At 45.5% G+C, this 44,503-nt stretch carries 29 protein-coding genes; 13 read left to right on the top strand and 16 right to left on the bottom strand.

What is annotated here, in order from left to right:
• Nucleotides 1-414: 414 nt before the first annotated feature.
• Entirely contained in the window at nucleotides 415-1,179 is a 765-nt protein-coding gene (locus tag K5Q92_RS18110) for a class I SAM-dependent methyltransferase (RefSeq protein ID WP_374758455.1), read from the bottom strand.
• A gap of 282 nt (nucleotides 1,180-1,461) precedes the next feature.
• Between K5Q92_RS18110 and K5Q92_RS18105 the strand changes: the two genes are divergently transcribed.
• From K5Q92_RS18105 to K5Q92_RS18095, 3 genes are all read left to right on the top strand, one after another.
• Nucleotides 1,462-3,756 carry a cytochrome C gene (locus K5Q92_RS18105; RefSeq protein ID WP_220770290.1) on the top strand — a complete coding sequence of 765 codons (2,295 nt, stop codon included), beginning with the start codon at nucleotides 1,462-1,464 and terminating at the stop codon, nucleotides 3,754-3,756.
• A 605-nt stretch (nucleotides 3,757-4,361) separates the two neighbouring features.
• The gene (locus tag K5Q92_RS18100) at nucleotides 4,362-5,597 is read left to right on the top strand and encodes a helix-turn-helix domain-containing protein (protein WP_220770289.1); all 1,236 of its coding nucleotides are present in this window, start codon (nucleotides 4,362-4,364) and stop codon (nucleotides 5,595-5,597) included.
• Between the two features lie 56 nt (nucleotides 5,598-5,653).
• The gene (locus K5Q92_RS18095; protein ID WP_220770288.1) at nucleotides 5,654-6,496 is read left to right on the top strand and encodes a 23S rRNA (adenine(2030)-N(6))-methyltransferase RlmJ; all 843 of its coding nucleotides are present in this window, start codon (nucleotides 5,654-5,656) and stop codon (nucleotides 6,494-6,496) included.
• Nucleotides 6,497-6,835: 339 nt separating this feature from the next.
• Here the strand turns inward: K5Q92_RS18095 and K5Q92_RS18090 are convergent, their stop codons facing one another.
• The gene (locus K5Q92_RS18090; protein ID WP_220770287.1) at nucleotides 6,836-7,714 is read right to left on the bottom strand and encodes a LysR family transcriptional regulator; all 879 of its coding nucleotides are present in this window, start codon (nucleotides 7,712-7,714) and stop codon (nucleotides 6,836-6,838) included.
• A gap of 107 nt (nucleotides 7,715-7,821) precedes the next feature.
• Between K5Q92_RS18090 and K5Q92_RS18085 the strand changes: the two genes are divergently transcribed.
• Nucleotides 7,822-9,228, top strand: a complete 1,407-nt coding sequence (locus K5Q92_RS18085; protein WP_220770286.1) for an MATE family efflux transporter — start codon at nucleotides 7,822-7,824, stop codon at nucleotides 9,226-9,228.
• Here the strand turns inward: K5Q92_RS18085 and K5Q92_RS18080 are convergent.
• From K5Q92_RS18080 to K5Q92_RS18070, 3 genes are all read right to left on the bottom strand, one after another.
• Entirely contained in the window at nucleotides 9,225-9,938 is a 714-nt protein-coding gene (locus tag K5Q92_RS18080) for a lytic transglycosylase domain-containing protein (RefSeq protein WP_220770285.1), read from the bottom strand. The two genes, K5Q92_RS18085 and K5Q92_RS18080, sit on opposite strands and share 4 nt — an antisense overlap.
• Nucleotides 9,935-10,957: a DUF3137 domain-containing protein gene (locus K5Q92_RS18075; protein WP_220770284.1), complete on the bottom strand. Its 1,023-nt coding sequence runs from the start codon at nucleotides 10,955-10,957 to the stop codon at nucleotides 9,935-9,937. Before K5Q92_RS18075 ends, K5Q92_RS18080 begins: the two co-directional genes overlap by 4 nt.
• A gap of 87 nt (nucleotides 10,958-11,044) precedes the next feature.
• A complete protein-coding gene (locus tag K5Q92_RS18070) occupies nucleotides 11,045-11,614 on the bottom strand; it encodes a LemA family protein (RefSeq protein ID WP_220770283.1) in 570 nt (189 codons plus the stop codon).
• A gap of 1,079 nt (nucleotides 11,615-12,693) precedes the next feature.
• On the opposite strand from K5Q92_RS18070, the gene K5Q92_RS18065 reads away from it, so the two are divergent.
• The 3 genes from K5Q92_RS18065 to yfcE all read left to right on the top strand — a co-directional run bounded on the left by K5Q92_RS18065 (nucleotide 12,694) and on the right by yfcE (nucleotide 18,542).
• The gene (locus tag K5Q92_RS18065) at nucleotides 12,694-14,313 is read left to right on the top strand and encodes an AbgT family transporter (RefSeq protein WP_220770282.1); all 1,620 of its coding nucleotides are present in this window, start codon (nucleotides 12,694-12,696) and stop codon (nucleotides 14,311-14,313) included.
• Between the two features lie 888 nt (nucleotides 14,314-15,201).
• A complete protein-coding gene (locus K5Q92_RS18060; RefSeq protein ID WP_308443603.1) occupies nucleotides 15,202-16,821 on the top strand; it encodes an AbgT family transporter in 1,620 nt (539 codons plus the stop codon).
• 1,163 nt (nucleotides 16,822-17,984) lie between these two features.
• Nucleotides 17,985-18,542: a phosphodiesterase gene (gene yfcE, locus K5Q92_RS18055; protein WP_220770281.1), complete on the top strand. Its 558-nt coding sequence runs from the start codon at nucleotides 17,985-17,987 to the stop codon at nucleotides 18,540-18,542.
• Between the two features lie 502 nt (nucleotides 18,543-19,044).
• On the opposite strand, the gene K5Q92_RS18050 is transcribed toward yfcE, so the two are convergent.
• From K5Q92_RS18050 to K5Q92_RS18040, 3 genes are all read right to left on the bottom strand, one after another.
• Nucleotides 19,045-22,194, bottom strand: coding sequence for an efflux RND transporter permease subunit (locus tag K5Q92_RS18050; protein ID WP_220770280.1), 3,150 nt, complete (start codon nucleotides 22,192-22,194; stop codon nucleotides 19,045-19,047).
• A 12-nt stretch (nucleotides 22,195-22,206) separates the two neighbouring features.
• Complete coding sequence (locus K5Q92_RS18045) at nucleotides 22,207-23,358, bottom strand: efflux RND transporter periplasmic adaptor subunit (RefSeq protein WP_220770279.1); 1,152 nt, start codon at nucleotides 23,356-23,358, stop codon at nucleotides 22,207-22,209.
• A gap of 360 nt (nucleotides 23,359-23,718) precedes the next feature.
• Nucleotides 23,719-24,408, bottom strand: a complete 690-nt coding sequence (locus tag K5Q92_RS18040; protein WP_220770278.1) for a DNA-3-methyladenine glycosylase I — start codon at nucleotides 24,406-24,408, stop codon at nucleotides 23,719-23,721.
• Between the two features lie 194 nt (nucleotides 24,409-24,602).
• On the opposite strand from K5Q92_RS18040, the gene K5Q92_RS18035 reads away from it, so the two are divergent.
• Nucleotides 24,603-25,250: a glutathione S-transferase family protein gene (locus K5Q92_RS18035; RefSeq protein ID WP_220770277.1), complete on the top strand. Its 648-nt coding sequence runs from the start codon at nucleotides 24,603-24,605 to the stop codon at nucleotides 25,248-25,250.
• Here K5Q92_RS18035 and K5Q92_RS18030 read toward each other — a convergent pair.
• Together K5Q92_RS18030 and prlC are read right to left on the bottom strand one after the other, a co-directional pair.
• A complete protein-coding gene (locus tag K5Q92_RS18030; protein ID WP_220770276.1) occupies nucleotides 25,247-25,819 on the bottom strand; it encodes a thioesterase family protein in 573 nt (190 codons plus the stop codon). The genes K5Q92_RS18035 and K5Q92_RS18030 overlap by 4 nt on opposite strands.
• 111 nt (nucleotides 25,820-25,930) lie before the next feature.
• Nucleotides 25,931-27,970, bottom strand: a complete 2,040-nt coding sequence (gene prlC / locus K5Q92_RS18025; protein ID WP_220770275.1) for an oligopeptidase A — start codon at nucleotides 27,968-27,970, stop codon at nucleotides 25,931-25,933.
• Between the two features lie 275 nt (nucleotides 27,971-28,245).
• Here prlC and K5Q92_RS18020 point away from each other — a divergent pair, with 275 nt between their 5' ends.
• From K5Q92_RS18020 to gorA, 3 genes are all read left to right on the top strand, one after another.
• The gene (locus K5Q92_RS18020) at nucleotides 28,246-29,028 is read left to right on the top strand and encodes a hypothetical protein (protein ID WP_220770274.1); all 783 of its coding nucleotides are present in this window, start codon (nucleotides 28,246-28,248) and stop codon (nucleotides 29,026-29,028) included.
• A 169-nt stretch (nucleotides 29,029-29,197) separates the two neighbouring features.
• Nucleotides 29,198-29,680: a hypothetical protein gene (locus K5Q92_RS18015; protein ID WP_220770273.1), complete on the top strand. Its 483-nt coding sequence runs from the start codon at nucleotides 29,198-29,200 to the stop codon at nucleotides 29,678-29,680.
• Between the two features lie 268 nt (nucleotides 29,681-29,948).
• On the top strand, nucleotides 29,949-31,304 hold the full coding sequence (gorA, locus tag K5Q92_RS18010) for a glutathione-disulfide reductase (RefSeq protein WP_220770272.1): 1,356 nt from the start codon (nucleotides 29,949-29,951) through the stop codon (nucleotides 31,302-31,304).
• Nucleotides 31,305-31,404: 100 nt separating this feature from the next.
• Here gorA and K5Q92_RS18005 read toward each other — a convergent pair whose 3' ends face one another.
• Nucleotides 31,405-33,357, bottom strand: coding sequence for a BCCT family transporter (locus K5Q92_RS18005; RefSeq protein ID WP_220770271.1), 1,953 nt, complete (start codon nucleotides 33,355-33,357; stop codon nucleotides 31,405-31,407).
• Nucleotides 33,358-33,859: 502 nt separating this feature from the next.
• Nucleotides 33,860-34,960, bottom strand: coding sequence for an NADH:flavin oxidoreductase (locus K5Q92_RS18000; protein WP_220770270.1), 1,101 nt, complete (start codon nucleotides 34,958-34,960; stop codon nucleotides 33,860-33,862).
• 878 nt (nucleotides 34,961-35,838) lie between these two features.
• Between K5Q92_RS18000 and K5Q92_RS17995 the strand changes: the two genes are divergently transcribed.
• Both K5Q92_RS17995 and K5Q92_RS17990 read left to right on the top strand, forming a co-directional pair.
• Nucleotides 35,839-40,683, top strand: a complete 4,845-nt coding sequence (locus tag K5Q92_RS17995; RefSeq protein WP_259649621.1) for a S8 family serine peptidase — start codon at nucleotides 35,839-35,841, stop codon at nucleotides 40,681-40,683.
• 339 nt (nucleotides 40,684-41,022) lie between these two features.
• Complete coding sequence (locus tag K5Q92_RS17990; protein WP_220770268.1) at nucleotides 41,023-42,108, top strand: hypothetical protein; 1,086 nt, start codon at nucleotides 41,023-41,025, stop codon at nucleotides 42,106-42,108.
• Between the two features lie 260 nt (nucleotides 42,109-42,368).
• On the opposite strand, the gene K5Q92_RS17985 is transcribed toward K5Q92_RS17990, so the two are convergent.
• The 4 genes from K5Q92_RS17985 to K5Q92_RS17975 all read right to left on the bottom strand — a co-directional run bounded on the left by K5Q92_RS17985 (nucleotide 42,369) and on the right by K5Q92_RS17975 (nucleotide 44,021).
• Nucleotides 42,369-42,524 carry a hypothetical protein gene (locus tag K5Q92_RS17985; RefSeq protein ID WP_220770267.1) on the bottom strand — a complete coding sequence of 52 codons (156 nt, stop codon included), beginning with the start codon at nucleotides 42,522-42,524 and terminating at the stop codon, nucleotides 42,369-42,371.
• 66 nt (nucleotides 42,525-42,590) lie between these two features.
• A complete protein-coding gene (locus tag K5Q92_RS24285) occupies nucleotides 42,591-42,719 on the bottom strand; it encodes a hypothetical protein (protein ID WP_259649620.1) in 129 nt (42 codons plus the stop codon).
• 350 nt (nucleotides 42,720-43,069) lie between these two features.
• A complete protein-coding gene (lepB, locus tag K5Q92_RS17980) occupies nucleotides 43,070-43,810 on the bottom strand; it encodes a signal peptidase I (RefSeq protein ID WP_220770266.1) in 741 nt (246 codons plus the stop codon).
• A gap of 25 nt (nucleotides 43,811-43,835) precedes the next feature.
• Nucleotides 43,836-44,021, bottom strand: coding sequence for a hypothetical protein (locus tag K5Q92_RS17975; RefSeq protein ID WP_220770265.1), 186 nt, complete (start codon nucleotides 44,019-44,021; stop codon nucleotides 43,836-43,838).
• Nucleotides 44,022-44,503 lie beyond the last annotated feature (482 nt).

The following is a 44,503-nucleotide window of genomic DNA, read 5'->3' as shown; positions in this document are numbered from 1 at the left end:
ATTTAGGATGCACAAAGCCACTCTTCCTAAAGAAGAGTTTTAAATTTCTATTGAGTTAAATTTCTATTAATTAGCAGCAAATGCTAATTATCAAGTAGCAGAGACTTGTACGAAGCTAATGGATTAAAACCAACCGATATGTAACCCCACTGAATCACCTGTTAAAACAATTCGAGTAATTAGTTGTACGCTAGTTCCATTTCGTGACAAGAAATGAGACCTATCGCACCCCTTTATAGGTAGATGGCAAATGGAGCGACACCATGAGTAACTAAAATAATAAGACTAAGGACGGGGAATAGCAGATTATAAGAGCGAGATATGAGGGTAAATAAAAAGCAAACATTAGACCCTTAAAAACTGTATTAAAAGCAAGATACTATAATCAGTTTATGAGGGCCTTATCTTACTGTATTAAGCCGTCATTGCCGCTTTTACATATACATCGAAGCGGTTTTTCTTGGTGGCAATCACCATGCTGGGTTTTACCCCATCAAGATCATCAGCGTAATCAGGACGCTTCACCACAACGCGCTTGGTGGCGAGTGCCATCGCAGGAGCTAGCAAGCCATCGGCATCGAGATCGGCGCCAACTAGTGATTGGAACACGCGCATCTCTTTCTTTACTAATGCCGATTTCTCACGGTGCGGATACATGGGATCTAAATAAACCACATCGACTTCAGTATTTGACGCTTGGGCAGCGGCGGCTAATGAGTCTATGCTCGAGCCATGAAATAGACTCATACGTTCACGCATCCAATCACCAATTTCGGCATCTTCATAGGCGCGGCGCAGACCATCTTCTAACAGTGCTGCCACAACAGGATGACGCTCAACCATGATTACCTTACAACCTAAACTTGCTAATACAAACGCATCACGCCCTAGACCTGCAGTGCCATCAACCACTGTTGGGGTTACACCTTGTTTAAGGCCTACCGCTTTAGCAATCGACTGACCTCGGCCGCCGCCAAATTTACGACGATGGGCCACAGCACCGGAAACGAAATCGACAGAAATCCCTTTTAGCTTGGGTTCATCGCGCTTGATCAGGGTCAGGATGCCATTCTCAAACACCAACTCAAACTCTGCGTTTGCATCGAACTCCAGCCCCCAGCGCTCGCAAGCGGATTCAAGGGTTGGATAATGGCGATTAAAGAAAATGCTGGTCACGATTAGGCTCTATGTTTGAGTGTTAACCTGCAGATAATACCACTCCTCGCAACGAAACCATATCAGCCACAGGCGTCTGTTTTGATGAAATCAGGCTTATTTTGCTGGATTTATCTCCTCAAAACTCCTCAAAACAGCTCAAAGCGGCTGAAATCGACCTAAAAAACTTCAATATAACTATAAATAGGTATCTGTTCACGTCACGCCATTGACTCTTAAGGCACACTTTTTTGGCGTCGTTGATAAATCAAACGACTTTAAGAAAATATAAAAGAGAGATACGTGATGATGAACGCAAACAGATTCAAAACAAGGCTGTGCTATGCCACGCTTGTCGCGGCCTGCTCAATGAGCATGGTGGCGTGTTCCGGCGATGACGGTAAAGACGGTGAAGATGGCCAACCCGGTGGCAACGTTACCACAACCGCTGAAGTGTTAACGGTAACTATCGATAAGACCACGATTACAGATAACATCCTGAGCATCGATTTTAGTGCCGAGAACGAACTGGCGATTCCCGTTGTTAAGATTGCTGCAATCAAGATCAATGCCGCGCAACTATTGCCACAGATTGAAGGTGAGCGTTCACAATGGCAGAAACTTGCCAGCGAAACCTGTTCGCCAGAAAAGGGCTGTGACGGTAACTTAATCGACAACATGGATGGTAGCTATAGCTACACCATGGATGCTGCGTTAGTTGCTGGCGACATTAGTCACAACGGTGATTTTACTCAACGCGTACTGTTTAAGGTCTTAGAAACAGACAAGCTACCAGCCACAGAAGTGATTGCTGACTTCAACCTTGATGGCAGCGAGATCACCGACAATCGCAGCATTATTGATGGTAGTTCGTGTCTAAGTTGTCACGATGACATAGCTTCAATCAAACATGGCGGCGACAACATTGAAAACTGCGCCAGCTGCCATACCAGTAACTACATGTCTGACGCTAGCAAGGTATGGCCTGTACTAGCTCATACCGCGCACATAGGTATCACCCCACAAGCGTTGGGTAACTGTACGACTTGTCACGCTAAAGAAGTCAGTGAAACAGAGCTGCAGGCGACCAACTGGAACCTAGTCCCAACACGTGAGACCTGCTCTAGCTGTCACGATATGACCACTAACCCAGTATACGACCACAGTACTCAACCAGATAACGGCAGCTGCTTGACCTGTCACTCGCCAGAGAACACCTATGATGTTCATATGAGCAAGTCAGAAAAAGCGGTTGAGGAAGATCAGCGCAATATCGTCAACATCAGCCTAGAAGATGCTAAGCTGGTTGAGCAAGACGGTGAGCATTTCGCTGAGATCAGCTTTGCGCTACTCGATAGACAAGGCCAACGCATCGCCGTTGCCAATAACAACCCAGCCGATGCCGATTGGATTAAAAACCTACAGCTTTATGTTAACTGGGGCACCTCAGTAGACTTCACCACCAGCCGCGGTTACAGCATCTTCGTTAAGAGTAACAAGAAAGACATTACTCAAGATGGTAGCGATGGCATCACTCCAGCTGGTGAGCGTGCGCGCACCCCGCTACACAAGTCTGAAGACAATGTGTTTACCTACCTAATGGGTCCAGTTGTTACCCAAGATCAGTTCTCTGGCGATCTACTCGGTGACGCTGGCTTCATCACTAACCGTTTAATTTACTGTTTTGACGGTGCGCAAAATCTTGTGAGCTGTGATCTGGCTGGTCACACTAAAAATGCCGAAGCGAACAAGCGTTGGTTCTTCGACAAAGATGGCCTCACAGAAGCACCAGAAGCCAAGCGTCCTTTGATTGTCAGCAACAAAACCTGTGGTTCATGCCATGGTTACGATGAGTTTAACGACAACTCAGAGTTAGCCTGTCGTAACTGCCATAGCCGCAAAACGGAGATCAACAAAGAGCTGGCTGACACCACCTGCTTCTCAGGTCATGACCACGATGAACTCGGTGAACATATTCGTCCATTTGAAGAGCGTGCGATGGTTGCCAAAGGTAAGCCAGGCTTCTTAAGCTCAACTGCCGATATCGTTGACCCATGTTTAGCTTGTCATAACCCGAATACACCACCGACTCAGGCCATTCGCGAGATGCACACTAAACCAAGCGACTGGGATTATGTAGAGCAGTTAACCGTAAGCCACCCAGACCATAAGGTATGGATGCACTCACTTCACACTAATCAACGTGCGACTCAAGACCGTGAAAATGGTGTGCGTAATATTGAGTTCCCAGCCGACAAAGCGAACTGTTACCGTTGCCACGAAGGTGACACCTTCGGCGTTGAGCGCTTAACTGCAGTTGGTCGCCCATTGGCCCTAGATCTGGACTACAACCCAGACTCAAGAGCTCACCCAGCGACTGATATCACGGTTGATGCTTATACCTCACCAGTCTCAGCGACTTGTTATGCATGTCATGCTAAGCAAGAAGACGCCAACGGTAAGATGGTAATTAACAAGGCCGTACGTGCACATATGGAGCAAAATGGCGGCCGCTTCGGTGTGGCAGCTAACGAGCTACAAGTGGAGTCTTGTGCAGTTTGTCACTCAGTAGACAACCTTAAGCAGGTGCATAACCTTTAAGGTGAACCCTACAAACAATTGCTCTCTAGACTGATGTCCCTGCAAAAGAATCAGACAAAGAGATCAAGCAGCTCAACGCTCTGCGTTGAGCTGCAACTTTATTTAGCGTTCGATAAAAAAACTGGAAATATTCGTGTGCTAGCCGTGCTACGGGACACAAGCTATAGGCAAAGCTCGAAAAGTTCGAAAATTGACTCAAAGTTTACGGGCTAAAATTTCCATCGTTTTAAGCCTATGTGAGTGCATAACACTGAATTAGTAATGTCTGAAGATAAAGTTACGATAAAGATGCAGAAAATATACTTGATTTTGCCGTGCTACGGGACACAAGCTTTAGGCAAAGCTCAAAAAGCTAGAAAATTGACTCAAAGTTTACGGGCTAAAATTTCCATCGTTTTAAGCCTATGTGAGTGCATAACACTGAATTAGTAATGTCTGAAGATAAAGTTACGATAAAGATGCTGAAAATATACTTGATTTTGCCGTGCTACGGGACACAAGCTTTAGGCAAAGCTCGAAGTGGCTCAAAGTTTACGGGCTAAAATTTCCATCGTTTTTCACCTAAGAATATACTCAATTAGATATCCATTTTGTTAGAGAATCCTGTGCAGCTCACTCCTAAGTTAAGCTTGAATGTGGCTCAGCAACATCTATTTGATGCTGAAGACTCGTCACGTATTGAACTCAGCTATGCCGAGACTGCAGTGCTGCAACTGATGCTTAAACATCAGGGAACCCTTATCACTCGCGAAGCCTTGCTAGAAGCGGGCTGGCACGACAGAGTCGTCTCGCCATCATCACTGCAGCAATGCATCAGCGTTCTGAGAAAGAAGCTGGCAAACTACCCAGACATTGAGTTAAAGACCATTCCTCGTCATGGCTATATGCTGCATTTATCGCCTGCAGAAAAGCCCAAGAAAATCACAGCCAAAAACAGGGCGGTTTGGCTATTTATCATTGCGGTCTTCGCCAGTTTATTGCTCATGGCTTATGGTTACGTCAGCCATAATCAACCGCCTTACAGTGAAACACAATTCGATAGCCAATTGAGCCAAGTAAAAGGCGAAATGACGCTGTTTTCTCCTAGACATGCTGAGACAGTTTCAGCCTCTATAGCCAAACAACGACTCAGCAATCAGATAGGTAACGAGCTTGATTGGCAAGCGCCCTTCAAAACCTTTAATAGTTTTGCTCTACTCAACGATAAGATGGACAACTTTGCCATCTGCCCCGACTACCAAGATCAGACCTGTAGTGGTAAGCAATTGATCAATATCAGTAGCGAAAAAGGTCATGGTAGCAAATTGGCTCTTTCTGACTTTCTGACCACGAAGATCAGAATGGAGCAAAAAACCTATAATAAGTTAGATCTGCCTGAGCTTAGAAAACATCAGGGCGACTTAAAGGAGCAGATCTATCACGGCGATCTGTACTTCGCCATTGATGATCACCGCCTCGTCCGTAGCGATATCCGTATTTCAATGGTAGATCTCGCACCAGACAGTGGCATCTTCTATTTCGCTGCCTGCATTACCGACGAGGACTGCTATACCACACCTATTCGCTACGAGATCCGTGGTCAGTTCAAACGCACCACAGAGAAATGGCACCAACGTAAGGTAGAACGCTTCGATATTGAGGTCAGCAAGACCACGCTCTCCTCCCCTAATGCGTTATCCGATACCGCGCAAATTATCTATCTCGCTCTAAGAAAGCAGCACCTAACCCAAACCGGTCTGAGTTTTTATCGAGTCTATCAAGACGATGGCACCGCGGTTTGGCAGCTTCCATTGGTGAACAACAACATCATGTGGATGCAGCGACAGACACTGAAATTATGATCCCTTGCCTGAGTTGATATATAATCTAGCCTCTGTTCCTTTAGGCTAAAAACTCAATGTTAAGTTATCGTCACGGCTATCACGCTGGCAATTATGCCGATGTTCTCAAGCACGCTATTTTGCTGCAAGTACTCAAACTCATGCACAAAAAAGATAAGCCTATGGCTTATATCGACACCCACGCAGGTGCAGGCGGTTACGCATTAACAGACGAGTTTTCAAAGAAAACCGGCGAATACCTAGATGGTGTTGCCAGACTTTGGGACAGAAGCGATCTACCCGAATCATTAGTGCAATACATCGAGGATGTGAAGCACTTCAACCAAGGTAAAGAGGAACTGGAATTTTACCCAGGCTCTCCCGCTTTTGTTGATATGAACATGCGTGAAAAAGACCGCATGGTACTGCATGAGCTGCATGGCACCGACTTCTTAACCTTGGATGAGCAATATACTGGCGACCGGAGCGTACGCGTAATCAAGGGCGATGGCCTTAAAGGTCTTATTGCAGCCGTGCCACCACTTGAGCGTCGCGGCGTGATTTTGATTGACCCAAGTTACGAAATTAAGACCGACTATCAAGATGTAGCGAAAGCCATTATTAAGGCTCACAAGCGCTTTGCGACTGGCGTGTATATGTTGTGGTATCCGGTTGTAGACCGTGAGCAGACTGAAGGCATGCTGAAACTGCTAGCCGAAAGTGGCATTAAGAATCAGCTGCGCATCGAGCAAGCCATCAAGCCTGATAGCAATGAGTTTGGCATGACTGCCGCGGGTCTGTGGATCATCAATCCACCTTGGCAGCTCGATACTGCTGCCAAAGAGATGTTGGATTATCTTGAGCGCCGCCTTGGCCACAACGGTGGCAAGACCATAGTTAAGCAGGAAGTACCTGAATAGGAAGAGCTAAGACGGGAACAGCCGGAAAAGCTAAGACGAGGTCGGGCTTCGCCCTGCGAGGGCGTGACTGCGTCACTTCGAGAAAGAATTAAAAGATAGGTTCTAGGTACGAGGTTCTAGGCCCTAGGAAAGCTAAGATTTAAAAGAGACAAGCAACAGATTCAGGCTCCATGAACCGGCTTTGTCTTTGCTTTTAAGCTATTAGCTTTTCCTAGTAGCCAACTTGTTGGCGTCCTCGTAGGTGCGCAGCACCGTTCTAGAAGTGAGCCAGCGAACGTCCTAGAAACGAGCTTGCGAGTGCCCTATCTTAAAGAAGCGAGCCTGCGAGCGTTCTAAAGCTCACTGCAACACCGAATGCAGCTCCTCAAAAAGCCAGTGCATCACTGGGCCTATTTGCTGGTCACGACGATTCACCACACCCATTTCTATCAATAAAGGGTTAGTAATATATTCGCTAGAAAGCTCACATAAATCATCAATATACCATTCAGATTTAGCCACATGTTCAGGCACTAACGCCCAACCGACGCCCTGTAAAACCAATGCAACGATATAATAGTAACTATCGATATACCAATAGTTGGCCGATAATGCCGGTGTTTGTGATTGCCCAGTAATATCACAAATAACCAGCTGCCGATATTGCATCAACTGTTCTAAAGTCGGCGCAGGATTTGTGGCCAGAGGATGAGAGGGCGCCACCACTAAGCTTTGCTTAAATTGGCCTATCGACATAAATTCTAATGAATCTGGTAGCATGGTTGATGTGTGAAACATGATGCCAATATCAGCACGGCCCGCATCAACCCAGGCAGCAATGTCCACTTGCGAGCCATTAATAATGGTGAGTTTTAGCAATGGGAATTGAGTCGATATGCGCTGAAATAACACTTCAAATGCGGTAACGGGCACCGCTTCATCCATGGCAACAGTAAGTGCTATCTCCTCACCCGAGGTCACACTCAGGGCTCTTGCATTCAGTCGCTGACATTGAGCGATAACCGATTGCGCCTCAATAAACATCTCTTCGCCAAGTTTGGTCAGCACAGGCAGTTTCGCGCTACGATCAAACAGCTCAAAGCCTAAGTCGGTTTCTAAATTGCTGACCGCTGTACTGATCCGTGACTGCGCTTTGCCCATCTTACGTGCTGCAGCGGAAAAAGAGCCCAGCTTAACCGAATATACAAAGGCATTTAACTCATCTAGTGTCCAGTTCATCTCTCAGCAACCCAAGTATCTATATCTAAAACAGATAGTAGCTAACTTTAATCAATCATAAATACAGAGTAACTTGCCGAGCTTTATTGTTCAATATTGATATACCTATGCTAGCTGCAAACATCGAAAACACTCAGGTTCAGTCTATTAGTCGCACTTTTTGGCGTTATACACTGCCTGCCATCGCCGCCATGTTGGTTAACGGTTTATACCAAATCGTCGACGGCATTTTTATCGGCCATTACATCGGCTTTGAAGGGCTTGCGGCGATCAATATGGCTTGGCCAGTGATCTACTTTATGGTGGGATTTGGCATCATGGTTGGCATGGGTAGTGGCAGTTTGCTATCGATTCAACGGGGTAAAGGCGACACCCGCGCGGCGGCAAGCATTTTAACTAGCTGCTTTGTACTCATGCTAGGATTAGCCGCAGTATCGACTACGATTTTAAGTGTATTCAGCGACTTCTTTCTTGAGGCGCAAGGTGGTGCCGATCTGACCTTAACTATGGCGCAAGAGTATATCGGCGTGTTTACCTTAGGCACTGCTATTACGATTATAGCTTCAGCCTTGCCATTGCTTATTCGTAACGATGAAAGCCCCAATATCGCCACAGGCTTAATGGTGTTGGGTGCTGTGATTAATATTGCACTCGACTACTTATTAATTGGTGTGTTTGAATTTGGCCTGCTGGGTGCAGCTATCGCCACCATTAGTGCTCAGGCAGTTGTGTGTGTGCTAGGTGTTGGCTATTTTTGCTCACGACTAAGCAGCATCAACTGGTCGGCGAAATTCAGCTGGTTTAACGCCTCATTTGCTCAGCAAATCGTGTTATTGGGTTCCTCTAGTCTATTTATGTACCTGTATACCAGCTTTGTGTTTGCACTGCATAACCGACTCTTTACCGAATATGGCACACCACTAACCGTAGGCGCTTTCGCCATTGTTGGTTACCTGATGGTACTTTATTACTTAGTTGCCGAAGGTGTAGCCGAAGGTATGCAGCCCCCTGTCAGTTATTACTACGGCGCCGAGCAACATGAAAACATCAATAAGATGCTTAAGCTATCGGTAAAGGTAACTTTGATTGCCGGTACCTGCTGGGTCTTACTACTCAACCTATTACCAGAAACCATGGTCGGCCTGTTTAACAACGATGATCCCTTGTTAATTGCCACTGCTATTGATGGCATAAAGATGCATCTGTTTGCCATGCCCCTAGACGGCTTTATCGCCCTTTCATCTGTGTACTTTATGGCGACCAACCAAGGTGTTAAAGCACTCATGATTGCCTGTGGCAATATGCTGATCCAGCTGCCATTTCTAATGATATTACCGAAGTTTTTGGGCGTTAATGGCGTGTGGATGGCGATGCCGCTTTCCAACATCGCACTGTGCCTTATCGTGGTGCCAATGGTTTGGTTTGATGTTAAATCGAGAAAACAGCAGTCGAAATCGCAGCAAGATAACCGGTTAACTATCGGTTCCGTTGATACTACTGCTATCGTAAGCTAAGCCTTGCGGTAACGCTTGAGCAGGATCTGCACTCGTTCGACATAGGCCTGTGTCTCGGGAAAAGGTGGCACACCATTATATTGCTCGACCCGTGAAGCCCCTGCGTTATAGGCCGCGCAGGCCAAGGCTATATCGCCATTAAAACGTTTCAGTAACTGCGACAGATAACGGCTCCCAGCTAAGATATTTTGCTCAGGGTGAAAGGCATCACTCACTCCCAGCTCATTAGCCGTAGCAGGCATCAGCTGCATTAAGCCCTGGGCCCCCGTTTTAGATACCGCTGCCGACTTAAAAGCTGACTCGGCATGGATCACCGCCCTGATCAGTGCAGGCTCAAGTTGGTATGCACTCGCAGCATCGGCAATCTGCTGCCGATATTGAGAGGTGAATAACGGAATAGCGTTCCAGTTGATACTGGACTGGGGCTTACAAGCGTAGCAATCGAACAGAAGCACCTGATAATGCCCGTGCTGTGGCGCTGAATCGGAAAAAGCCAGCCCACCGCTGGCGGTAATGTAGTGATAAACCTTTTCGCCTTGCTTTAGGTTCACTCCAGCCGCATGAGCCGTATTGTGCACAACATTATTGGAGACGGTTTTACCCAGCACGCCCTTATTCGATGGTTTGGCGACAAAATGGGGCTTACTCGTCTCAGCGATTGCTTCCGCCGAGATACACAGCAAAGCTATCAGCACTCCTTGCTTTATCATAATCCGGTCTTTCGCTCTAATTGCAGTACATCAACTATAGCAAATAGCTGCTTCATCTCTTTATTGATCTGACTGAACTCGTACTCGAATGTCGCTGCCTTGAAGATGGACGCCATCTCGAAACGGTTATCCTTACTGCCTAGCATAATCAGTAACTTGTTGCGGTAGAACGCACACTGAATTTTATTACCAAAACTCGCCGATAGCTCTTGCAGTCGCTCCATAAAAGTCACAGTTAACAGATAACGCGCCTCAATTTGATCGGTAGAGAATACATCAAACTGCTTCTCGAAGATCGGGTCTTCAAGCTTTACTCTTTCCAACCCCTTAAATGAATCTGACAAGAAATTCACTAAACCACCGCGGTTCTTTACCACCACGGTATGGCCGCGAAAATCCTTATGGCTACTCAACTCGATCATCACCCCTTTAAAGACGGTTACAGTATCGGTATTTTTATCACGCTTAACCTGCTTAGTTAGATGCAGCTCGTTAATGGCGATCTCTACGTTTTTATAGGTTCCCTGCACATAATCATCAAAATTAGCAGCATCGTAATGGGGAAGTAACTTCGATGCCTTTAGTGCAATCAGACTCATCTTATGTTCACGACAAAAAATGAAGTCATGACCAAAGTACTTAAAAATCAACGGATAGATTTTCTGTTTCACATCGGCTTTATAGTGCTTAACGGGATTGAAGACCCACCAAGCAAAGGGCAACGCCAACAGCACTAAGCCGATAAGATAGAAAAAAATAGGATCTGAAGCATCGAGGTAAGGCATAAACATAAATGCCAAGGCTGCAATACCGAGATAGATGGCGCTGCAAAGATATAAGCGCTGGCGACAGGACTTGAGACTAGCCACTCGCGCATTCTCAAACTTACTGGTTAATGGCTCAAGATGATCTTGATAATACTGCTTAAAATTTGCAATCTCACTTGGTGAAGCAGTTAACTTATTACGATTACGGATAGGCTTTATCGGCGCACCAAATAGGAAGCTAAAGATATTCATTTTGTTGCCAGTCAACTCCAAGCAATTTAATCACCCATTGCTGCCGCAATACAAACATACTGCGGCAATCAGATAGCAAAATTTGAGTTACTTTAAATAATCGGCTGCATCGACCGGAGCTTTAGATGCCTCATCGGCTTCATAGAAAGGCATCACTTTGACGCTTGCCATAGAGGCTATGATGGAACCGGGGAAGATCTCAACGGCAGTATTAAGCTCTGACACTGCCGAGTTATAAAAACGACGAGCAGCAGACAGTTGAGCCTCGACTTCGTTATAGGTCTGCATCGCTTGTAGCATGGTATTGTCAGACTTCAACTCTGGGTAGTTCTCGACACTCACCATCAACTGAGACATTTTTTGATTTAGCTTTTCTGAGATTTCGAGGTGAGCCTTAACTGAGTCAGGATCAACATGATTATAGCCTTTAGCCGCTAAGCTTCTTAACTCGGTGATCTCAGTTAGCAGAGACTTCTCATGATCCATATACTTTTGTGCGATCTGGAGAATATTAGGTACTAGATTAGAGCGCTTCTTTAGCTGAACGTCTATGCCAGATAGTGCCTCACGCCCAGTATTTCGTTTCTTAATTAAGCTCACATACCAAAGGTAGGCAATAATCACGATTAAGCCCGACCCTAACAATATCCCTTCCATCTGTGCTTCCTATTTTTCTTTTTATTTAAACAACTTACACTTATCTCACATCAGTAGATTAAAGCTGAAAAATGACTACGCTACTCTCTGATAACTTATACTGTTACTTATTTGAGCAACGAAATCTAGCCTCAACACCAGATAAACCAACCTATTCGCAGTGTTACTTTTTAACCTCGCTAACAAATAACTTGAAAAAAACTGCAGAGAAAACCCAAAAAAGCACTAACTTATCTAGCCTTATCGAATTAACTTTTCTGAGTAGCACTAAAAAACATTACCCGTACACTATCTGTGCAGCAAAAATTATTATTTCCTTAGAGAACAGGTGTTAGCAGTAAAATCTAGAGTGTGATTTTTTGAACTACCCTAAAATCATCTAAGGTTTTCAGCCAATAAAAACACTCAACTAATTAAAATTATTAGTACTTATGATTAACTTTAAGCTTACCCTGCCGTTTGTAGCATTTTATTTCCAACCTGACGTAATCGGCCATTGACTGCAGCCTCCTCTTTGCACAAGAACGGTTCATGGCTCATTCAGCTTAGATACAGTATCCCCTAGCTATAGTAATCACATCCCTTAGGAAATCGTTCAATACAATCATCCCCTTCGGACTCATTCATAATGAGTCCTTTTTTTTGCCTTTAATTCACAAACAACCTTTTATATCAAATGATTGCCATATCATTCACTTTAGAAAAACAAAGGTTAACAAGAGTTAATCTAAGTCATTTCCATCGTTCAGCTTAGATACAGCTATCCCTAGTTATAGTAATCTCAATCCCAACGGATACTGCAAATCAATCCCTTTTGGACTCATCCTATATGAGTCCTTTTTTTTGCCTGCAATTAGGCTAACTTCCATTCTTTTCATCAAACTCAAAACTTAGCAAAGCCGCATAGGCGCTCACTATTATGCTTAATAGCCTTATCGACAAACGTGGGTGATTTAAGGTTTAATTAATTTTCATTATCCATCATGACACACTGGATTAACAATAAACGCTCATTAGTAGCCCCCCTTTGCCGCACATAAGTAAAATAAAAACAACAAAATAATAATAAGGAATATCCGATGAGCAGCAATAACGGCGACAGCTTGCCTTTATCTAGCCAAGCCCCTTTAGATCCCAGTAACAAACCCAATGGCTTATTTGTCCGCTTCCTAAACGTGGTTGAACGCCTAGGAAATTTGTTGCCTCACCCTATCACCCTATTTGCCCTATTCTGCGCCGCAGTTATTGTGATCAGCGGCATCGCGGGCTATTTCGAATTGACAGTGATCGATCCCAGACCCGAAGGCGCATCTGGCCGCAGTAGCGATGGGCTCATTCATGTTGTCAGCCTGATGAACGCTGAAGGCCTGAGGATGATCGTCTCCAACTTGGTGACTAATTTCACAGGCTTTACGCCGCTAGGCACAGTACTAGTAGCATTACTCGGTGTAGGTATTGCCGATCGCTCAGGTCTATTATCAGCAGCGATGCGTACCTTGGTCATGGGGGCATCAAAGCGCTTAGTGACACTCACCTTAGTATTTGCTGGTATCGTTTCTAATACAGCTTCAGAGCTCGGGTATGTAGTGCTAATTCCTATGGCGGCGATGATCTTCCACTCTTTAGGTCGCCACCCTCTTGCAGGCCTCGCAGCGGCATTTGCTGGCGTATCTGGCGGCTACAGCGCTAACTTACTGCTAGGCACTGTTGATCCATTACTATCAGGGATCACCGAAGCGGCTGCGCAGATGATCGACCCTGACTATATCGTTGGTCCCGAGGTAAATTGGTACTTCATGTTTGTCTCCACCTTCTTGATCACCTTTCTTGGCGCACTCGTTACCGAAAAAATCGTCGAACCTAAGCTAGGTAAGTATGATGCCAGCGAAGCGGCAATCGATCTTAGCGAGCAGAAGATGGATACAGTTAGTGCCCTTGAGAAAAAGGGATTAAAAGTCGCAGGTCTTGCTGTACTGGTGATGTCAGCGCTGCTGGCATTAACTATTATTCCTGAAGGCGCACCGCTTCGAAACCAAGAAACCGGTTTAGTGGCAGGCTCGCCATTCCTGAAAGGGATCGTCGCGTTTATCTTCATCTGCTTTGCCATTCCAGGACTGGTTTACGGCCGCGTTGTCGGCACAATGAAGCGCGATATCGATGTGATCAACGCCATGTCACACAGCATGAGCAGCATGGGCATGTATATCGTGTTGGTATTCTTCGCCTCACAGTTTGTCGCCTTCTTTAAGTGGACTAATTTAGGCGCGGTGCTGGCGGTATCTGGCGCCGATGCATTAAACGCTGTCGGGCTAACCGGGCCGTTAGTGTTTGTGCTGTTTATTATGATGTGTGGCTTTATCAACTTGATGTTGGGTAGTGCTTCTGCCCAATGGGCGGTCACCGCACCTATCTTCGTACCTATGTTGATGTTGGTGGGCTATGCCCCTGAAACCATTCAGGCTGCTTATCGAATCGGTGACTCGGTAACTAACCTTATCACCCCGATGATGAGTTACTTTGGGCTGATCTTGGCGGTAGCTTCGCAATATAAGAAGAACCTCGGCATTGGTACCTTAGTTGCCACCATGCTGCCATATTCGATCGTGTTCTTTATCGGTTGGACCTGCTTCTTCTTTATCTGGGTATTTGTGATTGGTTTACCAGTTGGCCCTGGTGCAGCAACCTATTATACGCCTTAAAAGAAGGTTCTAGGTGTTAGGAAAAGCTAAGACGAGGACGGGCTTCGCCCTGCGAGGGCGTGACTGCGTCACTTCGAGAGCGCGACTTTGTCGCTTCTAGGAAAAGCTAAGATTTAAAAGAGACAAGCAACAGATTCAGGCTCCATGAATCGACTTTGTCTTTGCTTTTAAGCTATTAGCTTTTCCTAGCAGCCAACTTGTTGGCGTCCTAGAAGTGAGCCTGCGAACGCCCTAAAAACGAGCTTGCGAGTGTTCTATCTTTTAGCTTTTCCTAGCAGCCAACTTGTTGGCGTCCTAGAAGTGAGCCTGCGAACGTCCTAGAAACGAGCTTGCGAGTGCTCTATCTTTTAGCTTTTCCTAGCAGCCAACTTGTTGGCGTCCTAGAAGTGAGCCTGCGAACGCCCTAAAAACGAGCTTGCGAGTGTTCTATCTTAAATGTTGGCGTCCTAGTAGTAAGCCTGCGAACGTCCTAGAAACGAGCTTGCGAGTGTTCTATTTTTTAGCTTTTCCTAGCAGCCAACTTGTTGGCGTCCTAGTAGTGAGCCTGCGAACGTCCTAGAAACGAGCTTGCGAGTGCTCTATCTTTTAGCTTTTCCTAGCAGCCAACTTGTTGGCGTCCTAGTAGTGAGCCTGCGAACGTCCTAAGTCCTATCCCCTAAAGACCTTTTCTCTATAAAGCTGTGCTACTGGTCACTATTGCGTCTCTTGCTTTATTAATAAGCGATCTTTTTAATGTTCAATTAATTTTTCTTATCCATGATGCCAGCACCTTTAATTAAATATAAATTAGTAACATAGCGCTAATTAGTTGCTATTCCTGCCGCAAATAAACCCAAAAAAGAAAGACCCAAATAAAAAATAATAACAACATCTTGTAAGGAAAAACCCATGAGCAGCAATAACGATGATCGCCTACCTATGTCGGGCGATGGTTCTTTAGATCCTAATCATCAAGTCAGTGGTTGGTTTGTTCGTTTTCTCAATATAGTAGAAAGGCTAGGAAATCTATTACCTCATCCTATTACTCTATTTGCTATTTTCTGTGCCGCAGTCGTTGTCATCAGCGGCATTGCAGGTTACTTCGAGTTAAGCGTTGCCGATCCCAGACCCGAAGGTGCATCAGGGCGTAGCAGTGACGGCATGATCCATGTTGTCAGCCTGATGAACGCTGAAGGCCTGCGGATGATCGTCTCTAACTTAGTGACTAACTTTACCAGCTTCACTCCATTAGGCACTGTGCTTGTAGCCCTACTCGGTGTGGGTATCGCCGATCGTTCCGGCCTGTTATCAGCCGCAATGCGTTCACTGGTGATGGGCACATCAAAGCGTTTGGTGACCCTCACTATTGTATTTGCTGGTATCGTTTCTAATACTGCTGCAGAGCTTGGCTATGTAGTGCTGATCCCTATGGCTGCGATGATTTTCCATTCATTAGGGCGCCACCCACTCGCAGGTTTAGCTGCTGCATTTGCCGGTGTATCGGGTGGCTACAGCGCAAACTTACTACTTGGAACCGTCGATCCCTTGTTATCAGGCATCACCGAAGCCGCCGCACAGATGATCGATCCGGATTATACCGTTGGCCCTGAAGCAAACTGGTACTTTATGTTTGCCTCCACCTTCATCATTACCTTTTTAGGTGCATTCGTTACCGAGAAAATTGTTGAGCCTAAACTTGGAAAGTATGATGCAAGCCAGGCGGCCAATGATCTTGGCGAACCGAAAATGGAAGGGATCAGCGTAGTAGAAAAACGCGGGCTTAAAGCCGCTGGTATCGCAATTTTAGTCATGGCGGCACTGTTAGCTCTCACTGTGGTACCTGAGGGTGCGCCACTTAGAGATCCTAAAACAGGACTTGTTTCAGGTTCGCCATTTCTAAAGGGAATAGTCGCGTTTATCTTTATCTGTTTTGCCATTCCAGGATTAGTTTATGGCCGTATCGTTGGCACAATGAAGCGCGATATAGATGTGATTAATGCAATGTCTCACAGCATGAGTAGCATGGGCATGTATATCGTATTGGTATTCTTCGCCTCACAATTTGTAGCCTTCTTTACTTGGACAAATTTAGGCTCAGTATTAGCTGTTGCAGGTGCTGACGCATTACAAGCCATTGGCCTCACGGGTCCATTAGTGTTCGTTATCTTTATTGCCATGTGCGGCTTCATTAACTTAATGCTAGGTAGCGCATCGGCTCAGTGGGCAGTAACAGCACCTGTATTTGTGCCTATGTTAATGCTCGTTGGCTATGCCCCTGAAACCATTCAGGCCGCGTACCGAATCGGCGATTCGGTGACGAACCTCATCACTCCAATGATGAGCTATTTTGGCCTTATTTTAGCGGTTGCATCGCAATACAATAAAAACCTCGGCATTGGTACCTTAATCGCGACTATGCTGCCGTACACTATTGTGTTCTTTATCGGTTGGACTGCCTTCTTCTTTATCTGGGTGTTTGGATTCGGATTACCTGTCGGACCGGGCGCAGCAACCTATTATACGCCTTAAATTTTAGGAAAAGCTGAGACGGTAACAGCCGGAAAAACTGAGACGAGGACGGGCTTCGCCCTGCGAGAGCGCGACTTTGTCGCTTCTAGGAAAAGATTAAAAGATAGGTCCTAGGTTCTAGGCAAAGCTAAGATGAGGGCGGGCTTCGCCCTGCGAGACGTGACTGCGTCACTTCGAGAGCGCGACCTTGTCGCTTCTAGGAAAAGCTAAGATTTAAAAGAGACAAGCAACAGATTCAGGCTCCATGAATCGGCTTTGTCTTGCTTTTAAGCTATTAGCTTTTCCTAGTAGCCAACTTGTTGGCGTCCTAGAAGTGAGCCTGCGAACGTCCTAGAAACGAGCTTGCGAGTGCCCTATTTTTTAGCTTTTCCTAGCAGCCAACTTGTTGGCGTCCTAGTAGTGAGCCTGCGAACGTCCTAGAAACGAGCTTGCGAGTGCTCTATCTTTTAGCTTTTCCTAGCAGCCAACTTGTTGGCGTCCTAGTAGTGAGCCTGCGAACGTCCTAGAAACGAGCTTGCGAGTGTTCTATCTTTTAGCTTTTCCTAGCAGCCAACTTGTTGGCGTCCTAGTAGTGAGCCTGCGAACGTCCTAGAAACGAGCTTGCGAGTGTCCTATTTTTTAGCTTTTCCTAGTAGCCAACTTGTTGGCGTCCTAGAAGTGAGCCTGCGAACGTCCTAGAAACGAGCTTGCGAGTGCTCTATCTTTTAGCTTTTCCTAGTAGCCAACTTGTTGGCGTCCTAGAAGTGAGCCTGCGAACGTCCTAGAAACGAGCTTGCGAGTGCTCTATCTTTTAGCTTTTCCTAGTAGCCAACTTGTTGGCGTCCTAGAAGTGAGCCTGCGAACGTCCTAGAAACGAGCTTGCGAGTGCTCTATCTTTTAGCTTTTCCTAGCAGCCAACTTGTTGGCATCCTAGTAGTGAGCCTGCGAACGTCCTAGAAACGAGCTTGCGAGTGCCCTATTTTTTAGCTTTTCCTAGCAGCCAACTTGTTGGCGTCCTCGTAGGTGCGCAGCACCGCCCTAGAACCTATCAGGACGAAGTCCGTCCTAGAAGTGAGCTTGCGAACGCCCTAGAAACGAGCTTGCGAGTGTTCTATCTTTTACTAGCTTTATCGAGAAACAAAGCTATATTGACGATCTGTTTTATCATTCTAGGCATATAGCCCATGAAACTTTTTATCGCCTCCGATCTACACGGTTCTCTATCAGCCACTCAAGCCATGCTGAATCGCTTTGAGCAATCAGGTGCCCACTATCTAATCTTGCTCGGCGATCTGCTTAATCACGGCCCGCGTAACGCCATTCCAGAAGGATACGACCCCGCCGCATTAGCCGAAACCCTAAACCCTTATGCCGATAAGATTATTGCAGTACGCGGCAACTGCGACAGTGAAGTCGACCAGATGCTGCTGCAATTTCCTATTACAGCAACCTACGCTCAGGTATTGATGCCACAAATGCGCCTTTTCCTAACCCATGGCCATGTTTATGCTCCTGATAAGCTACCTCCGCTGCAAGCGGGTGATGCTTTACTCTATGGACATACCCATATTCCCGTAGCTGAATATCGCGACGATATATTATTGTTCAATCCAGGCTCAACCACTATCCCCCGTAATAATGGCCGCGCCTCATATGGCTTAATTACCGCAACAGAGTGTCAGGTACGTGCTATCGATAACGATGAGCTACTGCTAAGCTGTCCAGTTCATCATAGGTTATAGAAAAGCTAAGACAGGAACAGCCGGAAAAGCTGAGACGAGGACGGGCTTCACCCTACGAGACGTGACTGCGTCACTTCGAGAAAGAATTAAAAGATAGGTTCTAGGTGTTAGGAAAAGCTGAGACGAGGACGGGCTACGCCCTGCGAGGGCGTGACTGCGTCACTTCGAGATCGCGACCTTGTCGCTTCTAGGAAAAGCTAAAATTTAAAAGAGACAAGCAACAGATTCAGGCTCCATGAATCGGCTTTGTTTTTGCTTTTAAGCTATTAGCTTTTCCTAGCAGCCAACTTGTTGGCATCCTAGAAGTGAGCCTGCGAACGCCCTAGAAACGAGCTTGCGAGTGTTCTATCTTTTAGCTTTTAGCTTTTCCTAGCAGCCAACTTGTTGGCGTCCTAGAAGTGAGCCTGCGAACGCCCTAGCTCCTAGAACCTATCTTTTAAAAACAAAAAGCCCAGCTTCTGCTGGGCTTTTTAGTGTTTAGCGAGCTCAATAACGCTTAGGGTTATTTGTTCGCTTTAGCTTCTGCCTTGGCCGCTTTAGCCTCATCTCGCTCGCGCTTACTGAATATACGCTCAACGATGACGAAGAAGAGTGGCACAAAGAAGATACCTAGGAAGGTAGAACTTAACATACCGCCCACAACACCTGTACCAATTGCATTCTGCGCTCCCGAGCCTACACCCGTACTGATGGCTAGTGGCACAACACCTAAGCCAAAAGCCAGTGACGTCATCAGAATTGGACGTAAACGTACCCGCACCGCATGCAAGGTTGCCTCGGTCAACGAAGCGCCTTTCTCGTAGTATTCCTTAGCGAATTCTACAATCAAGATAGCGTTCTTAGTCGCTAGACCCACAGTGGTCAACAGACCCACCTGGAAGAACACATCGTTATTCAGACCGCGGCCATAGGTCGCCAACAGCGCACCAATAATCCCCAAAGGAACAACCAGAATGACCGAAAACGGCACTGACCAGCTCTCATACAATGCAGCCAATACTAGGAATACCACTAGGATAGACAAGGCATACAGCATAGGTGCCTGGTTACCCGATAAGCGTTCTTCATATGACAGACCGTTCCACGCAATACCAAAGCCTGCCGGTAACTTACCCGCCATCGCCTCAAGACTATTCATGGCTTCACCAGTACTATATCCAGGTATTGTCGCACCTTGAATGTTTACCGCTGGTACACCACCAAAACGCTCTAGACGCGGCGCGCCAAACTCCCACGAACCTGTCGCGAAAGCCGAGAAAGGCACCATCTCACCTTCGTTATTGCGCACAAACCACTTGTCTAGATCTTCTGGTTGCATACGCGACTCAGCTTCACCTTGGACAAATACCTTTTTCACACGACCACGGTCGATATAGTCATTCACATAACTACCACCCCAAGCCGTCGCCAATACGCTATTAACATCATTGATGCTAAGGCCTAACGCGCGCAGCTTGCCATGATCGACATGCAACTTGTATTGTGGCGCATCTTCCTGACCGTTAGGACGTACACCTACTAAGTTAGGATCTTGCCCTGCCATACCCAATAGCTGGTTACGGGCAGCGATAAGCGCATCATGACCTTGACCGTTCTTATCTTGTAGGAACAGATCGAAACCACCGGCTGTACCTAGCTCCAATACCGCAGGCGGCACGAAGGCAAATACGAAGGCTTCTTTAATCGTCATAAAGTAACCCATGGCGCGGTTCGCAATCGATTGCACATCCTGACCAGGGTTAGTACGCTCGTCCCATGGTTTCAGACCAATGAAGGCGATACCCATGTTCTGACCCATACCTGCGAAGCTGAATCCAGAAACCGCAAATACTGATTGTACGTTTTCCTTTTCAGATTCCATTAGGTAGTTAGTCACTTTATCCATGACTTTCATGGTGCTTTCTTGGGTCGAGTTTGCCGGTAGCATTACCTGAGAGAAAATCACGCCTTGATCTTCATCTGGTAAGAATGCCGTCGGTAAACGTAGGAATACCCAAGCGGTTGCAACCACGAGTGCCAAGTAGATAACAAACACACGACCCGTACGCTTGATAATGGTGGCAACGCTTGACTCATAGCGTGCGGTCAAGCGGTCAAACATACGGTTAAACCAACCAAAGAAACCTTTGTTGGTATGCGCATGGCCCTTTTGCACAGGTTTGAGCATAGTCGCACACAATGCAGGAGTCAGGATCACAGCCACCAATACCGACAGCGCCATGGCTGACACGATAGTGATAGAGAACTGGCGGTAAATAACACCTGTTGAGCCCGACATAAATGCCATCGGTACGAATACCGCAGACAGGGTCAAACCAATACCCACCAAGGCGCCGGTGATCTGGTCCATCGACTTACGGGTCGCTTCCAACGGGCTACAGCCCTCTTCAGACATTACCCGCTCGACGTTCTCTACAACAACGATGGCATCGTCCACTAGTAGACCGATGGCCAATACCATGGCAAACATGGTTAAGGTGTTAATCGAGAAGCCCGTGGCCGCCAAGATCCCGAACGTACCGAGCAATACTACAGGTACCGCAATCATCGGAATTAGCGTTGCGCGGAAGTTCTGTAAGAACAGGTACATGATAAAGAATACCAGTACTACCGCTTCTAGCAGCGTCATCACCACACCTTCGATAGACTTACTCACGAATGGTGTCGTATCGAATGGCAGAACCACATCCAAGCCTTGTGGGAAGAATGGCTTCATCTCATCAATCTTGGCCATAACAGCCGCAGCCGTATCAAGTGCGTTAGCACCGGCAGCCAACTGAATCGCCATACCCGAAGCTGGCTTACCATTATAGAAAGAGTTCACCATGTAGTTTTCAGCGCCGACTTCCACTTCCGCGACATCACCAAGGAATACCTTGGCACCGTTCACGTCAGATTTCAGTACGATCTGCTCAAACTCTTCGGCAGTTTGCAAGCGACTCTGAGCTGAAATAGTGGCGTTAAGCTCTTGCCCTTTAACAGAAGGTGAACCACCTAACTGACCAGCAGAAACTTGCGCGTTTTGCTCGCGAATAGCCACCACCACATCGGCGCTAGTCAGAGAGTATTGCTTCAGCTTCATTGGGTCTAACCAGATACGCATCGCATATTGGGCACCAAATAGCTGAATATCACCCACACCAGCAACACGGCTCATTGGATCTTGAATCGTGGCCGCCACATAGTCGGAGATATCCGCCTTGTCCATGCTGCCATCTTCAGACACAAAGCCCAGTACCATTAAGAAACCAGCACTGGTTTTCGCAACGCTCACACCTTGCGCCTGCACTTCTTGTGGTAACAAAGGCATCGCTAACTGCAGCTTGTTCTGTACCTGAACCTGAGCGATGTCACCATCGGCTTCGGCGTTAAAGGTCAGGGTAATTTCCGCATTACCAAAGCTGTCACTGGTCGATTTGATATAGCGCAAGTGGTCAAGACCTGTCATACGCTGCTCAATCACCTGAGTTACAGTGTCTTCTACCGTTTTAGCAGAAGCACCCGGATAGTTAGCGGTAATAGCCACCGTTGGCGGCGCAATACTAGGATACTGAGATACGGGGAGGCCTTTAATGGCCATCAACCCCGCCAGCATAATAATAATGGCGATCACCCAAGCAAAGATGGGGCGATCGATAAAATAACGTGCCATAAACCTGCCCTATTATTCTGCTTGAGCTTTCGCTTCAGAAATTAACTGAGGTGCAACTGGCGCACCTGGACGTATTTTCTGTAGACCCTCAACAATCAGTTGATCGCCAACCTCTAAGCCTTTAGTGATCAGCCATTGATGATTAATAACTTCAGCTGTCTCAACAAAACGTTGCTCAACCTTATTTTCAGCATTAACCACCATGGCAACACCCTGTCCCTTAGGATTACGGGTCACCGCTTTTTGTGGCACTAAAATCGCTTTAGGATCGGTACCCACTGTCAGTACAGTGCGAACAAACATGCCAGGCAGTAACAAGCCATCTGGATTAGGGAACTCAGCACGCAGTACCACGGCACCAGTGTTTTCATCAACGGTGACTTCAGCGAACTGTAACTTACCTTCATGGCTATAAGCCGTGCCGTCTTCTAAGAATAGGGCTACCGGAGCTGTGTCATCATGCAACAACTGACCACTGGCAATACGTTGCTTCAGGCGCAGCATTTGAGTGCTCGACTGTACGATATCAACGTTAATCGGATCTAGCTGGGAGATATTGGCTAATGCCTGTGCCTGACCGGCACCGACTAAGGCACCCGCTGTCACATTAGACTTACCAATACGACCTGAAATTGGTGCTTCAACTTTAGTGTAGGCAAGGTTGATTTCAGCGGTGTTAATCGCCGCTTTAGCGACTGCAACACTGGCTTTAGCTTCTAGGTAGTTAGCCTCTGCGGTATCGAAATCTTGCTGACTAATTGATTTGCTTTTAATCAAAGAACTGAAACGCTCAGCCGTTGCTTTAGTCGACTTCTCTGCAGCCTGTGCGCGTTCTAGCTCAGCCTTAGCGCTAACCAGTGCAGCTTCATACTGCGATGCATCGATTTGATACAGCGACTGGCCTTTTTGTACTTCGCCACCCTCATTAAAACTACGAGCTAGCACAATACCGCTAACCTGCGGACGAACTTCAGCCTCTAAATACGCACGGCTGCGACCAGGCAACTCAAGGGTGATCTCCTGAGGTTGAGAGGTCACTTTTATGACGTTTACAGGCACACTTTGTGGACCTGCAGCCTTGCCAGCGCCTTCTGGTTGTTGTTCACAGCCAGTTATCCATAACGCCACACTTAAAACAGAGGCAATTTTGACTATTTGCCGCATGAGAACTCCTAATAAAAGCCATCTACTCGGTATTCATTTTTGAAAGCAGAAAGTGCCGTCAAACCCACCTTTGGAAGCATAATTTTTTGTCGAAAATTTAACGCACCTTTATCTCACAATGTCCATTAGTCAACAAGGAAAACTCCCAGTTTTAATTGTAAGATAATGAAAATTTCTGCATGAAATCAGCTGCATATGTTGGATAATTGTTAACAAGGGAATATATAAGCACAGCTTGTTAACTCAGGGTTCAAACAAGTGTCGTGAGTAGGTAATGCATTAACATAAACCAATTATTACTGACTAATTTAAAAGGATTTTATGTCGACTGACTCGGCTCAGCAAAATATAGTTTTAAGTTTATACTCGATTGTCACCCACACTACAGGCCAACACTCTACTGATATCTGCGAGGCTACGTCCCGACTCTTGTTGCCAGTGGTTAAACACACTCTGTACCTGTTGCAAACCCGCCTTAGAACTAAAGCCATAATCAATAAGACCATGCCCCTTCAAATAACCCTGCACATCAGTAGTTAACAGAAAGGTGTCTTTACCCATAGAGCGCAAAAAGTAAGGACCAGTATTACCACCGAGCCGGCTACCTTTACGTTTAAGCACAGCCCAAAGCCCAGTGATATCTTCACTCGGCCAGTCAGCAATGAACTTGGCAAAACTACCGTGTTGGGCCGCTAGATCGTTAACCATATGGGCATTATCATAGATCGCCATGGTCTTTTTCAGGTGACGAATAAGTTTAGAATCGCTCGCGCGATCTTGTAACTGTTCCGGCGACAGCATAAGCACTTTAAACGGCTCAAATCCAAAGAAGGCTTTCTCATACTCTGGCCACTTGGCCTCAACAATTCGCCAGACGAAGCCACTTTGAAACACTTTCTTGCTCATCTCAGACAAAAGCTGTGCATCACTATATTGCATCAACTCGTTATTCGTCAGCCCTGTCGGTAATAGACTTTCGAGACTGGCATCCCCACCTTTTCGCTGCGATGCTCTGGCATAGATAGCAGCAAACTTTTCAATCTGACTCATACTCGCTCTCGTGATTAAAAATTAAACCCTAAACAATTAAGCTTCATCTTATATGACTAACCGTTTGAAGTGGCATCTCTTTAATTATTCATGCCAGAATCCAGTCTAGTGAACCACTTGTGTACAACATTGAGAGTCCTACTGTTTGCGACTAGAGTTAATAGTAACCCTTATATAACGAACCCACATCGGTTATGGATCTGTATTACCATCCACTGGCACGCCAGTCACAAAAAACACTGATTGCCCTCTATGAAAAACAGGCAAGCTTCAGCCCACATATCATCGATCTCAGCGATGCCTTTAGCAGACGCAGTTTTCAACAACTTAATGCCGCGTCTAAGCTGCCACTATTACACGTTCGAACAAAAGAATTTTTTAACGATGCCAGCATTATTATCGAATATATCGATAACTATATCAGTTCCGGCACTCAACTTATCCCAATAGACAAGACTCAAGCTTTATATGTCAGGCTCTATGATAGGTTAAGCGACAATCAACTAGATAAAGAAATTGAAGCCTGGCTGGAGGCGATTAGCACTAGCTGTAACCAGATCCACATTAAACGACTAGAGAGGGCGATGCTAGCCAGCTTGGCGCTCTTTGATCAGCGCCTAGCCAGTAACCACTGGGTTTGTGGCGAAAGCTTTTCCCTCGCCGACTGCGCATTCATCCCCTGCTTAAAAACCTTAGAGAGTCGATTGCAACTGCTAGATTACGAGCATATAGGTCGCTACTGGATCCAGGCTAAATTACGCGGCTCGGTGAGCCAAGTATTCGAGGAAGTGGAACTCACCAAAGCCACATTGGGCCAAAGTGAGCAGCTTATGCATACTTAGCTCGCCGCTCTAAACTCCATCGGCTCGCCCGCAGGTGTTGGAAGATTGCACTCCTTCTTAAGCAGCAAAAAGCTCTTCCATTTAATCACCTCCGGCGGCAATTGCGGGGCAGGATCATTAAAGCCTACTTCAGCGAGCATGGTCGCGATAGCCACCTGTTTACCTTTGCAAACAAACACTCCACGCACGTGGGCGATGCAGTGCAGGCCTCGCTCGCTAACAAAGCGCTGCTCAATATAAAAGTACTTTTCATCCCAGCCCACCAGCTTAGTTTCAATCTCAAACTTGGCGAACGGCTTGATATCGCGGATATAGGTAAATTCAGCAGCGTTCACTATAGGCATCCAGCCCAACTTTAAGAACCGCTTCAAGAAGCCCATTTCGGCCATCATGTAGGTACGCGCGAGATCCATAAAGGCCGGATAACGAGAATTAGTCAGATGAAAGTTGATATCACAATCTGTCGGCAGTGCACGATATGCCAAGCGGCTAGTGTCTAAGAAGCCGATCTTGTTGCAGTGGCGATTACGCCAGAGAAATAACCAAATAAGCCTAAAATAGAGATTCATTTACAACACCCTTGAATAACGAGTCGCAAAGGCTAACAAAGGTCATACCAGATGACAAGCGCAACAAAAAAGGCGCTAAAAGCGCCTTTCAATCGGATTTAAAGGCTAGTTTTAGCCATTAATGCCACTGTGTCTTAGTAGGGCATCGGTTTGCGGCTCACGACCACGGAAACGCTTAAACAGCTCCATCGGCTCCTCGCTGCCCCCCATCTCTAGGATGTTCTCAAGGAAACGTTGCCCAGTTTCTGCATTGAAAATCCCCTGCTCTTCAAACAGTGAGAATGCATCGGCAGAGAGCACTTCGGCCCACTTATAGCTGTAATAACCCGCTGCATAACCACCAGCAAAGATATGGGCAAAACTATGTTGGAAACGGTTGAAGTCCGCCGCCTTAATCACAGCGACTTGGTCACGCACCTCATCAAGTTTTTGCTGGATCTCGGCACCTTTGGCTGGCTCAAACTCTAGGTGTAACTTGAAATCAAACAGCGAGAATTCTAGCTGACGCAACATCATCATGCCCGACTGGAAGTTCTTTGCCGCTAACATCTTGTCTAGCATGGCTTTCGGTAACGGCTCACCGGTTTCGTAATGGCCAGAGATCTCGGCTAACGCTTCTTCCTCATAGCACCAGTTCTCCATAAACTGACTCGGTAACTCTACCGCGTCCCAAGGTACACCGCTAATACCAGATACGCCGCCCACATCAATTTTGGTCAGCATATGGTGAATACCATGGCCAAACTCGTGGAACAGGGTTGTCACCTCTTCATGGGTAAACAGCGCTGGCTTACCCGCCACTGGCGCATTGAAGTTACAGGTTAGATAGGCCACTGGATCCTGTAAGCCATTTTCTGTCATCCGGCGCGCACGGCAATCGTCCATCCATGCACCACCTCGCTTGCCTTCACGGGCATAGAGATCGAGATAGAAACTGCCGCGATGCTCATTGTTAGCGTCGGTAATATGGAAGAAACGTACATCTTTATGGTACGTGTCGAACTCTTTTTGCTCTTCCACTTTTAGGCCAAATAGGCGTGATACAGTGTAGAACAAACCCGACAATACCTTATCTTCAGGGAAGTATGGGCGCAGTAATTCCTGTGAGATCTCGTATCTATGATGCTTGAGTTTTTCAGCGTAGAAGCTCAAGTCCCAAGGCTCCAAATCCGTTACACCACACTCTTTTTCGGCAAATTCAGTGAGTTCAGCAAGCTCGGTTTCACCTTGAGACTTAGAGCGAGCCGCCAGTTCAGTTAAGAAATCGAGTACCTGTTCCGGTGACTCAGCCATCTTGGTGGCTAGTGATTTGTGGGCAAAACTTTCAAAACCTAACAGGTTCGCAAGCTCATGACGCAATGCGATGATTTCATCCATCAAAGGACCATTATCGAACTCTCCGGCATTCGGGCCTTGGTCCGATGCACGCGTCACAAATGCGCGATAGCACTCTTCACGTAACTGACGATTTTCGCTGTACATCATTACAGGCAGGTATGATGGAAAATCTAGGGTAAATAACCAGCCATCTAACTCTTTAGCCTCTGCCATCGCTTTCGCTGCAGCAATCGCTGACTCAGGCAGACCTTTAAGATCGGCTTCATCGGTGAGCAGTTTGGTCCAAGCCTGTGTGGCATCCAATAACTGATTTGAGAAACTGCTGGTTAACTCCGACATACGCTTAACCAATTCGCCGTAACGCTGCTTATCACTGTCGCTTAGACCTATACCCGACAGCTCGAAGTCACGTAGGCTGTTCTCAATCAACTTCTTCTGCGCCTGTGAATAGTCTGCAAACTCAGCCGACTCCGCCAGTGACTTATAAGCCTCATATAAGCCTTGATGCTGGCCAACAAAGGTGCCGTATTCAGATAATAGCGGTAAGCAAGCATCGTGAGCTTTGCGCCACTCTTCACTGCTAACAACCGAATTCATATGTGAAATAGGCGACCAGATCTTACCTAGCTGATCATCCGCCTCCTCTAGTGGTGCCACAAGGTTATCCCATGTGAACTCACCTTGATGCGTTAGCACCTCTTCGATTTTTTTTCGACAATTAGCGATACCTTGCTCAACAGCAGGCTGGATATGTTCAGGTTGAATACTTGAAAAAGGGGGAAGCTTATTGCTGTTTAACAAAGGATTGCTCATCGATGATTCCTTAACATTCTATGTTGATAGCTATAGAGATAGGGGCGAACACCTCAGTATTCAATCTATAGAGCATAATTGTTTATAAACATAATGCGTCCTAACAATAAAAAACCACATCAACTGAGATCTTAATCAAACTTTTTCAGGACAAACTTTATACAGAATTAGTATTGCAAACCATGTCGCAAATACGAGCAATTATCATTTACATTCATATATATAGTTCTAGTATGCGAGGTGTTATTTCTTTCGCCTATATTTTGAGTCTCACCATGAAGAAAACCAGCCAATGCACCGCGTTAATAGCGCTATTAATGAGTACGGCAGCTTTTGCCGATGAAGCAGTCAACATAGATGACTCACACAGCACGATAGCCATCCAACAGCTTCCTGTAGACGATAGCGGGCAGGTTCAAGGCCTAATCGATCTTGGCTGGGACTCGAAATACATCTCAGAAGGACGCAATAATCTAGAAAAAGGCGGCATCTACTGGGCAACCGCCGCAGTACAAAAAGACAACTTTAATATTTATGCCACCGTTGGACGGGGCGACAGTCAACACTATACCGAGTGGAATTTTGGTATTGAATATGGCTTTGAGCTAGGTGAAAACCTAAGTGGTAGTGTAGGTTACCAACGTCTAGAGTTCTATGGTGATGAGCGCGCCCATGATAATGAGCTATTTAGCTCACTCGAATACACGGCCGTAGACTGGTTAGTGCCGTCGGTTAGCTACACCTACTCCACCGAAGCAGCGGGTTACTTCGTTGAAGTAAGCCTTCACAGCAACTGGGAGTTGGCTCAAGGTTTCACCGTCAGCCCCTATGTAACCCAAGGGTTTGACTTCCAATACGCTACTGAAGAACATGATGGAGCCAACCACTTTCAGTTTGGTGTAGAGGCCGAGTATTTATTGCCGAATAACTTAGTGATGTCTGGCCACATTAGCCATACTATTGCTCAAGAAGATATTAAGCTTGAGGCTCGTAATGATGGCGTCACAGGTAGCCTAGATGAAACCTATGCCGGCCTTCACCTAAGCTGGAATTTCTAGCCATTCCTAACTCATTGTTTCTACTTCGTTGCAGTTAGCTATACTAACAACTCATAGCTAACTGTCTTCGCTTTCGCTTAATAATGCAGATTTTAGCAAAAGCGTATGCAACACCTGAAGATACACAACAGATTACACGGATAGTAATCTTGAGTAAGAGGAACAGGGAATGTTACTTCTATCGCGCTTAATTTTAGTCACGCTCATTATCGTTTATAGCCAGCTCAGTTATAGCCACGACCCCGATAGCCCAACACTAGAGCTAGGTAGCGCGCTAAACGATAAGGGGCAACCGCTCGAACTTCCCGACCAGCCTAAGAGCAGCTTGAATTATTCACCGCCTCCCATTGAAGACTCCAAGCAATCATTAACACAGTCCCGCGTGACAAAAGACAGTCCGCATAAGAAAGCCAAACCTAAGAGTCGTAAACAACAGCTCGTCAGTCGCAGCAGCGTAGCCAACGACCCAGGTTGTCGCTGGCTTAACGCTCGCATGAACAGTCTAGAGCGCCAGATTAGCTCAGGGGTTAACTCACGCAATCGCCATTACCAGCAAGAACTCAAAATTCGACAAGATGAATGGGAGTGTATGAAATGCGGTGCAGAAGGCCCTGCTCAAAGTGACCATGCAGCCTGTCAGTACAGGCGTTAAAGTCAGTCTCTTGATAATAGCCATCGGACTAAGCCTGTGGTTTATGGTTAATAGTTAAAGTGTTCTAACTGATAATTTATGGGGCTAGCTGGATTAAAAAATTCCCTCTACAATGGCTTGATCTTGAACTGGCTAAAGCCAAATTGTTAATTCGTCATGGATTGTTCGTCTTTTTCGGGCAACCAACGTCTTAAGCATAATTATCGCAATAAAGGCGGCCTTACTTTCAACCTTTATTGCACAGTTCGCAACTTTATTGGAGATACACATGGCTCAACATTTTGATTATATCTGTCTTGGTGCGGGTAGCGGCGGTATTGCATCGGCTAACAGAGCGGCCATGCGTGGCGCCAAAGTACTACTTATCGAAGCGAAAGAGCTAGGCGGCACCTGTGTTAACGTAGGTTGTGTACCGAAAAAAGTAATGTGGTACGGAGCACAAGTAGCTGAAGCCATGCACCTTTATGCTAAAGATTATGGTTTCGATGTCACTGTGAATAAGTTTGACTGGAGCACGCTTGTAGCCAGCCGTGAAGCTTATATCGGCCGTATCCATGGCTCTTACGACCGTGGCTTAGAAAGCAATGGCGTTACCTTAGTTCGCGGCTACGGTCGCTTCGTCGATAGCCGCACCATAGAAGTGAACGGCGAACACTACACTGCTGATAATATCTTGATCGCCACTGGCGGTGCCGCCACAATCCCGAACATTCCCGGTGCCGAGTACGGTATCGATTCTGATGGCTTTTTCGCTCTTGCGGAGCAACCTAAGCGCGTAGCTGTAATTGGCGCGGGTTACATCGCTGTCGAAGTCGCCGGTGTACTGCAAGCACTAGGTAGCGATACTCACCTATTTGTTCGTAAACATGCACCACTGCGTAACTTCGACCCAATGTTGAGTGAAGCACTGATGGAGTCAATGGCGACAGAAGGCCCAACACTGCACACCCATAGCATCCCTGAGTCGGTCACCAAAAATAGCGATGGCAGTCTTACTCTTAAGATTGAAAATGGTGAGAGCTACGAAGTTGATTGCTTAATTTGGGCGATTGGTCGCCAACCATCAACTGGCAACATTGGTCTTGAAAATACCAAGGTTGAGCTAGATGCCAAGGGCTATGTAATCACCGATGAGCAACAAAACACCACAGACCAAGGGATCTATTGTGTCGGCGATATCATGGCGGGCGGTGTAGAGCTCACGCCAGTAGCCGTTAAAGCGGGTCGTTTGTTATCGGAACGACTATTTAACGGCATGACAGATGCCAAGATGGATTACAGCTGCATTCCAACCGTAGTATTTAGCCACCCAGCTATCGGCACCATGGGTTTAACCGAACCAGAAGCTAAGGCTGAGTACGGTGAAGAGAACGTGACCGTGTACACCTCAGGTTTCACTTCTATGTACACCGCAGTCACCGCACACCGTCAGGCTTGTAAAATGAAACTTATCTGCGCTGGCGACAATCAGAAAGTCGTGGGTATTCACGGTATCGGTTATGGTATGGATGAAATTCTGCAGGGCTTCGGCGTGGCAATGAAGATGGGAGCAACTAAGGCTGATTTCGATGCGGTAGTGGCTATCCATCCAACGGGTGCCGAAGAGTTTGTCACTATGAGGTAATCACTTGATTACCAATCAATTTTCAATAAAAAAAGCCGCTAAATAAGCGGCTTTTTTGTGTTTATAGTTAATCCTTTATCAAGCATTAGCCATTAAACGATTAGCTAGACGTATTCAGTCTCGATTGAATAGCCTGCTTAACCTCTTCATGAGCTAATAACGCCTCTTCCTCTTCCTTGCTACGCATCAATGCATCGAAAGCTACGCGCGCTTCTTGAGCCAATTCAGACGCCGCAAGCTTAGCTTCTTTAGCTTTCATAGACTCATCAGTTAGCTGTTGTAGCTTTTCCAGAATCTCATCAGGCGCATCACCTAAGTCAACGCTTGATTCACCACGTGCTAACGCCTCTTTACGCAATTGCTTTTTAAGCATCCAGATTGCATCGTTAGCTTCACGCTCAAGGTTAGCCGCATCGATGGCGTTATCACGTAATAGCTCAAAGCGTGCCAGTGCTTGACCCTCTTTACTCCAAGGGTCGACGTCAGGTAGATCTGAAATATTGATAACAGGATCCACATAGTCATCTTGATGGCTTAAGTCTAACGTCGCCGCTTTAACACCAGAGATCATCAGCATCACAGCAATAACCAATAGCGGCAAGCCACCGACAATCGCCGCAGTTTGCAATGTGGCTAAACCACCCATAAACATCAATGCCGACGGCATAAACGATAAGGCAAACGCCCAGAATAGTCGGTTCCAACGCATAGGATCATCAGTCACGTTAGTTTGTACAACCGATGCTAAAATATAAGAGATTGAGTCAAAGGTCGTCGCAGTGAAAATCACACATAACAGGGTAAACAGTGCGATGATCAGCGTGCTAAAAGGTAACTGCTCTAACGTTGCGAAAATAGCACGAGTCGCGCCCTCAGTATTAAGGATATTCACCACATCTAACTGACCAGATAGCTGTAGAGAAAGACCATAGTTACCCAAAATGATGAAGTACATTGAACAGCCAAGCGAGCCGAAGAATACCGCACCAGACACCATCTGCTTGATCGTTCTACCACGAGAGATACGTGCAACGAACAGCCCCATGCTAGGTGCAAACACTAACCACCACGCCCAGTAGAAAATCGTCCAGTCTTGTGGAAAGTGAGTATCGGCAAACGTGCCTAAACCACCAAACGGTTCTGCCCAAGTCGCCATCACAAAGAAGTTAGATAGCATACGGCCAATTGAGTCTAGACCTGTTTCCAACATGAAGATCGTTGGACCACAAACAAGCACAAACAGCAGTAAACCTAAGGCGCCCCAGAAGTTGATGTTACTTAAGATCTTAATGCCTTTATCCATGCCCATATAAGCAGAATAGGCAAAGATTGCTGTACATAGCATCAACACGCCAATTTGGCTGCCAGTGGTGGTAGGGATATCGAATAGGTAACTGATACCTTCGTTGATCAACGGAGCCGCTAGACCTAAGGTCGTTGCCGCGCCCCCCAATAAACCGAAGATAAACAGAATATCGATAAACTTACCTAGCTTACCAAAGCTGTTTGCTTCACCGATAACTGGCATCAACGCCGCAGAAACCTTAAGTACTGGTTGCTTACGAACATAGAAGAAGTAAGCAATTGGGATCGCAGGGATCATATAGATACACCAGGCGATAGGCCCCCAGTGGAACAGGCCATAAGTCGCCGCCCAGCGTACGGCTTCTTCACTACCAGGCTCTAACTGAAATGGTGGGTTTTGATAATAGTAAGCCCACTCGATCGTGCCCCAATACAAGATACTTGCGCCAATACCACCACAGAACAGCATCGCAGCCCAAGACGCAAGTGCAAACTCTGGCTTTTCATCAGGATCACCGAGTTTAATCTGACCAATATCAGAGAAGACGATATAGATCATGAAGAAGAACGCCGCTAAACCCAGACCTAAATAAGCAAAACCTAACTTATCTGTCATAAATGTTTTAGCTACTGCAATCCACTCTGCGCCTTCAGCGGGAAACACTAGTAGGGGGATAACGACTGCAAGCAGTAATATTAACGCGCCGATAAATGTCGGCTTATCGATAAGCTCGAAGTGTTTTTTCATTTTTTTTGTCCGCAACAACTAAATACAGATTTAATCAAGTACACACCACAAGAGCCCGTCTGCGCAAAAGAACAGATGGGTTTTATACTAAGTAGAAGAGTATGAATATTGTGTGTGAACGGTTTTTTTTGTAAAGCTAATAACACCCGAAAGTTGCCCAGATTACGATTAATATGGACTTAGGATAAAATAATGTTAACCGGGCTTGCTGTCGACAAACTTATCTCTCGAATCAATCAAAGTTGTGATGCAAATCTCACATGTAAAAAGGTAAAAAATCCCTAAGGGTTATTAATGCAGCAAAACTAGGCTAAACGCCTTTCTAGCGGCGTTTGTGGGTCATTTTGTCCATAAATGAGTTTGCACTAAATGTCAGCAATTTTACATTGCGGTTTTTGGGGGGGAACCCAGAGGTATCGATGGCAATGACTAAAGATAAAAAGAGAGCAAAACTGTAGATGTTGGCACAATAGCAATCGTGCCAACCGTCGCGATAACAAGCCTAAGCAGCGTTACGCTTTTTATATACCACGCAAAAATTACCGCGCTTAGTACGACACTTAGAGCAGCGTTCACAATCCACTTCAGCCTTACTGCCGTCCAGCCATCGCTTAACTAAGTGTGGCTCTGCGAGTAATGGCCGTGACAATGCAAAAAAGTCGATATTAGTGGTATCGGCAAGCTCTTCGATAGCGCAAATATCGGCAAGCCCGCCAACGGTAATAACTGGCACCTTCACCTCTTGGCTGATCACCGCGCCGTATTCACGGAAGTAACCTTCACTTTGAATGGTATAACCATCAAATGATTCGCCAACTAGGGTATTTGCATTACCGTGAATGTTGCCAGAGATAATAATCGCATCAACGCCAACCGATTCCAGCTTCTTACAGATGCTACGGGTCTCGTCGAAAGTTAAGCCGCCGTCGAAAAACTCAGAGGCTGTTAGCTTGACTAAGATCGGGTAATCATCACCAACCAACTTACGGATCTCAGTATAAATCTCCAACAAAAAGCGCATACGGTTCTCAAGGCTGCCACCGTATTCATCTTCACGCTGATTATAATATGGGCTTAAGAATTGGTTAATAAGATAAGTATGCGCGGCATGGATCTCAACACCATCAAAGCCTGATTGTTGGGCACGATAACTCGCCGCGGCAAACGCCTTAACAATGTAATCGATCTCGGCTTTAGTCATTGCCTTACCCATGGTCTGGGTACCACGCTCGGCGATGGCACTCGGTGCGAAAATCACGCGTTCGCCCACATTGTAAGTGGTCTTAGTGCCACCATAAGCCAGCTGCATGACGATTTTCGAATCATAGCCATGTACCAACTCAGTCAGCTTTTGGTACTCGGCGATAAACGAGTCGTCATATATACCCATCATACCCGCGTTAGGCTTTTCTTCAGCAACAATGTTAGCGTAGCCAGTAACAATCAGCCCAACCTCCCCTTTGGCAAGTTCTTCATACACTGAGTACAACTTGTCAGTCATATGGCCTGTTTCGGTTGCCATATTTTCCCAAGTTGCGCTTCTTACAAAGCGGTTTTTTAGTGTCATGTTGCCAATACGGGCGGGTGAAAACAAAGTGCTCAAGTGCAATCCTCTTAAAATCTTATTCAGCTCTTGCCAACCAAGTTAGCAAGCAACAAAAACAGCAGGCGCAGGATCCTACGCGCAAAATATAAGAAATTCCTTAAGCTAGGTTCAGCTTTTGCCAATTAATGGAGCAATACAATTTAGGAAATGAGAAATGCGGCAGGGGAATGGTTTCCTAGACGCTATAGATAGCAACTGCTAAGTTAGCGCAAAATAAGCAATTACAACTAAAAAAGCGCCAAATATTGCACCTGTTATAAATGCAATCTGCTTAGCGTTACCTTTTAAAAAACGAATCATAAAGTCCCTTTTTAATATCATTAAAATTATGAACAGACTTCATTAGCAATCAACTTAGGTTGACCAAAGAACGTCTATATAGTGCTCTCTGCGGAGCAAAAAAAATCTTTTTAGTTAAGACGTTATAAGTGGCTAACAAGTACAGCTAACCAAGGCATAAGTACCACTGTTAGCGAAGTACTACTTTGACTAACCTAGAACGTCCATATATGTCCATGGTTCATACACGCTGTAGAGTCAACTAAGCGAGCAGCGCCTTTTTGTTACACTTTGTAACACATCAAGCAACTTAATATACTGATTTAAAGAAGAAATTAAGCATAAACAAGTTGTGAATTTATCAAAAACAGCCTCAAACCTTAATTCCCCCCTTTAATGTCAATTACATCAATCAATTAGCATATCACTATGACTACACTTCAAAAAACAATTGTAATATTTTAGTTGCGAACTTGTAACCAAAAGGTAACCAAAGCAATATGAAGAATAATCATACGCTAGGACGGCGAACGGTAGTTGCTAGCTTAACAGCCTTATATTTAGGCGGACTAAGCAGCGCTATAGCAGATCCTACAATGCACACAAAAGATAAGTCTGGCTTTTATATACCAACCTTTACTGCAGAGGATGTCGCTAAAATCGATGCAGAATATAAGGCATCACTACAAGGCGATATTTTTGTCGGCAATCCAGGCCAAAAAAATCAACGCATTCGCACCCCTAACCCGACAAATATCTTTAAACCCACGCCAGGGATTACTGGAAAACAGACCTATATTGTTCAGCTAGATAACGAGCCACTAGCCACCTATTCTGGAGACATTCAGGGCTTTGCAGCCACTAAGGCGCCAAATAATAGATCTATGATCGCCAAAGGTCGAGTTAGCATTAACACTCAAAATGCAAAAGCTTACCAATCATTCTTACAAGAAAAGCAAGTGAACTTCATTAGTCGCGCCCGCCAAGCTGGTGCCAATGCTGAGATTACACGCCAACTAACCATTGCAAACAATGCCATTGTTGTTGAAATGACTGAGTCTGATGCTGCACGCATGGCTACTCAATCTGGGGTAAAACACATTAGCCTTGAACGTGTAATGCAATTAAACACGGATAGAGGCCCAAGTTTTATAGATACTCCAGCCCTATGGAATGGCACAACTGAGGCAGGTGTCAGTGTTAAGGGTGAAGGTATGATCGTCGGCATTATCGATACCGGTATTAACACCGATCATATCGCATTTGCTGATGATGAAGACTACGCCAAAAGTAATCCGCTTGGGGCCAATAACTTTATTGGTGACTGTCAGGCTGAGCCAAGCTTATGTAATAACAAACTAATCGGTGTGCGCTCATACTCAGAAATTACCGATATCTATAAAGCACCAGAGTTTCAAGAATACGAATGGCAAGAAAATATGATCCGCCCCGCCAATGGTGAGGATTATAATGGCCACGGTTCTCATACCGCTAGCACCACTGCGGGTAACAGCTTAGTTGATACCCCACTGCAAGCGCCGGGACTTGGGCCTACCAGTGATGGGACAGATTTACCCTTCAACTTTGACTCCACCTCTGGAGTCGCGCCACGAGCTCATATTATCTCTTATCAAGTGTGTTGGCCAGGTGGCGGTGGTGACCCTTACGCGGGTTGTCCTGAATCCGCTATCCTATCGGCCATCGAAGATGCCATTGCCGATGGCGTAGACAGCATTAACTTCTCTATTGGTGGTGCTGAGCAGCTACCATGGACAGATCCGATTGAGCTAGCATTTTTATCCGCACGCGAAGCAGGTATTAACGTTGCCGCAGCCGCAGGCAACGCTGGTTCATTTTGGAGCGCCGACCATTCATCACCTTGGTTAACAAGCGTTGGGGCAACAACTCACGACCGCGTACTCGACTCAGGCAATAAGACTCTGGGTAGCTTTGAGGGCGTGAGTACACCTTGGCAAGATATCGAAGGTAAAAGTTACTCAGGTGGCATTACTGGTGAGGTTGTACTCGCGGCTAACTTCCCAGATCCGAACCTAGATGATGCATATGGCCCTGAAAAATGTAATGTTCCTTTCCCAGCAGATACATTCACGGCTGATCAGATTGTTTTATGTGAGCGCGGTGATATCGCCCGCACGGATAAAGCAGTGAATGTTGCAGCAGGTGGTGCCGGTGGCATTATTTTACAGAATGTAGATTGGCAAATAGATAACATAGCGGCTGACCCATTTGTCATTCCGGGCATTCATGTCGCTTATTCAAACCGCTGGAGTTTACAAGGCTGGATCAACGCCAGTGAAGCCGCTGGTGTACCGGCAATGGCGACGATTTCTGACTTTAGCAACGACTACCAACTCATAGCAGAAGAAGGCAGCAAAATTGCACCGTTTAGTTCTATGGGACCAAGTAAAACCAATAATTCCTTAGTACCAAACTTGAGTGCGCCAGGTGTTAGCATCTATGCCGCAAACGCGGACGATCAACCTTTCACCAATTACCCGGCCCCTTCTGACTGGACCTTTATGAGCGGTACCTCAATGGCAACGCCGCATGTCACTGGCGCCATGACCCTGCTTAGTCAGTTAAACCCTCAGTGGACACCAGCAGAAGTGCAATCAGCACTGATGATGACCGCGGGCGATGTGCTTATTGAAACCTATGAAGGCTTTGTTAACCCTGTTTACAACTTTATGGCTGGTTCAGGTAACATCAATGTTGCACGTGCGGCAGATACTGGCCTCGTAATGGATGAAACCATTGAAAACTACCGCCAAGCCGATCCATCAAATGGCGGCTTAGTCAGCTGGCTTAACACACCCGCTATGGTTGATATGCAATGTGAACAAACCTGCCGCTGGATGCGTACAGTAACTGCAACTAAAAATGGTGAGTGGCAAGCGACCCCTGAAAGCTATGACCCAAATCTAGAGATCAGTGTCGAACCAGCCAGCTTTAACCTTAATACAGGCGAAAGCCAAACCCTGATCATTACCGCTAAGGTGCCTGGGTTAATTGAGCACAAGGTTAACCCTGGTGGGCCAGACGAAGCCTGGGACAACGTAGTCAATAACTACACCCTGTTTGATGGCCGTCTCAACATTACTGAAATTAATAACAATGCACCGGATGTACGCTTGCCTATTTCTGTAGGTAGCTTATCTGAGCAAATGCCAACCCATATCGACCTTGACATCAGTAGAGATAAAGGGGCTGAAACTGTTAGCTTAAATACCGACAGCTACAGCGAATTAACCCCTAGATTCTATGGTCCTGTCGTACCAGAAACTTATGATGCCATTCTCGAAGCAGTGCCACCTTTCATTGATGATTATTACATTGAAAAGGGTTGGAAAATTGAGCTTATCAATGTACCGGAAAATACCAAGCGTTTAGTGGTTGAAGTTCAAGGTACTGAGTTTGTCAGCAACGCTGATGAAGCCGCACCAAGATACAATAAGATGTTCCCATACATCATGGTCGGCTTAGATAAAAACGATAATCAAGGCTTTAAGCCTGTGGATAGCTTAGACTCGTACGAAATGAAGCAGGAGTATGACCAAGAGCTAGTTTGCTTATCCACAAGCCAAGCTGAAAACAACTATTGTAGTATCGAAAACCCACAACCAGGTAACTACTGGGTTGCCACTGCTATGGCTTATGGCTATGGACTAGTAACTACCACAACAGGTTATGCGGTTATCACTGAAGACAGTGATAAAGGTCAACTCAGCTTAACCGGTCCTGCAAGCCACGATGGGGCTGGGAATTATGATCTCGAACTGCAATGGGATATCCCTGACACACAGAAAGGCGATGTTTTCTATGCAGGCATGGATCTAGGTGCAGGCCCAGGTGCCGAAGGTAGCTTTGGCTTTAGTGCTATCAATATTCGTCGTGGTAACGATGCAGTTAACTGGAGCGTAAGTCAAGATAGTGCCCGTGCCATGGATGTTATCGACATTAGCCTAAACCTTACGCCTAACTTAGAAAGCCAAGAGCGTGATTATGTAGTGGATATTCAGCTGCCAGAGGGTATGCGCTTATTAACCGAAAGTGTAACCAGCAACAATGCTGCCATTGCCACAGCAATTGAGGTAAGCGATAACCATTTAAGTCTGCTTGGCACCCAGTTAAAAGGTCGCGATATCAAGCGTGAGTATAAGGTTACAACCAATTTATCTGACGCAACCTGTAAGACTCCTATGATTGATGAGGCTTCCACGGGAGGTTATATCGATCTGTTTGGTGAGTTTTCCCTGCAACCAAATGCGGACTGGTTAATCGGTGACGGCAGCGTTAGCTATGATGTCCCTATCGACTGGTTATTCTACAAAGAAAATGCAGAGTTTAAGATGTATAACCAGCTCAATGGCGGCTTTATGCGCATCCACCCTGTCGGTGCCCTGCAGTTTAACCCTGGCTATTGGAATATGTACTGGCATAAAGGCCCTGGTTTCTTAATGGAAGCGTTAGCGCCATTCTGGCGTGGCACTTTCACCATGGACTATAAGCGTCACTGGGAAGACCCTATCGGCTTAACCATAGCTAACCAGTACAAAGAAGAAAGACCAGATCTAGGCGACTTAGTATTTATGGAGTTCGATAACGTCACCGACAGCCAAAGCGGAGAGACCTTCGATTTCCAAACCATCCTGCGCAGTGGCTATGACGACAATGAAGGTATGTATGAAATCATCTATGCCTATGACAACCTTGGTGCGAATGTTCGCGAAGGAGCTGTATTCATTGAAGGATTTGACAGTGCATGGGCAAGAGATGCTGGTCCTAAAGAGGGCTTACTCTATAAATTACTGGGCTTCGACAATCTCGATGAAATACTGGAAGATGACTTAGTCGTATGTTTTGACTATGTCGGCCCAGAGCAAACAGAGGTTAAAGTTGAGTTCAAAGCTGCAGTTGCACCAGAGGCCACGGGCAAGACTCTGGATATCACCTTAGATTACGATCTACAGGGTGGCGAACCAACCAGCCTAAGCCATAGCATCACTGTTAACGGTAACATTAACCTAGCCGAAATCGCGAACATGAGTGTTAATGAGAACGAGCGTTTAGACGATATAAAGGTAACTTATATTGATGCAGACAAAGTGCCTAACACCATTGAAGTGACAGGTGAAAACATCACTACTGAAGTTGATGGTAATCAGTTTAACTTGATACCAGATGCCGACTTCCACGGTGAAACCGTGGTTAACGTGACAGTGCGTGATAGCTTGCAACCTACCGATATGGCAACCACCAGCTTTATACTGACGGTTATCTCGGATGGTATCGAGCCTGCGCCCGAGCCAGAAACTCCAGCCCCTGAGGCAGAGCAGGAAGAAAAATCTGGTGGTGCGCTTGGCGCACTATTGCTCACCCTGTTGCCATTAGCGTATATACGCCGTAAGCGTATGCACTAATCACACAATATTAGCCATCATATGGCTTAACGTAAGAAACCGGGCCTTGCCCGGTTTCTTTTTTCTAGTTAACAATCAAACTCAATAAGAGTGTGCAAACACCATCATTTATAGAAAGTCCCCACGAGATTGCACACCAAAAAAATATCAACATGGCTCAAAGATAAAACCAAGGCTCCCCGAAAAAATATCTATCCGAAAAAGAATAGCAAACAAGAGTTTATCTAATAGCAGAACGCTTTGATTTTTAAGCCATAACCCGCTAATGTGTCGCCTAAAATTAAGGCCTATTACTCAACCTAGTTGACGCCTTTTCAATCACTCTCAGAGACAAACCCTATGTACACTCGGATTTTGCCCTGTATTTTAATTTCATTGATTTCAAGCTTTGCTTTACCCGCATTCGCAGCTAATGATCTAAGCGGGATCTGGCAAGGCACCCTAGGCAAAAGCAAAATCCGCGTCTGCTTTAATGAATACGGCACTGGCAGTTATTACTATCAGCGCTATCTCACCCCAATCAGACTCGAGCAAGTCGATAACCATTGGCAAGAAGACAAGCAAACTGGCTTCTGGCAGTTTGACAGTAGCAGTGAACAACAACTTATTGGCCGTTGGTTTAAGACTGAGCCAACTCAAAATCAGTCAGCTAAATCGTTAACCATTAAGCTTGAACGCCAAATCAGCCCTGATGGCATCAATGATTGCAGCAGCGATGCCTACAACCTGCCGTTAGAAACCGCGCCTAAACTCCGCCATGGAAAGTGGCAGCAGTTTGACAATACTGACGCTGAGCAAGCCAGCACCAACAAAACTCACACCAGCCCACTAAGCTACCGCCAACTGACATATGGCGCAGAACTCGGCCTCGAGCTTAAAGGTGAGCAAGCAGGCATACCTGCTATTAACCAGTGGCTCAAGCAAAAGCTGACTAGCAAAGAACAATTTGCCGAAACTATTGAAACCCGCCGCAGAATGCTAGCGCGAGTCGGCCAGCCAATCGCAGACGAAACCGGAGCTGAAATCGATTTTATTAACCAACATTGGCTTAGCGTACGATTTTACCGCTGGGCAGCAGGTTATGGCGCTGGCGGCATAAGCCGCACCTATACCAGTTTTAACCTAAACGATGGCCAAGCATTCACCCCATGGCAATGGTTTAGAAGCGACGCCCCTCTTGACCAAATGCGTCACCAACTGCCAGATGCTCTGCGCGAAAAGCTATTTTCCGATATGGAAGTGTATGAGGACTGTGACAACTCAGACGGCTCAGGCTATTTTTACCTAACACTCAGCCCAAAAGGCATCGAGCTATGGGAGACACCGAACGGCAGCGGCTGCGAAAACGAATTCACCCTCAGCCCAAAAGAGGCGATACCGTTCGCCACTGAGTACGGAAAGAGTCAGCTTAAGCTGATGGAGTGATACCCATATTGAGTCAAATAGTGGAGCCTCAAAGTGGTCTTTAAATCCTGTTTAAATCAACTAAAAGGTTCCAATACCAGCTCTACTGTTATTCACTGAATAGATATAAGCCTATCGAAAAGCATAGACACATCTATTCTTAGGCAGCAATTGAAACGTATTCTCAGTTAACCCTCGTTTAATATTCTGTAATTTGGCGACTTAACGTTATGTTTGCCTAAGTACTGAAGTGGCTCAATGAAAACCCCAAAAGTTAATATCTAACCAGCTGTTTTTCTGAAAAAATTATAAAATAATGTAACAAAAAAACTCAAAAAGAATACTCTGTAAATATCAATCTCCCCTCCCTCAACCATCAACTCATAAATAAAAGAGCCAAAAAAAGCCCCTAAAAAAACTGACAAAGTAGAATTCATTAAGCCCCCTATTTATTAAGTTTAAGAACATAAGAGCTAAACTTTAGCTTAGCTCCTGTTCAAAGATTAACGGTTAACGCCAGTGCTGGTATGGTCTAGCGGAATTAGTACTCCAGGTAGCCCAAGCTCTAAATGCTGAGTTAATACCTTCTGAGCCACCAATTGAATCGTAAATGTAATTTCCGATAATCCCACCAGAAACTCCACCTAGAAACGCCCAACCACACCATTAACTTTTTCAACTTCCTTCATTGTTAGTTCTTTGCATAATATCTTCCTTAAATTAGACTGTTTAACTTTATGTTTGCCTAAGTGATTAATAACTCGATGAGACTAATTAAACATTAAACGGCTGACCAAAGACACAGTTTCCCGCTAAAGTTACCGCATCCTTGCTTTTAACCGATACAGTATTTAGCTATTTTCGCCCCCAATACTCCATCGTTTAAAGCTCTTTTATCCTTTATATTTGCATGAGCTAAAAACTCACTACTTTTATCAAACACAACTTGATTGTTTTACTCGTTAAATGAACTCTAAGGATGCTAGAAATAAATCACACGAGAATTCTTAGACACCTTATAGATTGCAACAGCCGTGATGCTACTCCTATCTACCAAGCCAAAAAAGCGTGAATCATAACTATCAAACTTATTTTCGCCTAAAAGATAGTACTCATCGCCCTTTAATTCTATATTCTCAATATGAATGCAGTCTGACTGACTTCTATGCTCTTCGTAAAATGACTTACCATTTATATACACATCAAAATCACATACAAAGATACTATCGTCAGGCAGCCCAGCTACTCTTTTATTGACGTTTATAACTCCATTCCCATTCTGATTAACAACATTTAAAGCTGTAACAATATCACCTCGTTCAATGTTAATCCCCGTAGTTTTATACATAACAACATCCCCTACCTCTAACGTAGGAGTCATTGATTGGCTTATAACCTCCCCCAAATAATAACCAAATATCACTGGCATTTTATTTTTAATAATTGAAAACCAGCAGACAAATAAACAAACAAACAAAACTACAGGTAAAGTTACACTTTTAAAAAACTTAACTAGAAAAAACAATAGCAATAGTGAACTGACTGGAAGTAACTTAACAAATAAATCAATTCGTTCAAAGTATCTAGGCAAGTCAAAGGCTATAATAACAATGGTATTAATAATAAAAAAAATAAACACAAAAAAAACAATCATCCATATTTTTTTGAAGCTCATCTTAATCCTTACTTTCACACTGTTAACAAGAGGTAAAGATAACCACACCTTACCTCCTGTCAATTATATAAACTTACAGTATTCTGTCACAGGTTGGGAACCAAGAGCTTCCACCTGTTTGATACCCGTACTGAAGCCCCATTTGATGATCATTAATACGGCTCAAGTAACCAAGCCAACTGCCACCTCCATTAACAGCCTGTAATTCGGCAACCGTCAACTCTTCTAATTTTGTTTTTTGCTCTAATTTTTGCTGCATAATATCTTCCTTAATTTAAACTGCTTAACGTTATGTTTGCCTAAGTGCTTAGCGGCTCGATGAGAGTTACTAGACCTTAAGCGACTGACTAAGGGCACGGTTTCCCGCTAAAGTTGTCGCGCCCTTGCTTTTAACCAATACAATGCTTTGCTGTTTTGAGCATCACACCCCATCGGTTAAAATTTCTTTTTCCAATTTTAACTTTTTGCTACGCCATTCTAAACAATTACCGAATCTTATCTTTCGCGCATACTTAATCAACATTAAGTAACAACGCTACCAATCTGGAATCAAACATCTAAGATTAGATAAAATTTTAGTTCAACCTAAAAAACGCCTAACTTAATGATATTCACCAAACTGCAAATATTGAATTACAAAATAATCAACACAATAGAGACAAGCATTAAAACAAGACCAATAAAACTAAAAACATTAAACTTGAACACATCAGAATTTAAAGACATACTTGATGATAAAAA

Origin of the sequence: Shewanella sp. MBTL60-007 (assembly GCF_019654915.1) — a bacterium.
Taxonomy (GTDB): domain Bacteria; phylum Pseudomonadota; class Gammaproteobacteria; order Enterobacterales; family Shewanellaceae; genus Shewanella.
This window is presented reverse-complemented; position numbering and strand designations above follow the sequence as displayed.

Excerpts from the sequence above, each read along its gene's own strand:
- K5Q92_RS18105 (WP_220770290.1), top strand. The coding sequence starts at position 1,462 with ATGATGAACGCAAACAGATTCAAAACAAGGCTGTGCTATGCCACGCTT.
- K5Q92_RS18095 (WP_220770288.1), top strand. The coding sequence starts at position 5,654 with ATGTTAAGTTATCGTCACGGCTATCACGCTGGCAATTATGCCGATGTT.
- K5Q92_RS18090 (WP_220770287.1), bottom strand. The coding sequence starts at position 7,714 with ATGAACTGGACACTAGATGAGTTAAATGCCTTTGTATATTCGGTTAAG.
- K5Q92_RS18085 (WP_220770286.1), top strand. The coding sequence starts at position 7,822 with ATGCTAGCTGCAAACATCGAAAACACTCAGGTTCAGTCTATTAGTCGC.
- K5Q92_RS18080 (WP_220770285.1), bottom strand. The coding sequence starts at position 9,938 with ATGATAAAGCAAGGAGTGCTGATAGCTTTGCTGTGTATCTCGGCGGAA.
- K5Q92_RS18075 (WP_220770284.1), bottom strand. The coding sequence starts at position 10,957 with ATGAATATCTTTAGCTTCCTATTTGGTGCGCCGATAAAGCCTATCCGT.
- K5Q92_RS18070 (WP_220770283.1), bottom strand. The coding sequence starts at position 11,614 with ATGGAAGGGATATTGTTAGGGTCGGGCTTAATCGTGATTATTGCCTAC.
- K5Q92_RS18065 (WP_220770282.1), top strand. The coding sequence starts at position 12,694 with ATGAGCAGCAATAACGGCGACAGCTTGCCTTTATCTAGCCAAGCCCCT.
- K5Q92_RS18060 (WP_308443603.1), top strand. The coding sequence starts at position 15,202 with ATGAGCAGCAATAACGATGATCGCCTACCTATGTCGGGCGATGGTTCT.
- yfcE (WP_220770281.1), top strand. The coding sequence starts at position 17,985 with ATGAAACTTTTTATCGCCTCCGATCTACACGGTTCTCTATCAGCCACT.
- K5Q92_RS18050 (WP_220770280.1), bottom strand. The coding sequence starts at position 22,194 with ATGGCACGTTATTTTATCGATCGCCCCATCTTTGCTTGGGTGATCGCC.
- K5Q92_RS18045 (WP_220770279.1), bottom strand. The coding sequence starts at position 23,358 with ATGCGGCAAATAGTCAAAATTGCCTCTGTTTTAAGTGTGGCGTTATGG.
- K5Q92_RS18040 (WP_220770278.1), bottom strand. The coding sequence starts at position 24,408 with ATGAGTCAGATTGAAAAGTTTGCTGCTATCTATGCCAGAGCATCGCAG.
- K5Q92_RS18035 (WP_220770277.1), top strand. The coding sequence starts at position 24,603 with ATGGATCTGTATTACCATCCACTGGCACGCCAGTCACAAAAAACACTG.
- K5Q92_RS18030 (WP_220770276.1), bottom strand. The coding sequence starts at position 25,819 with ATGAATCTCTATTTTAGGCTTATTTGGTTATTTCTCTGGCGTAATCGC.
- prlC (WP_220770275.1), bottom strand. The coding sequence starts at position 27,970 with ATGAGCAATCCTTTGTTAAACAGCAATAAGCTTCCCCCTTTTTCAAGT.
- K5Q92_RS18020 (WP_220770274.1), top strand. The coding sequence starts at position 28,246 with ATGAAGAAAACCAGCCAATGCACCGCGTTAATAGCGCTATTAATGAGT.
- K5Q92_RS18015 (WP_220770273.1), top strand. The coding sequence starts at position 29,198 with ATGTTACTTCTATCGCGCTTAATTTTAGTCACGCTCATTATCGTTTAT.
- gorA (WP_220770272.1), top strand. The coding sequence starts at position 29,949 with ATGGCTCAACATTTTGATTATATCTGTCTTGGTGCGGGTAGCGGCGGT.
- K5Q92_RS18005 (WP_220770271.1), bottom strand. The coding sequence starts at position 33,357 with ATGAAAAAACACTTCGAGCTTATCGATAAGCCGACATTTATCGGCGCG.
- K5Q92_RS17995 (WP_259649621.1), top strand. The coding sequence starts at position 35,839 with ATGCACACAAAAGATAAGTCTGGCTTTTATATACCAACCTTTACTGCA.
- K5Q92_RS17990 (WP_220770268.1), top strand. The coding sequence starts at position 41,023 with ATGTACACTCGGATTTTGCCCTGTATTTTAATTTCATTGATTTCAAGC.
- K5Q92_RS17985 (WP_220770267.1), bottom strand. The coding sequence starts at position 42,524 with ATGAATTCTACTTTGTCAGTTTTTTTAGGGGCTTTTTTTGGCTCTTTT.
- K5Q92_RS17975 (WP_220770265.1), bottom strand. The coding sequence starts at position 44,021 with ATGCAGCAAAAATTAGAGCAAAAAACAAAATTAGAAGAGTTGACGGTT.